The 52969-nt window shown below is 67.5% G+C and carries 66 protein-coding genes and 3 tRNA genes (2 of these 69 running past the window's edge); 14 read left to right on the top strand and 55 right to left on the bottom strand.

Annotated features, from left to right (window positions below; genetic code table 11):
- Positions 1–752, bottom strand: partial view of a nodulation protein NfeD gene (locus tag H609_RS0104335; protein WP_026329842.1) — the 5' end (the start) only. 811 nt of this gene lie to the left of the window's left edge; the window shows 752 of its 1563 coding nt (coding positions 1–752); the start codon lies at positions 750–752; its stop codon lies off the left edge, out of view.
- Here H609_RS0104335 and mobA point away from each other — a divergent pair.
- The 3 genes from mobA to glp all read left to right on the top strand — a co-directional run bounded on the left by mobA (position 751) and on the right by glp (position 3331).
- Positions 751–1461 (top strand): molybdenum cofactor guanylyltransferase MobA, encoded by a 711-nt coding sequence (gene mobA / locus H609_RS0104330; protein WP_028484388.1) that lies wholly within the window; start codon positions 751–753, stop codon positions 1459–1461. The two genes, H609_RS0104335 and mobA, sit on opposite strands and share 2 nt — an antisense overlap.
- Positions 1462–1524: 63 nt before the next feature.
- The gene (gene mobB / locus H609_RS0104325) at positions 1525–2061 is read left to right on the top strand and encodes a molybdopterin-guanine dinucleotide biosynthesis protein B (protein WP_018876451.1); all 537 of its coding nucleotides are present in this window, start codon (positions 1525–1527) and stop codon (positions 2059–2061) included.
- A 13-nt stretch (positions 2062–2074) separates the two neighbouring features.
- Complete coding sequence (gene glp, locus H609_RS0104320) at positions 2075–3331, top strand: gephyrin-like molybdotransferase Glp (protein ID WP_028484387.1); 1257 nt, start codon at positions 2075–2077, stop codon at positions 3329–3331.
- A gap of 7 nt (positions 3332–3338) precedes the next feature.
- Here glp and H609_RS0104315 read toward each other — a convergent pair whose 3' ends face one another.
- Positions 3339–3692 (bottom strand): PilZ domain-containing protein, encoded by a 354-nt coding sequence (locus H609_RS0104315; protein WP_018865712.1) that lies wholly within the window; start codon positions 3690–3692, stop codon positions 3339–3341.
- A gap of 59 nt (positions 3693–3751) precedes the next feature.
- Here H609_RS0104315 and H609_RS0104310 point away from each other — a divergent pair, with 59 nt between their 5' ends.
- The gene (locus tag H609_RS0104310) at positions 3752–4291 is read left to right on the top strand and encodes an RDD family protein (protein WP_018865711.1); all 540 of its coding nucleotides are present in this window, start codon (positions 3752–3754) and stop codon (positions 4289–4291) included.
- Between the two features lie 313 nt (positions 4292–4604).
- Here H609_RS0104310 and H609_RS0104305 read toward each other — a convergent pair whose 3' ends face one another.
- The 3 genes from H609_RS0104305 to lptF are packed head-to-tail and all read right to left on the bottom strand — an operon-like array spanning position 4605 to position 7422.
- On the bottom strand, positions 4605–5249 hold the full coding sequence (locus H609_RS0104305; protein ID WP_018876453.1) for a GDSL-type esterase/lipase family protein: 645 nt from the start codon (positions 5247–5249) through the stop codon (positions 4605–4607).
- Positions 5246–6319, bottom strand: coding sequence for an LPS export ABC transporter permease LptG (gene lptG, locus H609_RS0104300; protein ID WP_018876454.1), 1074 nt, complete (start codon positions 6317–6319; stop codon positions 5246–5248). The genes H609_RS0104305 and lptG overlap by 4 nt, the downstream gene beginning before the upstream one ends.
- Positions 6316–7422, bottom strand: coding sequence for an LPS export ABC transporter permease LptF (gene lptF / locus H609_RS0104295; RefSeq protein WP_028484386.1), 1107 nt, complete (start codon positions 7420–7422; stop codon positions 6316–6318). Before lptF ends, lptG begins: the two co-directional genes overlap by 4 nt.
- Positions 7423–7510: 88 nt before the next feature.
- Here lptF and H609_RS0104290 point away from each other — a divergent pair, with 88 nt between their 5' ends.
- Both H609_RS0104290 and H609_RS0104285 read left to right on the top strand, forming a co-directional pair.
- The gene (locus tag H609_RS0104290; RefSeq protein ID WP_028484385.1) at positions 7511–9004 is read left to right on the top strand and encodes a leucyl aminopeptidase; all 1494 of its coding nucleotides are present in this window, start codon (positions 7511–7513) and stop codon (positions 9002–9004) included.
- A gap of 16 nt (positions 9005–9020) precedes the next feature.
- Positions 9021–9443 carry a DNA polymerase III subunit chi gene (locus H609_RS0104285; RefSeq protein ID WP_028484384.1) on the top strand — a complete coding sequence of 141 codons (423 nt, stop codon included), beginning with the start codon at positions 9021–9023 and terminating at the stop codon, positions 9441–9443.
- A 21-nt stretch (positions 9444–9464) separates the two neighbouring features.
- On the opposite strand, the gene H609_RS0104280 is transcribed toward H609_RS0104285, so the two are convergent.
- From H609_RS0104280 to leuS, 8 genes are read right to left on the bottom strand one after another with little or no spacing between them, the layout of a single operon-like run.
- On the bottom strand, positions 9465–10058 hold the full coding sequence (locus tag H609_RS0104280; protein ID WP_196800891.1) for a nucleoside triphosphate pyrophosphatase: 594 nt from the start codon (positions 10056–10058) through the stop codon (positions 9465–9467).
- Positions 10055–10525 carry a 23S rRNA (pseudouridine(1915)-N(3))-methyltransferase RlmH gene (gene rlmH / locus H609_RS0104275; RefSeq protein WP_018881298.1) on the bottom strand — a complete coding sequence of 157 codons (471 nt, stop codon included), beginning with the start codon at positions 10523–10525 and terminating at the stop codon, positions 10055–10057. Before rlmH ends, H609_RS0104280 begins: the two co-directional genes overlap by 4 nt.
- 15 nt (positions 10526–10540) lie before the next feature.
- Complete coding sequence (gene rsfS / locus H609_RS0104270; RefSeq protein ID WP_026279156.1) at positions 10541–10933, bottom strand: ribosome silencing factor; 393 nt, start codon at positions 10931–10933, stop codon at positions 10541–10543.
- Between the two features lie 8 nt (positions 10934–10941).
- Entirely contained in the window at positions 10942–11592 is a 651-nt protein-coding gene (gene nadD / locus H609_RS0104265) for a nicotinate-nucleotide adenylyltransferase (protein WP_018865702.1), read from the bottom strand.
- A 45-nt stretch (positions 11593–11637) separates the two neighbouring features.
- A complete protein-coding gene (locus tag H609_RS0104260) occupies positions 11638–12942 on the bottom strand; it encodes a glutamate-5-semialdehyde dehydrogenase (protein WP_028484382.1) in 1305 nt (434 codons plus the stop codon).
- A gap of 4 nt (positions 12943–12946) precedes the next feature.
- Positions 12947–13984, bottom strand: a complete 1038-nt coding sequence (gene holA, locus H609_RS0104255; RefSeq protein WP_018878085.1) for a DNA polymerase III subunit delta — start codon at positions 13982–13984, stop codon at positions 12947–12949.
- Positions 13984–14523 carry an LPS assembly lipoprotein LptE gene (gene lptE, locus H609_RS0104250; protein ID WP_018878086.1) on the bottom strand — a complete coding sequence of 180 codons (540 nt, stop codon included), beginning with the start codon at positions 14521–14523 and terminating at the stop codon, positions 13984–13986. The genes holA and lptE overlap by 1 nt, the downstream gene beginning before the upstream one ends.
- The gene (gene leuS, locus H609_RS0104245; RefSeq protein ID WP_028484381.1) at positions 14520–17111 is read right to left on the bottom strand and encodes a leucine--tRNA ligase; all 2592 of its coding nucleotides are present in this window, start codon (positions 17109–17111) and stop codon (positions 14520–14522) included. The genes lptE and leuS overlap by 4 nt, the downstream gene beginning before the upstream one ends.
- 246 nt (positions 17112–17357) lie before the next feature.
- On the opposite strand from leuS, the gene H609_RS0104240 reads away from it, so the two are divergent.
- Positions 17358–18209, top strand: coding sequence for a DUF2189 domain-containing protein (locus H609_RS0104240; RefSeq protein WP_028484380.1), 852 nt, complete (start codon positions 17358–17360; stop codon positions 18207–18209).
- Positions 18210–18317: 108 nt separating this feature from the next.
- Positions 18318–18857: a zinc ribbon-containing protein gene (locus tag H609_RS0104235; protein ID WP_018865696.1), complete on the top strand. Its 540-nt coding sequence runs from the start codon at positions 18318–18320 to the stop codon at positions 18855–18857.
- Between the two features lie 17 nt (positions 18858–18874).
- On the opposite strand, the gene lnt is transcribed toward H609_RS0104235, so the two are convergent.
- From lnt to H609_RS0104200, 7 genes are all read right to left on the bottom strand, one after another.
- Positions 18875–20377 (bottom strand): apolipoprotein N-acyltransferase, encoded by a 1503-nt coding sequence (gene lnt, locus H609_RS0104230; RefSeq protein ID WP_028484379.1) that lies wholly within the window; start codon positions 20375–20377, stop codon positions 18875–18877.
- A gap of 5 nt (positions 20378–20382) precedes the next feature.
- On the bottom strand, positions 20383–21315 hold the full coding sequence (locus H609_RS0104225; protein WP_018865694.1) for an HlyC/CorC family transporter: 933 nt from the start codon (positions 21313–21315) through the stop codon (positions 20383–20385).
- Positions 21308–21820: an rRNA maturation RNase YbeY gene (gene ybeY, locus H609_RS0104220; RefSeq protein WP_018865693.1), complete on the bottom strand. Its 513-nt coding sequence runs from the start codon at positions 21818–21820 to the stop codon at positions 21308–21310. Before ybeY ends, H609_RS0104225 begins: the two co-directional genes overlap by 8 nt.
- Positions 21810–22838, bottom strand: a complete 1029-nt coding sequence (locus H609_RS0104215) for a PhoH family protein (protein WP_018865692.1) — start codon at positions 22836–22838, stop codon at positions 21810–21812. The genes ybeY and H609_RS0104215 overlap by 11 nt, the downstream gene beginning before the upstream one ends.
- 287 nt (positions 22839–23125) lie before the next feature.
- Positions 23126–24478, bottom strand: coding sequence for a tRNA (N6-isopentenyl adenosine(37)-C2)-methylthiotransferase MiaB (gene miaB / locus H609_RS0104210; protein WP_018865691.1), 1353 nt, complete (start codon positions 24476–24478; stop codon positions 23126–23128).
- A gap of 47 nt (positions 24479–24525) precedes the next feature.
- Positions 24526–25002 (bottom strand): single-stranded DNA-binding protein, encoded by a 477-nt coding sequence (gene ssb, locus H609_RS0104205; RefSeq protein WP_018865690.1) that lies wholly within the window; start codon positions 25000–25002, stop codon positions 24526–24528.
- Between the two features lie 109 nt (positions 25003–25111).
- Positions 25112–26482, bottom strand: a complete 1371-nt coding sequence (locus tag H609_RS0104200) for an MFS transporter (RefSeq protein WP_028484378.1) — start codon at positions 26480–26482, stop codon at positions 25112–25114.
- Between the two features lie 173 nt (positions 26483–26655).
- On the opposite strand from H609_RS0104200, the gene uvrA reads away from it, so the two are divergent.
- Positions 26656–29508 (top strand): excinuclease ABC subunit UvrA, encoded by a 2853-nt coding sequence (gene uvrA / locus H609_RS0104195; protein WP_028484377.1) that lies wholly within the window; start codon positions 26656–26658, stop codon positions 29506–29508.
- A 121-nt stretch (positions 29509–29629) separates the two neighbouring features.
- On the opposite strand, the gene rplQ is transcribed toward uvrA, so the two are convergent.
- From rplQ to H609_RS0104040, 32 genes are all read right to left on the bottom strand, one after another.
- Positions 29630–30019: a 50S ribosomal protein L17 gene (gene rplQ, locus H609_RS0104190; protein ID WP_018865687.1), complete on the bottom strand. Its 390-nt coding sequence runs from the start codon at positions 30017–30019 to the stop codon at positions 29630–29632.
- Positions 30020–30062: 43 nt separating this feature from the next.
- Positions 30063–31052, bottom strand: coding sequence for a DNA-directed RNA polymerase subunit alpha (gene rpoA / locus H609_RS0104185; protein ID WP_028484376.1), 990 nt, complete (start codon positions 31050–31052; stop codon positions 30063–30065).
- Positions 31053–31082: 30 nt separating this feature from the next.
- On the bottom strand, positions 31083–31703 hold the full coding sequence (gene rpsD / locus H609_RS0104180) for a 30S ribosomal protein S4 (RefSeq protein ID WP_018865685.1): 621 nt from the start codon (positions 31701–31703) through the stop codon (positions 31083–31085).
- Positions 31704–31718: 15 nt separating this feature from the next.
- Positions 31719–32108: a 30S ribosomal protein S11 gene (gene rpsK, locus H609_RS0104175; RefSeq protein ID WP_017941093.1), complete on the bottom strand. Its 390-nt coding sequence runs from the start codon at positions 32106–32108 to the stop codon at positions 31719–31721.
- Between the two features lie 21 nt (positions 32109–32129).
- A complete protein-coding gene (rpsM, locus tag H609_RS0104170) occupies positions 32130–32486 on the bottom strand; it encodes a 30S ribosomal protein S13 (RefSeq protein ID WP_017941092.1) in 357 nt (118 codons plus the stop codon).
- A gap of 66 nt (positions 32487–32552) precedes the next feature.
- A complete protein-coding gene (gene rpmJ / locus H609_RS13715) occupies positions 32553–32666 on the bottom strand; it encodes a 50S ribosomal protein L36 (RefSeq protein ID WP_018881305.1) in 114 nt (37 codons plus the stop codon).
- 15 nt (positions 32667–32681) lie between these two features.
- Entirely contained in the window at positions 32682–34028 is a 1347-nt protein-coding gene (gene secY / locus H609_RS0104165; protein WP_018146441.1) for a preprotein translocase subunit SecY, read from the bottom strand.
- Between the two features lie 3 nt (positions 34029–34031).
- Complete coding sequence (gene rplO / locus H609_RS0104160; protein ID WP_018865683.1) at positions 34032–34463, bottom strand: 50S ribosomal protein L15; 432 nt, start codon at positions 34461–34463, stop codon at positions 34032–34034.
- A gap of 2 nt (positions 34464–34465) precedes the next feature.
- Entirely contained in the window at positions 34466–34645 is a 180-nt protein-coding gene (gene rpmD, locus H609_RS0104155) for a 50S ribosomal protein L30 (protein ID WP_017941089.1), read from the bottom strand.
- 3 nt (positions 34646–34648) lie between these two features.
- Positions 34649–35155, bottom strand: coding sequence for a 30S ribosomal protein S5 (gene rpsE, locus H609_RS0104150; RefSeq protein WP_018865682.1), 507 nt, complete (start codon positions 35153–35155; stop codon positions 34649–34651).
- 26 nt (positions 35156–35181) lie between these two features.
- On the bottom strand, positions 35182–35535 hold the full coding sequence (gene rplR, locus H609_RS0104145) for a 50S ribosomal protein L18 (protein ID WP_017941087.1): 354 nt from the start codon (positions 35533–35535) through the stop codon (positions 35182–35184).
- A gap of 10 nt (positions 35536–35545) precedes the next feature.
- Positions 35546–36076: a 50S ribosomal protein L6 gene (gene rplF / locus H609_RS0104140; protein ID WP_028484375.1), complete on the bottom strand. Its 531-nt coding sequence runs from the start codon at positions 36074–36076 to the stop codon at positions 35546–35548.
- 10 nt (positions 36077–36086) lie between these two features.
- Positions 36087–36479 (bottom strand): 30S ribosomal protein S8, encoded by a 393-nt coding sequence (rpsH, locus tag H609_RS0104135; RefSeq protein ID WP_017941085.1) that lies wholly within the window; start codon positions 36477–36479, stop codon positions 36087–36089.
- 14 nt (positions 36480–36493) lie between these two features.
- Entirely contained in the window at positions 36494–36799 is a 306-nt protein-coding gene (gene rpsN, locus H609_RS0104130) for a 30S ribosomal protein S14 (protein ID WP_018865680.1), read from the bottom strand.
- Positions 36800–36814: 15 nt separating this feature from the next.
- Positions 36815–37354, bottom strand: a complete 540-nt coding sequence (gene rplE / locus H609_RS0104125; protein WP_018865679.1) for a 50S ribosomal protein L5 — start codon at positions 37352–37354, stop codon at positions 36815–36817.
- Positions 37355–37371: 17 nt separating this feature from the next.
- Complete coding sequence (gene rplX, locus H609_RS0104120; RefSeq protein ID WP_018865678.1) at positions 37372–37686, bottom strand: 50S ribosomal protein L24; 315 nt, start codon at positions 37684–37686, stop codon at positions 37372–37374.
- A gap of 7 nt (positions 37687–37693) precedes the next feature.
- Positions 37694–38062 carry a 50S ribosomal protein L14 gene (gene rplN, locus H609_RS0104115; protein WP_017941081.1) on the bottom strand — a complete coding sequence of 123 codons (369 nt, stop codon included), beginning with the start codon at positions 38060–38062 and terminating at the stop codon, positions 37694–37696.
- A gap of 22 nt (positions 38063–38084) precedes the next feature.
- Entirely contained in the window at positions 38085–38351 is a 267-nt protein-coding gene (gene rpsQ, locus H609_RS0104110) for a 30S ribosomal protein S17 (protein WP_018865677.1), read from the bottom strand.
- A gap of 4 nt (positions 38352–38355) precedes the next feature.
- Entirely contained in the window at positions 38356–38550 is a 195-nt protein-coding gene (gene rpmC / locus H609_RS0104105) for a 50S ribosomal protein L29 (RefSeq protein WP_018865676.1), read from the bottom strand.
- Positions 38550–38963, bottom strand: coding sequence for a 50S ribosomal protein L16 (rplP, locus tag H609_RS0104100; RefSeq protein WP_017941078.1), 414 nt, complete (start codon positions 38961–38963; stop codon positions 38550–38552). Before rplP ends, rpmC begins: the two co-directional genes overlap by 1 nt.
- A gap of 10 nt (positions 38964–38973) precedes the next feature.
- A complete protein-coding gene (rpsC, locus tag H609_RS0104095; protein ID WP_018865675.1) occupies positions 38974–39654 on the bottom strand; it encodes a 30S ribosomal protein S3 in 681 nt (226 codons plus the stop codon).
- 2 nt (positions 39655–39656) lie between these two features.
- The gene (rplV, locus tag H609_RS0104090) at positions 39657–39998 is read right to left on the bottom strand and encodes a 50S ribosomal protein L22 (protein WP_018865674.1); all 342 of its coding nucleotides are present in this window, start codon (positions 39996–39998) and stop codon (positions 39657–39659) included.
- Between the two features lie 9 nt (positions 39999–40007).
- On the bottom strand, positions 40008–40280 hold the full coding sequence (rpsS, locus tag H609_RS0104085) for a 30S ribosomal protein S19 (RefSeq protein WP_018139876.1): 273 nt from the start codon (positions 40278–40280) through the stop codon (positions 40008–40010).
- Positions 40281–40292: 12 nt separating this feature from the next.
- Positions 40293–41114 (bottom strand): 50S ribosomal protein L2, encoded by an 822-nt coding sequence (rplB, locus tag H609_RS0104080; RefSeq protein WP_018865673.1) that lies wholly within the window; start codon positions 41112–41114, stop codon positions 40293–40295.
- A gap of 2 nt (positions 41115–41116) precedes the next feature.
- Positions 41117–41413 (bottom strand): 50S ribosomal protein L23, encoded by a 297-nt coding sequence (rplW, locus tag H609_RS0104075; protein ID WP_017941073.1) that lies wholly within the window; start codon positions 41411–41413, stop codon positions 41117–41119.
- Complete coding sequence (rplD, locus tag H609_RS0104070; protein ID WP_018865672.1) at positions 41410–42015, bottom strand: 50S ribosomal protein L4; 606 nt, start codon at positions 42013–42015, stop codon at positions 41410–41412. Before rplD ends, rplW begins: the two co-directional genes overlap by 4 nt.
- A 4-nt stretch (positions 42016–42019) precedes the next feature.
- Positions 42020–42664: a 50S ribosomal protein L3 gene (gene rplC / locus H609_RS0104065; protein WP_018878096.1), complete on the bottom strand. Its 645-nt coding sequence runs from the start codon at positions 42662–42664 to the stop codon at positions 42020–42022.
- 110 nt (positions 42665–42774) lie between these two features.
- Positions 42775–43086: a 30S ribosomal protein S10 gene (gene rpsJ, locus H609_RS0104060; protein WP_018865670.1), complete on the bottom strand. Its 312-nt coding sequence runs from the start codon at positions 43084–43086 to the stop codon at positions 42775–42777.
- A gap of 5 nt (positions 43087–43091) precedes the next feature.
- On the bottom strand, positions 43092–44282 hold the full coding sequence (gene tuf, locus H609_RS0104055) for an elongation factor Tu (protein WP_018865669.1): 1191 nt from the start codon (positions 44280–44282) through the stop codon (positions 43092–43094).
- Positions 44283–44348: 66 nt separating this feature from the next.
- Positions 44349–44424 (bottom strand) — tRNA-Thr (locus H609_RS0104050).
- Positions 44425–44499: 75 nt separating this feature from the next.
- A tRNA-Gly gene (locus tag H609_RS0104045) sits at positions 44500–44573 on the bottom strand.
- 56 nt (positions 44574–44629) lie between these two features.
- Positions 44630–44714, bottom strand: a tRNA-Tyr gene (locus H609_RS0104040).
- Positions 44715–44930: 216 nt separating this feature from the next.
- On the opposite strand from H609_RS0104040, the gene pilB reads away from it, so the two are divergent.
- From pilB to zapD, 5 genes are read left to right on the top strand one after another with little or no spacing between them, the layout of a single operon-like run.
- Complete coding sequence (pilB, locus tag H609_RS0104035; protein WP_018865668.1) at positions 44931–46646, top strand: type IV-A pilus assembly ATPase PilB; 1716 nt, start codon at positions 44931–44933, stop codon at positions 46644–46646.
- 43 nt (positions 46647–46689) lie between these two features.
- Entirely contained in the window at positions 46690–47901 is a 1212-nt protein-coding gene (locus tag H609_RS0104030; RefSeq protein ID WP_018865667.1) for a type II secretion system F family protein, read from the top strand.
- 3 nt (positions 47902–47904) lie between these two features.
- Positions 47905–48768, top strand: coding sequence for an A24 family peptidase (locus H609_RS0104025; protein WP_018865666.1), 864 nt, complete (start codon positions 47905–47907; stop codon positions 48766–48768).
- Positions 48769–48777: 9 nt separating this feature from the next.
- Positions 48778–49422, top strand: a complete 645-nt coding sequence (gene coaE / locus H609_RS0104020) for a dephospho-CoA kinase (protein WP_018865665.1) — start codon at positions 48778–48780, stop codon at positions 49420–49422.
- Positions 49423–49478: 56 nt separating this feature from the next.
- Complete coding sequence (zapD, locus tag H609_RS0104015; RefSeq protein WP_018865664.1) at positions 49479–50249, top strand: cell division protein ZapD; 771 nt, start codon at positions 49479–49481, stop codon at positions 50247–50249.
- A gap of 33 nt (positions 50250–50282) precedes the next feature.
- Here zapD and H609_RS0104010 read toward each other — a convergent pair whose 3' ends face one another.
- The 3 genes in view from H609_RS0104010 to secA are tightly spaced (at most 12 nt apart) and all read right to left on the bottom strand, a layout consistent with a single transcriptional unit that may run on beyond the window.
- Positions 50283–51260, bottom strand: coding sequence for a Nudix family hydrolase (locus H609_RS0104010; protein WP_028484374.1), 978 nt, complete (start codon positions 51258–51260; stop codon positions 50283–50285).
- Positions 51241–52452, bottom strand: coding sequence for a bifunctional glutamate N-acetyltransferase/amino-acid acetyltransferase ArgJ (gene argJ, locus H609_RS0104005; RefSeq protein ID WP_018879977.1), 1212 nt, complete (start codon positions 52450–52452; stop codon positions 51241–51243). Before argJ ends, H609_RS0104010 begins: the two co-directional genes overlap by 20 nt.
- Positions 52453–52464: 12 nt before the next feature.
- Positions 52465–52969 carry the 3' end of a preprotein translocase subunit SecA gene (gene secA / locus H609_RS0104000; RefSeq protein ID WP_018865661.1) on the bottom strand. The gene runs 2294 nt beyond the window's last position, so 505 of the gene's 2799 nt are visible here — the last part of the coding sequence; the start codon falls outside the window, past its right edge; the stop codon is at positions 52465–52467.

Raw genomic sequence — 52969 nt, 5'->3', positions numbered from 1 at the left:
ACGGTCTCTTCCGCCCAGTCGGCATTGCGTCCGTAGCGTTCCGCCAGGCCGCGGATATAGGACACCGCGTCCTCCAGCACCTTGCGCTCCATCGCGTCGCCGCCGCGGCGCGGGGCCGGGTCGTCCTCCAGCAGTTCCTCCTCGCTGGCGGGTTCGACCTCGCCGTTGGCGGCTCCATTCTCATCCGCAGGCTCATCCGCCGCGTCGGTTTCGTCGTCGCGCGCCTCGCCATTGGCCTCGTCGGTTTCCGTATCGTCGCGCGCGTCCTCGTCCGGCTCCGGCGGGTCCATGCCCGGGAGCCCGCCGCCGCCCATCTGCACCGGGGTGGCCGATCCCAGATTGGTGGCCGGGGTCATGGCCGCGACATGCGACCCGTAAAGCATGTAGGTGCCGGCGCTGGCCGCGCGGGAACCCGCCGGGTGGACATACGTGACCACCGGCACATCCGATTGCAGGATGTTCTTGATGATGCTGCGCATGCTGGAATCCAGACCGCCCGGGGTATCCAGCATCAGGACCAGGATCTCGGCGTCCTCGGCCTCGGCCCGCTCGATCCCCCGGCGGATGTAGTCGCCGGTGGCCGGGCCGATCGCGTCATTCACCGTCAGCAACAGGCCGTGGCGATCCGCGGTCTGGGCCAGGCTCGAGGCGGCCAGCCAGCCGGCCCCGAGCACCAGGAGGGTCAGCCACAGCAGGTGGCGCCAGCGGCGCCCTCCGCCCACTCCTGCCTTGCGTCCAAATGAAACCCGCATGGGCTTCCTCTCCCGTCAGGGTGGATTCGTCGTACACTGCGTGCGCACACGCGACAGCCGACTCGCCCACCACGATAAACCAAAGGCCGGACCCGCGCCGAACCCGCAGACCCGCATGGACCCGCAGGCAAAGCAGACCCCGCCCGAGAATCTCGCCGCCGTGATACTGGCCGGCGGTCAGGGCCTGCGCATGGGCGGGCGCAACAAGGGCTGGGTCGAGTATCGGGGCCGCCCCCTGGTCGAACACGCCATCGCGCGCCTGCGCCCCCAGGCGCCGCGCCTGGCCATCAGCAGCAATACCGATATCGACCGTTATCAAGCGCTGGGGTTTCCCGTCCTGACCGATTCCCACGCCGATTATCGCGGCCCGCTGGCCGGGATCGCCGCGGCCTTCGCGGCCTTCCCCGACCACGCGATCCTGTGCGCGCCGGTGGACGCACCCGCGCTGCCCCTGGACCTGGAGTACCGCCTGCGCCAGGCCCTGGAGGCCCACCCGGCGCCGGCCGCCATTGCCCACGACGGCAACCGCCTGCAGCCGCTGTTTGCCCTCCTCGGGCCGACGGTGGCGCCGCGCCTGCAAGCGGATCTCGCGCATGGTTCGCTGGCGGTGGGACGCTGGTTTCACGAGATCGGCGCGATCACGGTGGACTTCTCCGATCAGCCGGAGGCATTCGCCAACATCAACACCCCCGGGGACCTGATGGGCTGAGCGCCCCTCCCGCCCCGGCCGGATCTCGCTATACTCGGACGCGCATAACGCAGGCAGGCCACCATGATCCAGTCCACCTCCAACCTCCCGCGCATCGGCTTCGCCGCCTGGAGCGGCAGCGGCAAGACCACCCTGCTGAAGGGCGTGATCCCGGCCCTGCGTGCCCGCGGCCTGCGCCCGGCGATGATCAAGCATGCCCACCACGAGTTCGACGTGGACAAGCCGGGCAAGGACAGTCATGAACTGCGCCATGCCGGCGCCGACCAGATGCTGGTGGCCTCCGGTCGGCGTTACGCCCTGATGGTGGAGACCCCGGAGACCGACGACGGCCGCGTGCCGGACCTGGACATGCTCTGCGCGCGCCTGGACCCGCGCCGCTCCGACCTGATCCTGGTCGAGGGTTTCAAGCAATGGGACCTGCCCAAGATCGAGGTGCATCGGCCGTCGGTGGGCAAGGCCCCGCTGTACCGCGAGATCCCCGGCGTGGTCGCGGTCGCCACCGACGCCGCCACGCTGGACTTCGACGGCCCGCTGCTGCCGGTGAACGACCCCGACGCGGTGGCGGCCTTCGTCATCGACTACCTGGACATCCACCCCTGACCCGGAGACCCCCATGCCCGAGGCTGCCCCCGGCTGCGACGAGTTCGACCCCAACGCCAAGACCTTGGAACAGGCCCGCACCGCGATCCTGGAAGCCTGCCAGTGTCTCGAGGAACAGGAGACGGTGGCGCTGGAGCAGGCCCTCGGGCGGACTCTGGCGGAGCCCGTGGCTGCGCGCATCGACGTGCCGCCGGCCGCGGTCTCTGCGATGGATGGCTACGCCCTGCGCGCGACGGACGCCACCAAGGGTGCACGCCTGGCGCTGGTCGGCACCTCGGCGGCCGGGCACCCCTGGGATGGCGAACTGCAACCGGGCCAGTGCGTGCGCATCCTGACCGGCGCGGTGGTCCCGGACGGGGCCGAACTGGTCGTGATGCAGGAACAGGTGGAACGGGACGACGCCACCATCATTCTGCAAAACGGCGACCTCGCCACGGGCCACAACATCCGCGGCGCGGGTGGCGACACCGCCGCCGGGACCCCGCTGTTTGCCGCCGGACAAACCCTGGGCGCCGCCGAGATCGGGGTGCTGGCGAGTCAGGGCATTGCCCGGGTGAATGTACTGCGCCGGCCGCGCGTGGCCTTCTTCTCGACCGGGGACGAACTGGTGCCCGTGGACCAGCCACTGGGCCCGGGGCAGATCCATGACAGCAACCGCCACACCCTGCGGGCGCTGCTCGCGGCCTACCCGGTCGAGGTGCAGGACTACGGTGTCATCCGCGACACCGAGGATGCGGTACGCGAGGCCCTGACGCGTGCCGGGGCAACGGCCGACGTGATCATCACCACCGGGGGGGTCTCGGTCGGCGATGCCGACCATGTGACCCGCGTGCTGCAGGCCTCCGGCCAGGTCGGCTTCTGGAAGCTGGCCATCAAGCCCGGGCGCCCCCTGGCCTTCGGGCATTTCGGCCAGGCCCACTTCTTCGGTCTGCCGGGCAACCCGGTGGCCGTAATGACCACCTTCGCCCTGCTGGTGCGCCCGGCCCTGCAGCAGCTGGCCGGGCGCGCAGCGACCGCACCGCAGACCCTGAACGCACGCCTGCTGGAAGACCTCCACAAGACCCCCGGGCGCAAGGATTTCCAGCGCGCGGTGCTGGAGACCGACGAACGCGGCTGGGTGGTGCGCGCCGCCGGCGGCCAGGGTTCACATCAGTTGCGCGCGATGAGCGAGGCCAACGCCTACGTCGTCCTGCCACGCGAATCCGCCGGGGCCCGTGCGGGTGACTGGGTGGAGGTCCTGCCGTTCCGGGAGATCTTTCCGACCCCCTGAGGCCGAGTCAGTCGGCCTGGATCAGCGCGGCGAATTCGCGCTCCAGCAGGGCCTCGTCACCGAGGTTGAGCTCGACCAGACGGCGCAGGTGGGAGGCGGATTCCAGCGGCATGGCCTCGATCTCCACGCCCAGCCACAGGCCCTCGTGCCAGCGCACCCGGCCCTCGAAGGTGATCCGCGCCTCCTCGCTGAGCGGGATGTCGACACTGACCTCGTCGCCATCGGCCATCGCGGGAAGATCCGCGCCCTCCAGCAGCACGCCCTTCAGGGAGATATCCTCCACCCGGACCGGGCCGCCCCCGCCATCGGTGAGCAGGGTAGCCGGAAATTCCAGGGGGATACGTTGAAAGCGTCGCTCCATGCGGCAAGACTACGCCCACTCCGCACCCGCGGCCAAATCCAGAACCACCCGGAACGCCCATGACCGAAACCGCCGCCTCGTCCATCGACGGCCAGCCCTCCAGCCTGCTGCGCCGCCTGGCCGCCATCGTCTACGACGCCCTGCTGCTGGTGGCGATCTGGATGGTCCTCGGCCTGCTGGTGGTCATCCTCGGCAACACCACCGGGCTGTACTCGCCCCGCGCCCATTTCGTGCTCAACCTGATCGTGGCCTGGGGGTTCTTCTACTGGTTCTGGACGCGCACCGGGCAGACGCTCGGCATGCAGGCCTGGAACATCCAGCTGCGCACCGAGGGCGGGCACGCCGTCAATGCCTGGCAGGCGACGCTGCGCTATCTGGTTGCGGTCGCCCAGTGGCTGGTGATCCTGATGGCCATCTGGGCGGTGCGCGAATACGGCGCGGTCGCCGTTACCGTGGTTACCGCGGCGGCGCTGTTCGCGATCGGCCTGTCGCAGTTCCATCCGCGGCGCTGGATGCTGCACGACTGGCTCACCGGCACCGAACTGGTGCGCATCCCCGGCCTAGCCAAACCCCGCTGGAAACAGAACCGCAAGACCTGACCTCGATCCGGTTGTTTGTTTCACCACGAAGCACACGAAGGCACGAAGAAGGGCAAAGGGCGGATTCACCACGGAGAACACAGAGGACACGGAGAAAACCGAAAGGCTTTCGGATCGAACCTCGCCGGGACGGGTCGAGCCACGCGAAATCTACCGGGGGTGGTCGGTCCGCAGGCTTGATGCGATCTATTGCGCACGTCGGCACACTGCCCGCCGCCAAACAAACACCGATTTTCTCCGTGCCCTCCGTGCTCTCTGTGGTTCAATCGCTTTTGACCTGGCCCTTCTTCGTGCGCTTCGTGGTGCACAACCATCAGGGGGCGAGCCAGAGGCCGAGGTCGTCCAGGGCCTCGGCGATCTCGGTGGCGATGCGGCGGTAGCCGCGGGCGTTGGGGTGGACCGGGTCCGCGCGCAGATCGCTCTCGGACAGCACCCCCGAGAGCACGCCCTCGATCAGGGGCACCTGTTCCTCGTGCGCCAGCTCGCGGTAGATCGGGTCGTCCCGCAGGCGGCCGGTGGCCGCGCCCAGGGCGGAGGCCCGCGGCACCCCCAGCAGCAGGGGCTGGGCTCCATGGTCGCGAACGGTCTCCACCAGTAGACGCAGATCCTCGCGCACCGCGGCCGGGTCGCGCTGGCGCAGGAAATCGTTGCCACCCAGCCAGATCAGCACCAGATCGGGCTCGTGCGCGCGCAGGCTCGGGGCGAGACGCTCGCGGGCGCTGCTGGCGCGATCCCCGGGCACCCCGTCGTTGACGATCGTCCAGCCGGTGATCGCCGCCAGGCGCGCCGGGTAGTCCTCGCCCGCTCCGGCCCCGGTCCCGTGGGTCACACTGTCGCCGAAGGCCAGTACTGTCGCCTGGCGCGGGAGCGGATCGAAGTCGCCCGGGACGCCGCTCCCGCAGGCCACCAGCATGGCGACCAGCCCCAGCAGGAAGCCCGCGCGCAGCCAGGCCATCATGTCTGGCGCCCCATGCGATAAAGCGCCACCAGTGCCAGGATCAGGAACAGCACGACCGGCAGGCTGGCGGCGACGAAGGGCGGCAGGTTGTAGACCAGCCCCAGGTGGGTCATCGCGCGCATCACGATGGCGAAGGACACGCCGATCGCGATGCCGATGAACAGCCGCCGGCCGGCCCCGCCCTCGCGCTGGGAACCGAACAGGAACGGGATGGCCAGCAGCAGCATCACGAAGGTGCTGGCCGGCAGGGTCAGGCGTTGCCAGAACGCGACCTCATAGGGGGCCGAGTCCAGGCGATTCTCCTGCAGGTAGTCGATATAGCGCGCCAGATTCTGCGCCGCCATCTGGCCCGGCTCGACCACCAGCACGTCAAAGTACTCCGGTGCGATCAGACGCTCGATGGTCTCGGTCTCCAGACGCTCGGACTCGACACGTTCCAGCGACAGCCGCGAGCGTTCCACCTCCTGCAGCCGCCAGACCCCACCCTCGTACTGTGCGCTCTGGGCGCGCGTGATCTCGCGCGGCTCGCGGTTCGCATCCAACTCGATGATGCGCACCCCGATCAGCCGATTGTCCGGCAACACGGTATCCGCCTGCACCATGCGCCGGCCATCGCGTGCCCAAAGACCGATCGGGCTCACACTCAGCTGTTCGTCGAAGGCGGTCGCCTTCAGGTTCTGCGCCCGGCTCTCGGCGGCCGGGGCGAAGAACTCGCCCACCACCACCATCGCCACCACGACCACCAGGCCGGCCTGCATCACCCAGCCGATAAAGCGGCCCAGCGTCATCCCGGCCGCACGCATCGCGGTCAGCTCGCTGTTCGCGGCCAGATTGCCCAGCCACAGAAGACCACCCAGCAACGCCGCCGACGGCAGCATGTCGTACATCCGCCGCGGCAGGGTCAGCGCCACGTACAGAAGCGCCTCGGTCAGCCCGTAGTTGCCTCGCCCGGTGTCGCGCAGCTCGTCGATCAGCGCGAACACCGCATCCAGCGCCACCAGCAGGACCACGGCCAGTGCGGTCCCGATCAGGACCTGGCGCATAATGTAGCGCCCCAGCACCGTCGTCATGGCGTCACCTCGTCACGCTCCATGCCCCGGCCGAGGCCCAGCATGCCCTTGCGCCAGGCGAGCACCAGCCAAAGCACCAGCATCGAACCGTGCGTCCACCACAGGCCCAGGGCCAGCGGCGTGCGCCCGTCCGCCAGCTGGCCCTGCCCCAGGATCAACAGGTTGGCATACAGCACGTAGACGCCGATCGCCGCCGGGATACGCGCATAACGGCCGGTGCGCGGCGGCACCTGCGCCAGCGGCAGCGCGATCAGGCTCAGCACCAGGATCGACAGCGGCATGGCGAGACGCCATTCCAGCTCCGCGCGGTGGTCGGGGCGATGCCGCTGTTCCCAGAGATCCAGCGTCGACATCGCGTTCAGCGAGCGCCTTCCGGCACCCACGTCCGGTTCGGTGATCTGGGTCCGCAGGCGTTCGAACTCGAGCATGCGGAAGCTGCTTTCGCCCGGCACACCGACGTGGCGATAACCGTTCTCGAGGATCAGGAAGCCGCTACCCTCCGCCCCGGGATCGGGGATCGCGCGCTCGGCCACGGTCACCTGTGCCTCGCCCTCCACCTCGCGGTAGATGAACACCTCCAGCAGGGCCTCGCGGTCCTCGCTCAGGCGCTCGGCGAAGAAGACCTGCTCGCCCACCCGCGAGCGCAGGAAACGCCCGGGGGTAATCCCGACCAGGTCGGAGCGCTGCTCGGCCAGGTCGCGGAACTGATCGATCTGGGCCTCGGTACGCGGCACCACCAGCATCATCAGCACCAGCAGCAGCAGCGTCGCGGGCACGGCCACCCACAAAAGCGCGCGATAAAGCGCGGCGAAGGACATGCCGCTGGCCTGCAGCGCGACCAGTTCGCTGTCGCGCTGCAACCGGCCCAGCACCAGCATGAAGGCCAGAAACAGCGCCACCGGCCAGAGGAAGACAATGCCCTTGAAGGCACCGAAGGCCACCAGCGGCGGCAGAAAATCGACCGGGATCGTGCCCTCGGCGACGTCCCGCAGCACCCGCGCCAGCACGCCGCCGATGATGACCAGCAGCAGGACGATGGTGACCGCGGTCTGGGTGACCAGCAGCTCGCGGGCGATGAAGCGTTCGGCACGGCGCAGAATCATGCGCGCATTACCCCGCGGCCCGCGCGGCGCGTGGTCGGTCGCCGCGTGGCGCTGGTACCATGATGGAACTCATTTTCGGGAGGCATTCATGCAATTCTCCGTCACCACCTCGACCCTCGACAAACCCCGCGCCGGGATCCGCGCCGCCGGCATCAATCACAAGCGCAAGCCGGCCGCGGGCGCCAGCGCCCTGGATGCCGCGCGCGACGGCGAGATCGCGGCACTGCTGAAGGCCGGCGAGATGGACGGCGAGGCCGGCAGCCGGCTGTTGCTGCCCGGCGGTGGCAGCCCAGGCAATCAGGGGAAGGGTAGCGCACTCCTGATCGGCCTGGGGGCGAAGAAGGACTTCGACGCCCGCGCCGCGCGCAAGGCGGCGCAGGCCCTGGCCGCCGCACTGGTCGAGCGCCCGGCCACCAGCGCCGCGATCGCGGTCGCGGACTTCCAGCCGCGCGGCAAGGACATCGCCTGGGTGGTGCACACCCTGGTCGCGGCGATCTCGGAGGCCGCCTACCGCTTCACCCCGTTCAAGGGCAAGGAGAAGACCACCCCGGTGAAGCTGGACAAGATCCAGCTGTGCGTGGAGCGCAAGGACGCCGAGACCGCGAAGCAGGCCTGCACCGAGGCCGCGGCGATCGCCACCGGCGTGAACCGCGCGAAGGACCTGGGCAACACCCCGCCGAATGTCTGCTACCCGGAGAGCCTGGCCGACACCGCCCGCGAGATGGCGAAACAGTACAAGTCGCTGAAGGCCACCGTGCTGGACGAGAAGGACCTGGAGAAGCTCGGCGCCGGGGCGATCCTGGCGGTGGGCAAGGGTTCCGAGCGCCCGCCGCGCCTGATCGCGATGGAGTACTCCGGCGGCAAGAAGGGCGATGCCCCGGTGGTGCTGGTCGGCAAGGGCATCACCTTCGACACCGGCGGCATCTCGCTGAAGCCCGGCGCCGAGATGGACGAGATGAAGTACGACATGTGCGGCGCCGCCAGCGTGTTCGGGGTGATCGAGGCCTGCTGCGAGCTGGGGCTGCCAGTCAATGTGGTCGGCGTGGTCACCAGTGCCGAGAACATGCCCGACGGCCGCGCGACGCGCCCCGGCGACATCGTCACCACCCTGTCCGGGCAGACCGTCGAGATCCTGAACACCGACGCCGAGGGCCGCCTGGTGCTGGCCGATGCGCTGACCTGGGTCGAGCGCTACAAGCCGAAGGCGGTCATCGACATCGCCACCCTGACCGGGGCCTGCATCATCGCGCTGGGCCATCAGGGCGCGGCGATCCTGGGCAACAAGGAACCCTTGATCAAACGCCTGCTGGCCGCCGGCGAGGAGACCGGCGATCGCGGCTGGCAGCTCCCGCTGTGGCCGGAGTACCAGGAACAGCTGAAGAGCAATTTCGCCGACATGGCCAATATCGGAGGGCGCCCGGCCGGCACCATCACCGCCGCCTGCTTCCTGTCGCGCTATACCGAGGACTACACCTGGGCGCATGTCGACATCGCCGGCGTGGCCTGGAAAAGCGGCAAGGAGAAGGGCGCGACCGGCCGCCCGGTGCCGATGCTGATGCGCTACCTGCTCGACCAGGCCTGATCCGGGTCGGGCGCGGATGACCCACGTCAGCTTCTACCTGCTGCAGGACCCGGCCCCCGAGGCGCGCCTGCGCTTCACCTGCCGCCTGGCGAAAAAGGCCAGCGGCCAGGGGCATCGCGTGCACATCCACACCGGCTCGCCGGAGCTGACGCGCACGCTGGACGAGTGGCTGTGGACCTTCGAGGACACCGCGTTCCTGCCGCACAGCACCGATGTGCGCGATGCGGAAGTCCCGGTCTCCCTGCACGAGGCCCATGCCCCGTCGGATCGCTGCGACGTGCTGATCAACCTGGCGCCGGAGGTGCCGGAGTACTGCGGGCGCTTCGAGCGCGTCGCGGATATCGTCGGCGGCGAGGAGTCGGAACGCGACGCGGGCCGCGCCCGCTACCGCTACTTCAAGGAACGCGGCTACCCGCTGGAGCACCACAACATCCAGTAAAGGGGCGCTGACGGCGGCGGTTCAGACGCGCGGTGGCGGGTCGGGAATCTCGCGCAGCCAGGCCTCCAGCTCGAACAGGGGCAGGCCGACCACATTGGTGTAGGACCCTTCGATCCATTCGACAAAGGCGGCACCGCGCCCCTGGATGGCATAGGCGCCGGCCTTGCCACGCGGCTCGCCGGTCGCCCAGTAGGCCGCGATGTCGGATGACGTCAGCGGGCGCATGCGCACGCGGGTCGTCACGGTACGCGCCCGCATGGATGCACCGGGCCGGCCCAGCGCCATGCCGGATACCACCCGGTGCTCCCAGCCGGAAAGGCGTTGCAGCATGGCCTCGGCATCGGCGCAATCCGCGGGCTTTCCCAGGGCCTCGTCGCCCACCGCGACGACGGTATCCGCGGCCAGCACCCACTGCCCCGGGATGCCGCACGCGATGGCCGCCTCGGCCTTGGCGATGGCGAGGCGCTCGACCAGCACCTCCGGGGACTCGCCCGGGCGTGGGGTCTCGTCCACGTCCATCGGGGCCACCTCGTAGGCGAGCTGGATCTGCTCCAGCAGTTCGCGGCGGCGCGGGGATGCGGAGGCCAGCAGCAGCGGATGGGCCACGGGCGTCACGCGCGGTGGTAGGGGTGGTTGTTCAGCAGCGACCAGGCGCGGTAGAGCTGCTCGGCGACCAGCACCCGCACCAGCATGTGCGGGAAGGTCAGCGGCGACAGCGACCAGGCCCATTCCGCACGGGCGCGCACGGCCTCATCCAGCCCCGCGGCCCCGCCGATCACCAGCGCGACATCGCGCCCGTCCTGCTGCCAGTCCGCCAGGCGCCGCGCGACACTCTTGGTGTCCACGCCCTTCCCGCGCTCGTCCAGCAGGATCACGCGGGCGCCCTCGGGGATGGCCTTCAGCAGGATCTCGCCCTCGCGCCGCAGCAGCGTGGCCGTATCCATGGACTTGGCCCCGGAGGGGCCGGCCAGGGCCTGCAGGTTCAGGTTCAGCTCGCGCGGCAGACGACCGGCGTACTCGTCGAACCCGGCCGCCACCCAGTCCGGCATGCGCTTGCCGATCGCAATCAGGTCCAGGCGCATGGCGGCGCGCCCCGGTCAGCCGCGCAGGCGGCGGACGCGCTCCAGGCTGGGGTCCTCGGGCGCGGCCTTTTCGGTATCCGCGGCCTCCTCGGCCAGCCAGAGCTTTTCCAGGTTGTAGAAGTCGCGGGTCTCCGGGAGCATCACGTGGACGATCACGTCGTTCAGGTCCACCAGCACCCACTCCTGGCTCTCCTGGCCCTCGACCCCCAGCGGCTGGATGCCGGCCTCCTTGGCCTTCATTGCCACCGACTCCGCGGTGGACTGCACGTGACGCCCGGAGGTCCCGGAGGCGATCACCATGTAGTCTGCCAGCGTGGTCTTGCCGCGGACGTCGATGCTGCGGATGTTCTGGGCCTTCATGTCGTCCAGAGCGGTGGTCACCAGCTCCAGGAGTTGTTCACTGTTCATGCTGTCGGTCATATCCCGTGATTGCGGTTCGACACGGCCCGGTACAGGCCGCGGTCGTGGATGTAGCGATTGACGGCGCCGGGGAGCAGGAAGCGCGGGCTGCGCCCGGCCTGCAGTTCATCCCGGATCGCGGTGGCGGAGATATCGAGCTGGGTCACCGGCTGGAAATAGACCCGCCCGCCCGGGGCATTGCGCAGCACCGCCGGGTCGCGGGTTGCGGCATTACCCAGCCAGCCCCCCAGATCCTGCGAGGCCGGGCTGCCGGGACGATGCGAGACCACGATATGCGCCAGATCGAAGATCTGCTTCCAGCGGTTCCACGACGGCAGGCCGGCGAAGGCGTCCATGCCCATGATCAGCACCAGCGGTGCCTCCGGCCCCAGCTCCTCGCGGAAGCTGAGCAGGGTGTCGACGGTGTAGGACGGCCCTTCGCGATCCAGTTCACGGCGATCGGCCACAAACCCCGGCACGTCCGCGATGGCACTCTCCACCATCGCCAGCCGGTCGTCGCTGCCGGTGCCCGGGCTCGCGCGATGCGGCGGCACGTGGCAGGGGATGAAGTGTACCCGTTCCAGGCCCAGATGCTGCTGGATCTCCAGCGCCGGACGCAGATGCCCGAAGTGGATCGGGTCGAAGGTGCCGCCGAGGATCCCGATCACGCCGGGCGTGCCCCAGGGAGACGCTGATCCAATCGCACGTCTTTCTTAGCTACGCACATGACCGTCGCCGAACACCACATACTTGAGGGTCGTCAGCCCATGCAGGCCCACCGGACCGCGCGCGTGCAGCTTGTCGGTGGAGATGCCGATCTCCGCACCCAGGCCGTACTCGAAGCCATCGGCGAAACGGGTGGAGGCGTTCACCATCACCGAGCTGGAGTCCACCGCGCGCAGGAAGCGCCGGGCCCGGGTGTAGTCCTCGGTCACGATGCTGTCGGTATGGTGCGAGCCATACGTGTTGATGTGGTCGATCGCCGCGTCCAGGTCGTCAACCACGCGGATCGCGAGGATCGGTCCCAGGTACTCGGCCACCCAGTCGTCCTCGGTGGCCTCGGCGATGTCCGTCCCGGTGTGCGCGAGGATGGCCCGGGTGCGCGCGCAGCCTCGCAGGCTCACCTGATGTTCCGCCAGGGCCGTCGCCAGGCGCGGCAGGAAGGCCTCGGCCTGATCCGCGTGCACCAGCAGCGTCTCCATGGTGTTGCAGGTGCCATAGCGCTGGGTCTTGGCGTTCACCGCGACCGCCAGCGCCTTGTCGAGATCGGCCCCGCCGTCCACGTACACGTGGCAGACGCCGTCCAGGTGCTTGATCACCGGGATCTGCGACTCGTTGCTGACGCGTTCGATCAGGCCCTTGCCACCGCGCGGCACGATCACGTCCACGTACTGCGGCATGCGCAGCAGCGCGCCCACCGCCGCGCGGTCGGTGGTCGGCACCACCTGCACCGCCTCGCGCGGCAGCCCGGCCTGCTCCAGCCCGGCCTGGATGATCGCGGCCAGGGCCTGGTTGGAGTGCAGGGCCTCGGAGCCGCCGCGCAGGATCGCGGCGTTGCCGGACTTCAGGCACAGCGCGGCGGCGTCGATGGTCACGTTCGGGCGCGACTCGTAGATGATGCCGATCACGCCCAGCGGCACGCGCATCTGGCCGACCTGGATGCCGCTTGGTTGATAGGCCATGTCGGAGATGGTGCCCACCGGATCGGGCAGGCCCGCCACCTGGCGGCAGCCCTCGATCATGGTGTCGATGCGGGCATCGGTCAGCGCCAGGCGATCCAGCATCGCGGCGTCCAGGCCGCGCTCGCGTCCCGCCTCCAGGTCGCGGCTGTTGGCCTCCGCCAGTTCGGCACGGCGCGCGGCGATGCCCTCGGCGATCGCGTGCAGGGCCGCGTTCTTCGCGCCCGGCTCGGCCTCGGCCATGCGCCGCGAGGCCACGCGCGCGGCACGGCCCAGCGCCTCGACCTGGGCGATCACATCGTCGGCTACGGATTCGGTGGGGTTCACGGCAGCGTTCATGCGGTCAGACTCGTTCCGGGTTCAGGGCGGGTTCGGCCACGGTCAGCGGGCGCCCCGCCATACGGGCCACCAAGTCTAGCAACCCCTGCCGGGCATTGCCGTTTTCCTGACCCTTGATCACGCGATCCACGCGCGCGGCCTCGGCCAGCAGGCCCCGCGCCTGCGTCAAGCTCAGCCGCGACATGGCCTGGCGCAGGGCCTTCTGGCCATCGCCGAAGCTGCCCTGGAAGGCCTCCTTGTCGGGCGCGCCGGCGGCCTTGCGCTCCATCGCCTGCACCAGCAGCCGGCATTCGCGCGCCAGCGCCCACAGGATCAGCGGCTCCGCCTGGCCCTCCTCCAGCAAGCCCTCCAGCATGCGCAACGCGTGGCGGACATCGCCGCGCAGCGCGGTCGGGGCCAGGGCGAACAGCTCGAAACGCGCGGCGTCGGTGGTGGCCTCCGCCAGCACCGTCTCGTCGATCTCGGTCACGCCGGCCAGCGCCAGCTTCTCGATCTCCTGGCGCGCGGCCAGCAGGTTGCCCTCCACCCGCGCGACCAGCAGCGCCAGCGCCGGGTCGGTGATGCGCAGCCCGTTCTTCTGCAGGCGCGCGCGGATCCAGCTGCCCAGCTGGGCCGGCGGCACCGGCCGCGCATGGATCACCACCGCACGGTTTTCCAGGGCCTTGAACCAGGCCGCCCGGCGCATATCGCGGTCCGGACGCGGCAACTGGAGCAACAGCACCAGATCGTCCTGCGGATCGCCGGCGTAGGCCTTCAGGTGGTCGCCACCGGTCTTGCCCGGCTTGCCGGTGGCCAGGCGCAGGTCCAGCACCGTGCGCTCGGCAAACAGCGAGCGGTCGCGGATCGCGGCCTCGAACGGCCCCCAGTCGGACTGTGCGGTCAGGTCCAGCACCGTGCGCTCGAGGAAGCCCTGCTCGCGGGCGGCCGCGCGGATCGCGTCGGCCGCCTCGATCGCCTGCAGCGGCTCCTCGGCCAGCAGCAGGTAGATCGGCGCCAGCCCGCGGGCGAGATCCTGCTCCAGGCGGGCGATATCCAGCGCCATTACGGGGCCGGCTCCTCCGCCGGTTCGCGCAGGCGGCCGTCCGGCTCGGTCAGTGCCGCGATCCGGCGCTGCAGCTGACCCACGATGTCGCGGTCCATCGCCTCGCGCAGCGTGGCCTCGCGCTCGCCACGGCTGAGCACGGCGGTCCCGTCGAACAGGTAGATGCGCGAGGCGCGCAGCGGCCCCAGGTCCACTGCTTCGCCGTCGACCGGGCGCAGGCGGACCTCGACCGTGCGGATCAACTCGTACTCGGACACCCGCGCCGCCTCGGTCACCGACAGGGTGCGACGCTGGTCGTTGACCGAGCGGATCTCGAGGATCGCGCCCTGCCCCTCGGGGCGCTGGTTGACGATCTCCACGCCGGCGGAGCCCAGGGTCACGGCCAGCTCGCGGTACAGCGAATCACGCGCATTGATCCCGGTGATCTGGACCGGCTGCAGCGCCTCCGGCCACTCGCCACTGCCGCGCAGCTGGAAACCGCAGGCGGCCAGTGCAGCCACCAGCACCAGGACCAGCGCGGCGCGCAGCAGGGCGGTCATTGCGGCTTCACCACGAAGTTGACCAGCCGGCCCGGGACCACGATCACCTTGACCACATGGTGGCCCTCGAGATGGCGCTGTACGTTCTCGTCGTTGCGGGCAACACTCTCGATGGCGTCCTTGTCAGCGCCGGCCGGGACCGCGATCTCGGCGCGGCGCTTGCCGTTCACCTGCACCGCCAGGGTCTCCTGTGCGGCCTGGCGCGCGGCCTCGTCGACCGTCGGCCAGGCGGTGGTCGCGACCAGCTCGTCATGGCCCAGCGCGCGCCACAGGGTCTCGGTCACGTGCGGGATGATCGGCGCCAGCATGCGCACGACGCCTTCCAGGGCCTCCTGGCGCACGGCCGCGGCCTGCGCACCATCCTTCGGGAATTTGCCGAGGTCGTTCAGCAGCTCCATGTTCGCGGCCACCGCCGTGTTGAAGGTCTGGCGCCGGCCGATGTCGTCGGTGACCTTGGCGATGGTGTCGTGCAGCTTGCGCCGCAGCTCGCGCCCAGCGTCGTCCAGCGCGTCCACATCCAGCGCACCCGGGGCATCACCATTCACGTGCTCGTGCACCGCCCGCCACAGGCGCTTGATGAAGCGCTGCGCGCCCTCGACGCCGGAGTCGGACCACTCCAGCGACAGGTCCGGGGGCGCGGCGAACATGGTGAACAGCCGCGCGGTATCCGCGCCGAAGCGCTCGATCAGGGCCTGCGGGTCCACGCCGTTGTTCTTCGACTTGGACATCTTCTCCATGCCGCCGATGACCACCGGCTGCCCGTCCTCGCAGTGGCGCGCGGCCTTCACCGAGCCGTCCTCGGCGCGCTCCAGCTCGACATCCGCCGGGTTGATCCAGTCCTTCCCGCCGTCACCGCGCTCGCGGTAGAAGGTCGGCGCGATCACCATGCCCTGGGTCAAAAGGCGGGTGAACGGCTCGTCCGAGGCCAGCAGGCCCTCGTCGCGCAGCAGCTTGTGGAAGAAGCGCGCATACAGCAGATGCAGCACCGCGTGCTCGATGCCGCCGACGTACTGGTCCACCGGCAGCCAGTGATCGGCGCGCGCATCGAGCATGGCCGTTTCATTGTCGGCGCAGGCGTAGCGGGCGAAGTACCAGCTGGACTCGAAGAAGGTGTCGAAGGTGTCGGTCTCGCGCCGCGCCGGCTTCCCGCATTCCGGACAGGTCGCCTCGAAGAATTCGGGCATGCGTGCCAGCGGCGAACCGGCCCCGTCCGGGATCACGTCCTCCGGCAGGCGCACCGGCAGGTCCGCCTCCGGCACCGGCACGGCACCGCAGGTGTCGCAGTGGATCACCGGGATCGGGCAACCCCAGTAGCGCTGGCGCGAGATGCCCCAGTCGCGCAGGCGGTAGTTGCGCCGGCGCCGGCCGATCCCGGCCTGCTCCAGGTGCTCGGCGATCGCGGCCTTCGCCGCCTCCGAGTCCTGGCCGTCGAACTCCCCGGAGTTCACCAGCACGCCGGCCTCGGTGAACGCGGCCTGGTGCACGTCGACCTCGGCGCCATCCGCCGGGGCGATCACCTGGCGGATCGGCAGGCCGTATTTCGTCGCGAATTCGTGGTCGCGCTCGTCGTGCGCAGGCACGGCCATCACCGCGCCGGTGCCGTACTCCATCAGCACGAAGTTGGCGACCCAGACCGGGACATCCTCGCCGGTCAGCGGGTGGCGCGCGGTGAAGCCCAGCGAGCGGCCCTTCTTCTCCATGGTGGCCAGGTCCGCCTCGGCCACCCCGCCCTGCGCGCAGTCGGCGACGAACGCGGCCAGCTCGGCATCCTGCTCCGCCAGCGCCTGCACCCGCGGGTGTTCCGGGGCCAGGGCCATGTAGGAGACCCCGAACAGGGTATCCGGGCGCGTGGTGTAGACAGTCAGCGGCTCGCCGCCATCCACCGCGAATTCCAGCTCCACGCCCTCGGAACGCCCGATCCAGTTGCGCTGCATGGTGCGCACCTGATCCGGCCAGCCGTCCAGCTCGTCCAGCGCCTCCAGCAGTTCGTCGGCGTAGTCGGTGATGCGCAGGAACCACTGCGGCATCTCGCGGCGCTCGACCACCGCGCCGGAACGCCAGCCGCGGCCCTCGATCACTTGCTCGTTGGCGAGCACGGTCTGGTCCACCGGGTCCCAGTTCACGGTCGCCTTCTTGCGATAGACCAGGCCCTTCTTCAGCAGGCGCACGAACAGCCACTGTTCCCAGCGATAGTAGTCGGCATCGCAGGTGGCGAACTCGCACGACCAGTCGTAGGCAAAGCCCAGGCGCTTGAGCTGGGTTCGCATCTGCTCGATGTTCTGGCGCGTCCAGGCGGCCGGTGGCACGTGGTTCTGCATGGCCGCGTTCTCGGCGGGCAGGCCGAAGGCATCCCAGCCCATCGGCTGCAGCACGCTTTTGCCCTGCATGCGCTGGAAGCGCGCGATCACGTCGCCGATGGTGTAGTTGCGCACATGCCCCATGTGCAGCTTGCCCGAGGGGTAGGGGAACATGGACAGGCAGTAGAACGGCTCGCCGGGGGCATCCTCGCGCGCGCGGAAGCAGTCGGCCTCCTCCCACTGGCGCTGTGCCTGCGCCTCGACCGCCTCGGGGGAATAGTGCTCCTGCATGCGCCTCACCTGTCCTGATCGCCGAAAACAAAGAACTGCGCAGAATACCAGCGCCCCCCACCCCCTCCAAGGGAAACAGCGCCCCGCAGCCTCGCGCGGCGCAGGGCAGAGATCCGGAGGGACACCCGGATCACCGGCGGCCTGTGAACCGCGTCACGTCAATTCAGGAACATGCCCCCGGCCCGGACTGCCTCACTGGGTAAAGCAACCGGAAACGTTGAACCTGACGTTCCAAGGAGGAAGGACATGCACGAGAAGGACGAAATCCCCGTTGTGCAGCGGGCCTACCCCGAGGATCTGGGCGAGACCCATCCCGAACATACGCCCGAAACCGACTCGCCCGCGATCCGCGAAGTCGCGCCCGAGGACCTCGGCACCTGGCTCGGCAAGGGCTGGCGTGACCTCTGGCAGACGCCGGTGGCCCTCGTGCACGGCCTGGTGATCGCCGTGGCCAGCCTGATACTGCTGGGCCTGTCGTGGAACCAGCCGTGGATGGCCTTTTCCTTCCTGGCCGGCATCCTGCTGCTGGGGCCTGTACTCGCGGTGGGCGTGAACTACCTGGCCCTGCAGAAGGAGCGCGACCGGCCGGGCGGTGCCGGCCTCGGCTGGCTGGGCACCCTCGGTGGCTCGATCTGGGGCTTCGCCGCGCTCCTGGCCGTGCTGTTCGTGATCTGGGCCAGTTTCGTGTGGATGTGGATCGCGGTCCTCAACATCGGCGAACTCGCCATGATGGGGCAGTTGCACCATCTGGTGGGTGCGATGCTCGGCAGCGGCGCCGGGATCATCTCGCTGGTGGGGGTCGTGCTGGCCGCCATCGTGTTCGGGCTGGTGGTCTTCGCCCTGAGCCTGGCGACCATCCCGGCCCTGCTGGATCACCGGGTGCGTGAAGAGGCCTCGCAAAAGAGCCTGATCGAGTCCATTGGTGTCAGCCTGAAGGCCTTCAACCACAACCCGGGCACCCTGATTCTGTGGGCCCTGATCATCACGGCCCTGTTCATGGTGTCGATCGCAACCGCCCTGCTGGCCCTGATCGTGATCTTCCCGTGGCTGGGCTTCGCCATGTGGCATGGCTACCGGGATATGGTCGAGGCAAGCTGAGCTCCGACAGGCAAGCGCGGTCGTCCCCGGGGCGCGGGCTCCGGGGACGACCGCGCTCGTGCTAACGTTAGGGACACGCCACCATCTACGCTCGCAAAGGAGAGGCCGATGAGCGAAGAACAGAAGGATCAAGAGCGCGAATCGCGCCTGAGCGATGCCTATCACCGCATGCTGAACGAGGTCACCGAGGACCTCGAGAAGCTGGAAGACAAGACCAGCAAGGCCATCACCGAGGCCCTGGAGAACGCCCGCGACCGTGTGCAGAAGGCCAGCGACCTGACCCGCGAAGAGGCCCACGAGGTGATGGACTACCTGCGCCGCGACCTGCAGGACCTCGGCGCCTACCTGGACAGTCGCAGCTCTGACTGGCGCGGCTGGCTGCAGATCGATCTGGGCCTGATCGAGGCCGGCATCAAGAACGCCCTGGAGCGGATCGCCGACCGCACCCGGATCGAGATCACCGAACTGACCGCGCGCGCCCAGGTGATGGGCGAGTGGCACACCGGCGAGATCACCGGACCGGGCGAACTGCTGTGCAAGAAGTGCGGCCATCCGCTGCACATGACCCGGGTCGGCCGCATCCCCCCGTGCTCCAACTGCCACAACACCACCTTCCGCCGCGGCCCCGGGGGCACCGAGGCGGAATAACCCCTCCGGGGACAGGTTCAGTCGGGCCCGCGGGCGCCGCGCCGGCGCCCGACGGCGGCACCGGCAACCACCAGCACCAGCGCGGCAAGCACGGCCGGCCCCGCCCCGGTGGCGGTCGCCGGCGTCACGCCCTGGCGCGGCTGCAGGGTGCCGGTGACTACCTCGCGGGTAAAGAAGCCCGAACGTTCCAGGATGCGGCCATCGGCATCGATCAGGGCCGAGATCCCGGTATTGGTCGCGCGGATCATCGGGCGCCCGGTCTCCACCGCCCGCACCCGGGCGATCTGCAGATGCTGGGCCGGCGCCAGGCTGTCGCCGAACCAGGCGTCGTTGGAGACATTGACCAGGAATCCCGCCTCCGGCAGCGCGGCCCGGATGTGGCGCGAATACGCAGACTCGTAACAGATGCTGACCCCGGCCGTCTGGCCGGCCACCCGCATGCGCCCGTCACCGGTCCCCGGGGACAGGTCGGACATCGGGATCGCCAGCAGCCGGTCCAGCCAGTCGAGCTGGCCGCGCAGCGGGATATATTCGCCGAACGGGACCAGCTGGCGCTTGTTGTACCCCGCGCCGGTGGTCACGTTGATCACCGAGTTGTAGACGTGACGGCCGGCCGAAGCATGGTCGAACACCCCGACCAGCAGCTCGGCATCGTGCTCCGCCAGCGACTGCGCGAGCTGCCCCAGCGGGCGCTGCACTTCCACATAGAACGCCGGGATCGCGGTCTCCGGCCAGACCACCAGATCCACGTCCCCTGCCTCGCGGGTCAGTTCCTGGTAGATCCCCAGCGAATACTCGATGCCGTCGGCATCCCACTTGCGTGCCTGATCGATATTGCCCTGCACCATGGCCACCGAGATCGCCTCGCCGCCCGGCTCCGCCCAGCGCGCGAGCCCCAGCACGAGCGAGGCCAGCACCAGCACCCCGACCAGCCCCGCGCCCGCCCCGCGCTGCCCGGCCCGGAACACGCTGACCACGGCCACCGCCAGCAGTGCCACGACCAGCCCTGCCCCCAGCTCGCCGGCCAGCGGCAACCAGGGCTGCAGCGGTGTATCCAGCACGGTGTGCCCGAACAGGAGCCAGGGAAAGCCGGAGAACAGCCAGGAGCGCGCCAGCTCCATCAGCACCAGGCCACCGGCCAGCGCCAGCATCCCGGCCGGACGCCCCAGCGGCAGGAAGCGCGCCGCCAGCGCGGCCAGCAGCGCCGGATAGACCGCCATGGCCAGCACGAACAGCACGGTAATCAGCGAGGCCACGACCAGCGGGGCCTGGCCGAACACCAGCAGGCTGTTGAAGATCCAGGTCACCCCGACGCCGAAGAACCCGAGACCAAAGGCATAGCCGATCCCGGCGGCCCGGCGCGGGGTCACCCCGGGCAGCAGGGCAAACCAGGCGGCCAGGGCCAGCGGGGCCGCCAGGAACCAGCCCACCGGGGCAAAGGCCAGGGTCGCCCCCGCCCCGGCCAGCAGGGCCACCAGCCCCGCGGCCCAGGGCGGCAAGTCCGCGACACGGATCGGCATGACCGTCAGGGGGCGCGGTGGTCGCCCGGCTCCGGGGCCGGGCCATCGAATGGCTGCGCCCCCTCGCCGGTGGTCACGCGGCCATCCGGCTCCGGCAGGCGCATCTCCAGCAGATGCAGACGCCGGTTGTCGGCCCGCAATACGCGAAACTGCATGCCATCCACCACGATCTGTTCGCCACGCCGCGGCACATGCCCGAAGTGCGACAGCACCAGGCCTCCGATGGTGTCGAAGTCGGCCTCGCTGTAGGCGGTCTGGAAGTAGGCGTTGAACTCCTCCATCGGCGTCAGCGCCTTGATGGTGTAGCGCCCGCCGGGGTGCTGCATGATCTGGGTCAGGTAGTCCTCGACATCGTGCTCGTCCTCGATCTCGCCGACGATCTGCTCCAGCACGTCCTCGATGGTCACCAGGCCGGCCACGCCCCCGTACTCGTCCACCACGATCGCCATGTGGTTGCGGCTCAGGCGGAACTCCTTCAGCAGCACGTTCAGACGCTTGCTCTCCGGCACGAACACCGCCGGGCGCAGGATCTCCTGCATGTCGAAGGCAGCATCGTCGGGCTCGCCGAAGAAGCGCAGCAGGTCCTTGGCCAGCAGGACGCCAACGACCTCGTCACGGTGATCCCCGACTACCGGCAGCCGCGAGTGCGCGGAGGCCACCACGTCGGGGAGAAACTCGGAGAGCCCCGCATCCCGGCGGACCACTTCCATCTGCGCGCGCGGGATCATGATGTCGCGCACCTGCATGTCGGCGACGTTGAGCACGCCCTCCAACATGGTCAGGGCCTCGGGGTCGACCAGTTCGCGGGCGTGGGCGCCCCGCAGGGTCTCGATCAGCTCGCGGCGGGTGGCCGGCTCGCGGCGCGGACGCAGGGTCTCGGCGACGCGGGCCAGCCAGCGCCGCCAGATCGGTTGCTCGTCGGGTTCGGGTTCAGGCATCGGGGGCGTTTCCGGCTGGGTGCGGCGTCAGGGCACGGACCGGATGCTCGGCGTAGGGGTCGGGATAGCCTAACCCGGCCAGGATGGAGCGCTCAACGGCCTCCATCCGCGCGGCCTCGTCCGGCGTCTGGTGATCCATCCCCTGCAGGTGCAGCATCCCGTGCACCACCATGTGGTGGTAGTGGGCGGCCAGGGGCTTGCCCTGCTCCACCGCCTCGCGCGCCAGCACCGGCGCGCACAGGATGACGTCGCCGAGATAGGCGTTCGCCTCGGGCGGCAGACCGGGTGGCAGCTCCGGTGCGGGGAAGGACAGTACATTGGTCGCGTAGTCTCGGCCGCGGAAGGCATGGTTCAGGGTGCGCCCCTCGTCGACATCCACCAGGCGCAGCGTCACCGCGGCCTCGCCGGCGCCGTGCCAGGCCGCGCGGGCCGCGCGGTGCAGGGTGGTGGCAGCCGGCAGGCCGGCGCGCGGCACGGCGTACTGCACCGCAACCTCAAGCCCCATCGGCGTCCTGCCCGTCCACAGCGGCGCCGGCACCGGACTCGGGCGCCGCATCCGGTTTGCCGGAGGCGCTGTCGTGGGCGTCGTAGGCCTCCACAATGCGCTGCACCAGCGGATGGCGCACCACGTCACCCGCCTGGAAGCGGGTGATATGTACGCCCTCCACGTCGTTCAGGATCTGCATCGCGTGCTTGAGCCCGGAGCGCTGGCCGCGCGGCAGGTCGACCTGGGTGATGTCGCCGTTGACGACCGCCGTGGAACCAAAGCCGATGCGGGTCAGGAACATCTTCATCTGCTCAACCGTGGTGTTCTGCGCCTCGTCGAGGATGATGAAGGCCTCATTCAGGGTGCGCCCGCGCATGTAGGCCAGCGGGGCCACCTCGATCACCTGACGCTCCATCAGGCGCGCGGTCTGGTCGAAGCCCATCAGTTCGTACAGCGCGTCGTACATCGGGCGCAGGTAGGGGTCGATCTTCTGCGCCAGGTCGCCGGGCAGGAAACCCAGACGCTCGCCGGCCTCCACCGCCGGGCGCACCAGCACCAGGCGCTGCACGCGGTCCTGTTCCAGCGCCGCGACGGCGGCGGCGACCGCGAGGAAGGTCTTGCCGGTACCGGCCGGCCCGATGCCGAAACTGAGGTCGTGCTGCGCGATCGCCGCCAGGTACTTCGCCTGACGCGGGCCGCGCCCGCGGATCACCGCGCGCTTGAGACGCAGCGACGGATCGCCCGCATTGCCATCGGGCTCGGCCAGGCCTTCGACATGCGCCGTCTGCAGCGCCGTATGCACCTGTTCCAGGCTGACCGGCTCCTCCTGCGCCATGCGATGGAGGTCGTGGATCAGCGCCCCGGCCGCCTGCACCGCGGTCTTCGGGCCGGTCAGATTAAAGCGCGGGCCGCGGTTGTGCACGGCCACGCCCAGGCGCGACTCGATCAGGCGCAGATGGGCATCCAGCGGCCCGGAGATCCGCGCGAGCGTCTCCTGGTCACCGGGTTCCAGGGTGAAATCCAGACGATTGGCCATGCGCTAGGGAACCACTGAACAATGTGCATGTTCGCGCTCGAGTCGCTTTTGCTCGCTGACCAGGCGCGGTGAGTGAAGTGTAGCCTGGCTACATGAACGAGCCGCAACGCCGTCCGCGGGCAAAAGCGGCCGAGCCCCGGCTTCAAATGATTTGTGGGGTTGGCACCCCATGTTCCCCGATCCTGCGTTGCGGCCCTTGCCGGTAGAACCACTACCGCCTGCGGACCGCGCCTTGACTCGGAAAACATGGGGTGCCAACGCGAACATGCACATTGTTCAGTGTTTCCCTAGGCGCCGACGGCCGCAGACATGGCCCGCTCCACGGTTCGGCCGCGCAGGGAATGCGCCAGGGCATCGGTGATCTCGACCGGGATCATCTGCCCGATCAGGCCGGGGTCGCCGGCGAAGTTCACGATGCGGTTGTTCGCCGTGCGTCCGGCCAGTTCGCCGGGATTGCGCTTGGCCGGGCCCTCGACCAGCACGGGCTCGATGTTGCCGACCATGGCCTGGTTGCGTTCGCGCCCGTGCTGCTCGATCAGGGCCTGCAGCTCGGCCAGGCGGGCCTTCTTGGTGGCCAGCGGCACGTCGTCCGGCAGTGAGGCCGCCGGTGTGCCCGGGCGGGCGCTGTAGATGAAGCTGAAGGAGAAGTCGAAGTGCAGCTCCTCGATCAGCTTCATGGTCGCCGCGTGGTCGGCATCCGTCTCGCCGGGGAAGCCGACGATGAAGTCGGAGGACAGGTCCAGGTCCGGGCGCGCCTCGCGCAGGCGGCGGATCTTGGACTTGTATTCCAGGATCGTGTGGCCGCGTTTCATCTGCGCCAGGATGCGGTCGGAGCCGCTCTGTACCGGCAGGTGCAGGTGACTGACCAGCTTGGGCTCGTCGGCAAAGGCCTGGATCAGCGAATCGGAGAACTCCACCGGGTGCGAGGTGGTGAAGCGGATGCGTTCGATCCCGTCCACCGCGGCGACGTAGTGAATCAGCAGCGCGAGGTCGGCGGTATCACCGTCCTCCATCGGCCCCTGATAGGCATTCACGTTTTGTCCCAGCAGGTTGATCTCCCGGACCCCCTGCGCGGCCAGCGCGACCACCTCGGCGATCACGTCGTCGAACGGCCGGCTGATCTCGTCACCGCGGGTATAGGGCACCACGCAGAAGCTGCAGTACTTGGAACAGCCCTCCATCACCGAGACGAACGCGGTCGGGCCATCGGCCTTCGGCTCCGGCAAGCGGTCGAACTTCTCGATCTCGGGGAAGGAGATATCCACCACCGGCGCGCGCTCGCGGCGCACCGACTGGATCATGGCCGGCAGCCGGTGCAGGGTCTGCGGGCCGAACACCAGGTCCACGTACGGAGCGCGTTCGCGCAGGGCATCACCCTCCTGGCTGGCGACACAGCCCCCCACGCCGATGATTACCTCCGGCCGGCGCTCCTTGATCTGGCGCCAGCGCCCCAGCAGCGAGAACACCTTCTCCTGCGCCTTCTCGCGGATGGAGCAGGTGTTCATCAACAGGACATCGGCCTGCTCCGGATCGTCGGTACGCTCGGCCCCGTGCAGCTCGCGCAGCGCGTCGAGCATGCGATCGGAGTCGTACTCGTTCATCTGGCAGCCGTGCGTCTGAATATAGACCTTGCGGATCATGCTCTCGGTACTTCGCTGGTTGGGCCGGTCAGGGATCGCCGTGCGTTCTAGAAGGGGACGTCGTCGTCATCAAAGCCACCGGAGACCGGGGCGCTGCTGCGGTTGCCACCCTGCTGGCCGCCACCGCCATAGGCATTGCCGCCGCCATAGCCCGGGTCCTGATCGAACCCGCCACCGCCGCCGCCCCCGCGACCGCCGATCAGCTGCATGTCGTTGGCGACCACCTCGGTGCTGTAGCGGTCGTTGCCGGACTGGTCCTGCCACTTGCGCGTCTGGATCTTGCCTTCGATATAGACCTGCGAGCCCTTGGACAGATACTGCGCGGCGATATCCGCCAGGCGCCCGAACATCACCACCCGGTGCCATTCGGTGTTCTCGCGCTTCTCGCCGGAATTCTTGTCGGTCCACTGTTCCGACGTTGCCAGACGCAGGTTGGTGACGGTAACCCCGTTGGGGGTCTCGCGCTTTTCCGGGTCGGCCCCGAGGTTGCCGAGCAGGATGACTTTGTTGACGCCGCGGGCCATGGGGCCTCCTTCAGTCGGGCATGGAGAGACAGACCCGATAGTGTAGCAGCCCACCCCCGCCGCGACAGTGCACCGGTCCACGACGCGGAGCCGGCACGTCCTGCCGGCGCTACCGGGAGGGCGGGCGCGCCAGCCAGGCCGCCAGCTCGGGGGTATCCGGACCGCCGGGCTCCACCTTCAGGTAGAGGGACCCGGCGTCCGGCGACAGCTCGGCCTCGTGCACCCCCGGCCAGTGCGCGATCAGTCGCAGCAGCTCGGCCTCGCGACCGGACCAGTGGGCGGGCAGCGCCAGCACGCGGTTGGAGCGGTAGCGCGGCTGCATCCCGCGCGCCCCCCACCACCACAGCAGCAGCAAAGGCACCCCGGCGAGGAACACGCCGACCGGCCCGGCGACCGTCAGCAAGGCGCCCCCAAGCACCCCGCCGGCGAAGATCCCGAGGAACTGCGCGGTGGCGAAGCCGCCCATCGCGGTGCCCTTGTGGGCCACCGGCGCCACGCGTGCCACCAGGGACGGCAATCCGGCCTCCAGCAGATTGAACGCGGCGAAGAACAGGATCATCAAGGCGCCCAGCGTCCACAGGCCGCCACCGTCCAGCACCAGCAGGGCCAGCAGGACCTGCACCCCGGCCAGCAGGAGGATCGCCGCGCGCAGCACGGCGTGCACGCGCCGCCGCCGCTCGCCGAAGATGATCCCCGGCAGCATCAGCACGAACCCCGCCAGCAGGACCGGCACATAGAACTTCCAGTGACTCGCCCCGGGCAGCGCCAGGGTCTCCAGCAGCAGGACCGGGATCACCAGGAAGTTCGCGGCCAGCACCAGGTGCAGCACAAAGATGCCGAGATTCAGGCGCAGCAGGTCGGGGGCGCGCAGGACCCGCGGCAACGCGGACCACACCGGCACCATGTCCGGATGCCTGCGCACCCGATCCGGGCTCGGCACCCACAGGAACAGGATCACGATCGCGACCAACCCGAGCAGCGCAGAGAGGCCGAAGACCCCCTCCAGCCCCGCCGCACGGTCCACCAAGGGGCCCAGGGCCATCGCGGCGGTAAAGGTCAGACCGATGGTCAAGCCGATGGCAGCCAGCGCCCGCATCCGACGCTCCTCGCCGACCAGGTCCGCCGTCAGGGCCAGGATCACCGCGGCCACCGCGCCGGCCCCCTGCAGGGCACGCCCGAGGATGATGCCGTGGATGGTCTCCGCCAGCGCGGCCACCAGGCTGCCGGCAACGAACAGCAGCAGGCCGGCCAGGATCAGCGGCTTGCGCCCCACGCGGTCGGACAGCAGCCCGAACGGGATCTGCAGAATCGCCTGGGTGAGGCCGTAGATCCCCAGCGCCAGCCCCATCAGCAGCGGAGTCGCGCCAGGGATACGGTCGGCATGCAGCATAAAGACGGGCAGGACCATGAACAGGCCCGCCATGCGCACGCCATAGATCGCCGCGAGCCCGGTGGTGGCGCGCAACTCCCGCGGGCTCATGGCGTCCGGAACCGGCGCATGGACGGAGGGGTGTTCATGGCAGCGGAGTTTACCGGCAACCCCGGCGCGGAAACCATGGCGCCGCACGCCCGGGTGTTAAGATGGCCGGTTTGCGGTACCCCGGATCGCCGGGCACACCGCGCGACGCAACCCGGTGGAGTCGACCCAGCCCCATGGACAGCATCAGCATTCGCGGCGCCCGTACCCATAACCTGAAAAACGTGGACCTCGATCTGCCACGCGAGCGGCTGATCGTGATCACCGGCGTCTCCGGCTCGGGCAAGTCGTCGCTGGCCTTCGACACCCTGTTTGCCGAAGGCCAGCGCCGCTACGTGGAGAGCCTGTCCACCTATGCCCGGCAGTTCCTGTCGATGATGGAGAAACCCGACGTCGACCAGATCGAGGGCCTGTCGCCGGCGATCTCCATCGAACAGAAGAGCACCTCGCACAACCCGCGCTCCACCGTCGGCACCATTACCGAGATCTACGACTACCTGCGCCTGCTGTTCGCCCGCGCCGGCGAACCGCGCTGCCCGGAACATGGCGAGACCCTGGCCGCGCAGACCATCTCGCAGATGGTGGACCAGGTGCTGGAGCTGCCGGAGGGCGACAAGGTGATGCTGCTCGCGCCCGTGGTGCGCGGACGCAAGGGCGAGCATCACAAGATGCTGGAGGCGATGCGTTCCCAGGGGTACCTGCGCGCGCGCATCAATGGCGAGATTCACGACCTCGATGCCCTGCCGGCGCTGGACCCGAAGCGCAAGCACAACATCGAGATCGTGATCGACCGCTTCCGCGTGCGCGAGGACCTGCGCCAGCGTCTGGCCGAGTCCTTCGAGACGGCCACCGAGCTCGCCGACGGCCTGGCCCTGATCGCCTGGATGGACGAGCCGGAACGCGAACCGATGATCTTCTCCGCCCGCTTCGCCTGCCCGGTCTGCGGATATGCGCTGCGCGAGCTGGAGCCGCGCCTGTTCTCGTTCAACAACCCGGCCGGGGCCTGCCCCACCTGCGACGGCCTGGGCGTACACCAGTTCTTCGATCCCGAGCGCGTGGTCTCGCAGCCGGAGCTGAGCCTGGCCGGCGGGGCCGTGCGCGGCTGGGACCGACGCAACGCCTGGTACTTCAGCCTGCTGACCAGCCTGGCCCGTCACTACGGCTTCGACGTAGAGACCCCGTGGCAGGAGCTGCCCGCGGAGGTGCGCGCGGTGGTCCTGCACGGCTCCGGCAAGGAGAAGGTCAAGCTCGCCACGCCCGCCGCCAACGGCCGCCTGCGCACCGACGAACGCGTGTTCGAGGGCGTGATCCCGAACCTCGAACGGCGCTACCGCGAGACCGACTCCTCTGCCGTGCGCGAGGAGCTGGGCCGCTACCTGGCGGAGCAGCCCTGCCCCGACTGCCACGGCACGCGCCTGAATTCCGCCGCGCGCCATGTGTTCGTCAATGACTTGACCTTGCCGGAGGTCACGCACATGAGCGTGGCCAATGCCCAGACCTTCTTCAGCGACCTGCGCCTGCCCGGGCGTTTCGCCCAGATCGCCGAGAAGATCGTGCGCGAGATCTCCGCGCGCCTCGGCTTCCTCAACGATGTCGGGCTCGACTACCTGACGCTGGACCGCTCCGCCGACACCCTGTCCGGCGGGGAAGCCCAGCGCATCCGGCTGGCGTCGCAGATCGGCTCGGCCCTGGTCGGCGTCATGTACATCCTCGACGAACCCTCCATCGGCCTGCACCAGCGCGACAATGCGCGGCTGCTGAACACCCTCAGCCACCTGCGCGACCTCGGCAACACCGTGATTGTCGTCGAGCATGACGAAGACGCCATCCGACAGGCCGATCACGTAGTGGACATCGGACCGGGCGCCGGCCGCCACGGGGGCCAGATCGTCGCCTCCGGGACCCCCGAGGCCGTCGCCGCGCATCCTGAATCACTCACCGGTGCCTACCTGCGGGGCACACGATCTATCGCGGTCCCGGAACAGCGCCACGCTGCCGATCCGGAAGCCGAAATCCGGGTGATCGGCGCGCGCGGCAACAATCTCAAGGGCGGCGAATTCGCCTTCCCTACGGGCCTGTTCACCTGCGTCACCGGCGTGTCCGGATCCGGCAAGTCGACCCTGGTCAACAACACCCTTTATCCGGCCGTCGCGACCGCCCTGCATGGGGGCCGCCACCACATCGAGGCCCACGAGCGCATCGACGGCCTGGAACGCATCGACAAGGTCGTCGACATCGACCAGAGCCCGATCGGGCGCACACCGCGCTCGAACCCGGCGACCTACACCGGACTGTTCACACCCATCCGCGAGCTGTTCGCCGCAACCGCCGAGGCCCGTTCGCGCGGTTACAAGCCGGGGCGCTTCTCCTTCAACGTCCGTGGCGGGCGCTGCGAGGCCTGCCAGGGGGATGGCGTGATCAAGGTCGAGATGCACTTCCTCCCGGATGTCTTCGTGCCCTGTGACGTCTGCAAGGGCCACCGCTACAACCGCGAGACGCTGGAGGTGCGCTACAAGGGCAAGAACATCCACGAGGTCCTCGAAATGACGGTGGAAGAGGCCCTCGACTTCTTCCAGCCCGTGCCGGTCATCCACCGCAAGCTGGAGATGCTGATGGAGGTCGGGCTGTCCTACATCCAGCTCGGCCAGAACGCGACCACCCTCTCCGGCGGCGAGGCCCAGCGCATCAAGCTCGCGCGCGAGCTCTCCAAGCGCGACACCGGACGCACCCTCTATATCCTCGACGAGCCCACCACCGGGCTCCATTTCGAAGACATCGCCCAGCTCCTGCGCGTGCTCCACCGCCTGCGCGACCACGGCAACACCATCGTCGTGATCGAGCACAACCTCGACGTGATCAAGACCGCCGACTGGCTGATCGACATTGGGCCCGAAGGCGGCAGCGGCGGCGGCGAACTGCTGGTTGCCGGCACCCCGGAGACCGTCGCCGCCACGCCCAACAGCCACACCGGCCAGTTCCTCGCGCCCCTGCTGGCCCCGGCCGCCCGCCCTCGGGCCGTCTCCAACTGAAGCCGCGCATCCCGCGACCGGCTCGCAAAACGCCCGCCCCGGACGCAAGAAAGCCGGCACGAGGCCGGCTTTCTCGGGACCGCCACCCCCGAGAGGGCGCGGTTCATTGCACTGCGGAACCTCAGGCGGCTTCGCCGTCCCCGGAATCGCCCTCGGGGCGATCCACCAGCTCCACGTAGGCCATCGGGGCGTTGTCACCCGGACGATTGCCACACTTGAGGATACGCAGATACCCACCCGGGCGCTGCTGATAGCGCGGACCCAGCTCACTGAACAGCTTGCCCACGATCTCCTTGTCGCGCAGACGCGCAAAGGCCGTGCGACGGCCATGCACGCTGTCTTCCTTGGCCATGGTGATCAGCGGCTCGGCGACCCGGCGCAGTTCCTTCGCCTTGGGCAGCGTGGTCTTGATCAGTTCGTGCCGGAACAGGGCCACGGACAGGGCCTGAAACGTGGCCTTGCGGTGCGAGCTGTTACGGCCCAGCTGACGGCCGGAATGACGATGACGCATGAGAGGCTTCCTCTAGAAAAACGATGGGCGCAGGGCGCCGTGATTACTCGTTGTCGTCGCGCAGACCCGGCGGCGGCCAGTTCTCGAGACGCATGCCCAGCGACAGCCCATGGGTCGCCAGCGTGTCCTTGATCTCGGTGAGCGACTTCTTGCCGAGGTTCGGCGCGCGCAGCAGCTCGACCTCGGTGCGCTGAACCAGGTCCCCGATGTAGTACAGGTTCTCCGCCTTCAGGCAGTTCGCCGAACGCACCGTGAGCTCCAGTTCGTCCACCGGACGCAGCAGGACCGGGTCGATCGCACCACCGGCGGTCCCGACCACCTCGCCGGCCTCTTCCTGGAGGTCGACGAACGGGGCCAGCTGGCCCTGCAGGATCGTCGCTGCCTGACGCACCGCGTCATCCGGCGCGATCGCACCGTTGGTCTCCAGTTCCAGCACCAGGCGGTCCATGTCGGTACGCTGCGCCAGACGCGCGCTCTCGACGCGGTAGGACACGCGGCGGATCGGGCTGAAGCTGGCATCCAGCAGCAGTCGGCCGATGCCCGTATCGTCGCCCGCCTCGGACTGGCGTCGGGCGCTCACGGGCTCATAGCCACGGCCGGCCCGCGCGGTCAGCGTCACGTCCAGGTCGACGTTCTTGGTGATGGTCGCGATCACGTGTTCAGGATTCACGACCTCCACGTCATGGTCCACCTGGATGTCACCCGCCGTCACCACGCACGGACCCTTCTTCTTCAGGGTCAGGGTGGATTCGTCACGGCTGTGCATGCGCAGCGCCACGCCCTTGAGGTTCAGCAGGATGTCAACGACGTCCTCCTGCACCCCTTCGATCGTGGTGTATTCGTGCAGCACGCCCTCGATCCGGGCCTCGACGATCGCGGCACCGGGGATGGACGACAGCAGCACACGCCGCAGGGCATTGCCCAGGGTATGCCCGAAACCGCGTTCCAGCGGCTCGAGCCCGACCTTGGCCTGATTCCGGTTCTCGGCCTCGACCTCGATCTGCTGTTTCTTGACCAGTTCGTTCGACTGCATTGTGACTCCTGGCGCCAGGCCGAAAAACGATTACTTCGAGTACAGCTCGACGACGAGCGACTCGTTGATGTCCGCGGGCAGATCCGAACGGTCCGGGATCGCCTTGAAGGTCCCTTCGAACTTGCTGGTGTCGACTTCGACCCAGCTCGGGAAACCGGTCTGCTCGGCCAGGGTCATCGCATCCTGGATGCGGACCTGCTTGCGGGCCTTCTCGCGGACCGTGACCACATCCGACGGCTGAACCTGATAGGCGGCGATGTTCACCACCTGGCCATTCACCATGATCGCGCGATGCGCCACCAACTGCCGCGCTTCCGAGCGGGTGGCGCCGAAGCCCATGCGGTACACGACGTTGTCCAGACGACCTTCCAGCAGCTTCAGCAGGTTCTCGCCGGTCGAGCCCTTGCGCTGGGCGGCCTTCTTGTAATAGTTGCGGAACTGCTTCTCCAGCACGCCGTAGATCCGGCGCAGCTTCTGCTTCTCGCGCAGCTGCACGGCATAGTCGGACAGGCGGGTACGGCGTTCACCGTGCTGACCCGGCGGCTTGTCCAGCTTGCATTTGGTTTCCAGCGCGCGCGCGCCGCTCTTCAGGCCCAGATCCACGCCTTCGCGGCGGCTGAGCTTGCACTTCGGTCCAATGTAACGAGCCATTCTCGAACTCCAGCCTTAAACGCGGCGTTTCTTGGGCGGCCGGCAGCCGTTGTGAGGGATCGGGGTCACATCACTGATATTCGTGATCTTGAACCCGGCATTGTTCAGCGCACGCACCGCCGACTCGCGACCCGGACCCGGGCCCCGCACCATCACGTCGAGATTCTTCACGCCGTGCTCGGCCGCGGTCGTCCCGGCCCGTTCGGCCGCGATCTGCGCAGCGAACGGCGTGGACTTGCGGGAACCACGGAAACCGGAGCCACCGGAGGTGGCCCAGCTGATCGTATTGCCCTGCCGGTCCGTGATCGTGATGATCGTATTATTGAACGTGGCATATACGTGAGCCACGCCCTCGGCGATATTCTTGCGGACCTTCTTCTTGGTCCGAGTCTGCGCTTGTGCCATGTACCTGAGATCCCAGTCTGATTACTTGCGAATCGGGCGACGCGGGCCCTTGCGGGTGCGTGCATTCGTCTGCGTCTGCTGACCCCGCAGCGGGAGGCCGCGGCGGTGACGCACGCCCCGGTAGCAGCCCAGGTCCATGAGCCGCTTGATGTTCATGCTGACTTCCCGGCGCAGATCCCCTTCCACGGGGATCTTGTCGATCTGCGCGCGCAGGGCATCGACTTCGGCATCGGTCAGATCCCGCACCTTGATGTCCCGACGCACACCCGCGGCATCGCAGATCAGGCCGGCCCGGGTGGGGCCAATGCCATAGATCGCGGTCAGCGCGATTACCGTGTGCTTCTGGTCAGGAATATTGATTCCAGCGACGCGAGCCATCCAACCTCTCCATCTAAATCCGGCAAAGCCGGCTATAGTAGCAATGAATATCCGTTACGCCAAGCGTTAGCCCTGGCGCTGCTTGTGGCGGGCATCCGAACAGATCACCCGCACCACACCGTTACGCCGAATGACCTTGCAGTTTCGGCAGATCGGCTTTACAGATGCACGTACCTTCATGGTCTTTCTCCTGGTCTAGCGGATCCCGGTACCGCCGAAACCCTTCAGATTCGCTTTCTTCATCAACCCTTCGTACTGGTGGGACACCAGATGCGACTGCAGCTGGGCCATGAAATCCATCACCACGATCACGATGATCAGCAGCGACGTCCCACCGAAGTAGAACGGCACGTTCCAGTACAGGATCAGGAACTCGGGCAGCAGGCAGACCGCGGTGATATAGACCGCGCCCACCGCCGTCAGCCGTGTCATGACCCCGTCAATAAACCGTTCCGTCTGCACCCCGGGACGAATCCCCGGGATGAAGGCGCCCTGCTTCTTCAGGTTCTCCGCGGTATCCCGGGAGTTGAACACCAGCGCGGTGTAGAAGAAGCAGAAGAAAATAATCGCGGCCGCATAGAACATCACGTACAGCGGCTGCCCCGGCGCCAGCGTCGTCGAGATCTCGCGCAGCCAGTCCATCCCTTCGGCCTGCCCGAACCACTGCCCCAGCGTCGATGGGAACAGGATGATACTGGAGGCGAAGATCGGCGGAATCACCCCGGCCATGTTCAGCTTCAGCGGCAGGTGGGAGGACTGCCCGCCCACCATCTTCCGCCCGACCTGGCGTTTCGCGTAATTGATCGTCACGCGTCGCTGACCGCGCTCGACGAACACCACGAAGGCCGTCACCGCGAGGGCCAGCACGATCAGGATCACCACGAACGCCGCCGCCAGTTCGCCGGTACGCGCCAGCTCCAGCGTGCCGCCAATGGCCCCCGGCAGCCCCGCCACGATCCCCGCGAAAATGATGATCGAGATCCCGTTCCCGATGCCGCGCTCGGTGATCTGCTCGCCCAGCCACATCAGGAACAGGGTACCGGTCACCAGCGAGACGACCACCGTAAAGATAAAGATCGGCCCCGGGTTCAGCGCCATCGGCATGCCCTGAATGGTCTGTCCATTCAGCGCAATCCCGATCCCGATACTCTGAAACAGCGCCAGCGCCACGGTCCCGTAGCGCGTGTACTGCGTGATCTTGCGCCGCCCCTGCTCGCCTTCCTTCTTCAGCTGCTGCAGGGCCGGCACCGTGGCCGCCAGCAGCTGCATGATGATCGCGGCGGAGATATACGGCATCACCCCGAGGGCAAAAATCGACAGCCTTTCCAGCGCCCCGCCCGAGAACATGTTGAACATGTCCAGGATGGTGCCGCTTTGCTGCTCGAAGAACTGCGACACCGCGACCGGGTTGATGCCCGGCACCGGGATGAACGTACCGATCCGGTACACCACCAGGGCGCCCAGCACGAACAGCAAGCGTTGGCGTAACTCGGTAAAACCGGTGAGTCCGCCACCGGAACGTGCTGTCGCTCCACGCGCCATTATTTAGGCCTCGACGCTCCCGCCGGCCGCTTCGATCGCGGCCCGCGCACCCTTGGTCACACCCACGCCCTTCACGGCGCAGGCACGGGACACCTCACCGGAGGCGAAGATCTTCGCGCTCTGGGCGTCGCTGCGCACGACACCGGCGGCCTTGAGGCTTTCCAGGGTCACGTCGCCGTCCACCTTGGCCAGCTCGCTCAGGCGCACTTCGGCCGCGTACTGCTGCTTGCGGGAGCGGAAGCCCACCTTCGGCAGGCGCCGCTGCAACGGCATCTGGCCGCCTTCGAAGCCGACCTTGGTGAAGCCGCCGGAGCGGGACTTCTGGCCCTTGTGGCCACGGCCGCCAGTCTTGCCCAGACCGGAACCAATGCCACGACCGACGCGCTTGCCCGGCTTGCGGGCGCCGTCGGGGCTTGCAATCTCATTCAGTCGCATCGTTAGACTTCCTCTACCTTCAGCAGGTACGACACCTTCTTGACCATGCCCAGATTTTCCGGGGTGGCCTCGACCGTCGAGGTGCTGTGGGTCTTGCGCAGCCCCAAGCCGCGGACGCACGCCTTGTGCGATGCGATGCGGCCGGCGGTGCTGCGTACCAGGGTCAGTTTCAGCTTGCTCATGGCTTAGCTCGTCACTTCGTCAACGGTCTTGCCGCGCTTGGCCGCCACGCGCTCCGGCGAGCTCACCGTGGTGAGTCCGTCGATCGTGGCCTGCACGACGTTAATCGGATTGCGTGATCCCACGCACTTGGCAAGCACGTTACGCACCCCGGCCACTTCCAGCACGGCACGCATGGCCCCGCCGGCGATGATCCCGGTACCTTCCGAGGCGGGCTGCATGTAGACGTTCGCGGCACCGTGGCGGCCATTGACCGCGTAGTGCAGGGTCCCTTCGTGCAGGGCCACGTTGCGCATCTCCATCCGCGCCTGCTGCATTGCCTTCTGGATCGCGGCCGGAACCTCGCGCGCCTTGGCATAGCCATAGCCCACGCGACCTTCTCCGTCGCCCACCACCGTCAGTGCGGCAAACCGGAACTGGCGACCGCCCTTGACCACCTTGGCCACGCGGTTCACGCCAATCAGCTTTTCCTGCAGGCCGTCTTGCGCTTCGCTTACATCGTTACGTGCCATATCTCTCTCCGCTCGATCCCGTTTGACTAGAACTGCAGGCCGTTTTCACGTGCGGCGTCGGCCAGAGCCTTCACCCGTCCGTGATAACGGAAACCCGCGCGGTCAAACGCGACCTGTTCAATACCGGCCTTGCGCGCGCGCTCGGCAATCGCCTGCCCCACACGGGCCGCCGCCTCGGCGTTCCCGGTCGAACCGCCGGCATTCTTCAGATCCTTCTCCACCGTTGACGCCGCGGCGAGTACCGCGTCGCCGGACGGGGCGATGATCTGCGCGTACATGTGGCGGGGCGTCCGGTGGATACAGAGACGATGCACCCCCAGCTCACGGATCTTGAACCGTGCGCGACGCGCCCTCTTAAGTCTGGCCTCTTTCTTGTCCACTGGTGCCTACCTACTTCTTCTTGGCTTCTTTGCGCACAATGCGCTCGTCTTTGTACTTCACGCCCTTGCCCTTGTAGGGCTCCGGCGGGCGGAAGGCGCGAATATTCGCGGCCACCTGGCCCACCTTCTGGCGATCGGTCCCCTTGACCACGACCTCGGTCGGGGTCGGCGTTTCCACCGTCACACCATCGGGGATCTCGAAGTCGATCGGATGCGAATACCCGAGGGTCAGGTTCAGCTTGGCGCCCTGCATCTGCGCGCGGTAGCCGACACCCACCAGCTCCAGGGCCCGTTCGAACCCCTGGCTGACACCGTGGACATGATTCCCGAGCAGCGCACGGATGGTACCGGCGAGCGCGACGTTTTTCGCATTCTCGGCGGCCTTCACACGCACCACGCCGTCCTCGACGGTAACCGTCACCGCCTCGGGGCAGGTGAGCTGAAGCTCGCCCTTCGGGCCCTTGATCTTGATCTCGCTGTCCGTCTGCTCCACGGACACACCGCTCGGCAGCTGGATCGGCAGATTTGCAATGCGCGACATGGCTGATTCCTCAGTAGATCTTGCAGAGGACCTCGCCACCCTGGCCAGCGGCCCGGGCTGCGCGGTCACTCATGACACCCTGCGGCGTGGAGATCACCGCGACACCAAGGCCCGCGTTGATCCGCGGCAGTTCGTCCTTGCCGCGATAGATCCGCAGACCCGGGCGGGAAATCCGTTCGACGGTCTCGATGACCGGCCGTCCCTCGAAATACTTCAGCTTCACCACAAGCTTCTTCTGTGCGGCTTCGCCCTCGACCTGCATGTCGCCCACGAAACCCTCTTCCGCGAAGACCTTCAGGATGCGCTCCTTGGCCTTGCTGTAGGGAATGGCGACCTGCTCCTTGTTCGCGCGCTGCGCATTGCGCACGCGGGTGAGCATGTCGGAAATCGGATCGGTCATCATCGCTTCAAATCTCCTTACCAGCTCGCCTTGCGCAGGCCCGGAATCTCGCCCTTCATGGCGTATTCCCGCAGCTTGTTGCGCCCCAGGCCAAACCGGCGGTAATAGCCCTTCGGCCGGCCGGTCACGCCACAGCGGTTCTTCTGACGCACGCGCGACGAATCACGCGGCAGTTTCTGCAGCGCATGCATGGCCGCCAGACGTTCCTCGGAGGACTTGGTGTCGTCCACCAGGATTGCCTTGAGTTCGGCCCGCTTGGCCGCGTACTTCTTTACCAGTCGTTCGCGCTTTTTCTCGCGCTCGACCATCGATACCTTCGCCATGTGCGCCTACCTCGTTTACTGCCGGAACGGGAATCGGAAGGCCTCCAGAAGGGCCTTGGCTTCCGCGTCCGTCTTTGCGCTGGTTGTGATGGTGATGTCCATGCCGCGCAGCTTGTCGACACGGTCGTAGTCAATCTCCGGAAAGATGATCTGTTCCTTGATGCCCAGGCTGTAGTTGCCGCGGCCGTCGAACGCCTTCGCGGAAAAACCGCGGAAGTCGCGTACCCGGGGCAGCGCCACATTGATCAGGCGATCCAGGAATTCGTACATCTGCCGGCGCCGCAGGGTCACCTTGCAGCCGATGGGATAATCATCACGGATCTTGAAGCCCGCAATCGACTTGCGTGCCTTGGTGACCACCGGCTTCTGCCCGGCGATCGCAGTCATATCACCGACCGCGTGTTCGATCACCTTCTTGTCCGCGACCGCATCGCCGAGACCCATATTGAGGGTCACTTTGGTGATGCGCGGAATCTCCATCACGTTGGCATAGCCGAACTGCTCGCGCAGGGCCTGCTTCACGTTGGATTCGTATTCTTCTCTCAAGCGTTCCATAAACCGTCCGTCCCGCGTTATGCGTCCACGACCTCGCCGTTCGAGCGAAAGACCCGCACCTTGCGGCCGTCTTCCAGGGTCTTGAACGACACGCGATCACCCTTGTCGGTTGCCGGGTTGAAGAGCATCACGTTCGAGACATCGATCGGCATTTCCTTCTCGATGATCCCGCCACCGACACCCTGCTGCGGGTTCGGCTTCTGATGCTTCTTCACCATGTTGATGTTCTGGACCAGGACCTTGCCGTCCAGGACCTTGATGATGGTCCCGCGGCGACCCTTGTCCTTGCCCGCGATCACGACGACATCGTCGCCCTTGCGAATCTTGTTCATCTCGTCCTCACAGCACTTCCGGGGCGAGGGAAATAATCTTCATGTACTTCTCCCCTCGCAGTTCACGCGTCACCGGCCCGAAGATACGGGTGCCGATCGGCTGGTGCTGGTTGTTCAGCAGGACCGCGGCGTTGCGGTCGAAGCGGATGATCGAACCATCCGGGCGCCGCACGCCGGAGGCGGTACGCACCACGACGGCGTCGTACACATCGCCCTTCTTGACCTTGCCACGCGGGATCGCGTCCTTGACGCTCACCTTGATGACATCGCCCACGCGGGCGTACCGGCGGTGCGAGCCGCCCAGCACCTTGATGCACTGGATGCGTCGGGCGCCGCTGTTGTCGGCGGCCTCGAGCACGGTCTGCATTTGAATCATGACTTATCTCCTGGCAGCCGATTCAGAGCGCGTCCTGCCCGACCACTTCGATCAGGGCAAAGCGCTTCTGCTTGGAAACCGGCCGGCATTCACGGATACGAACCCGATCGCCCATGCGGGAGACGTTCTCCTCGTCGTGGACGTGCAGTTTCGTGCTGCGGCGGATGAACTTGCCGTACAGCGGATGACGCACGCGACGCTCGACCAGGACCGTCCGGGTCTTGTCCATCTTGTCGCTGATCACCCGCCCCACGACGGAACGCTGAGTCTTGGAACCTTCTTCGGTCATCTTCTTAGCCTGCCCTTCTGCGTTCATTCATCAGCGTCTTGATCTGCGCGATCTCGCGCCGCACCTTGCCGACGCGATCCGGGCGCGCGAGCTGCCCGATCGCCTTCTGCATACGGAGGCCGAACTGCTCCTTGTAGAGCGCTTCCAGCTCCTGGTTCAGATCGTCATCCGACTTCTTTCTGAGTTCTTCTGCTTTCATTACATCACCTGCCGACGGGTGAAGACCGTCTTGACCGGGAGCTTGGCGGCGGCCAGGCGCATGGCCTCGCGGGCCACGTCCTCGTGAACGCCTTCCATCTCGTAGAGCACGCGGCCGGGCTGGATCTTGCAGACCCAGTACTCCACGCCACCCTTGCCCTTGCCCATACGCACTTCAAGCGGCTTCTTGGTCACCGGCACGTCCGGGAACACCCGGATCCAGATCTTCCCGCCACGCTTGATGTGACGCACCATCGCACGCCGCGCGGCCTCGATCTGGCGCGCGGTAATGCGACCGCGTTCAACGGCCTGCAGGCCGTACTCGCCGAAGCTGACCTTGGCACCGGTCGAGGCCATGCCCCGGTTCCGGCCCTTGAACTGCTTGCGGAATTTGGTTCTTTTTGGCTGCAACATGGTCTATGTCCTAGCTCGCGTTGGCCGCAGCGCGCGTCCCTTCGACCGGTTCGAGACCGAAGACTTCGCCCTTGAAGATCCACACCTTCACACCGATGATCCCGTAGGTCGTACGGGCCTCGGCGAAGCCGTAGTCGATATCGGCACGCAGGGTGTGCAGCGGCACACGCCCTTCCCGGTACCACTCGGAACGCGCGATCTCGGCGCCGTTCAGACGGCCGGAGACGTGCACCTTGATCCCCTGGGCACCCAGGCGCATGGCATTGCCGACGGCGCGCTTCATCGCACGGCGGAACATGATGCGGCGCTCGAGCTGCTGGGCAATCCCTTCCGCCACCAGCTGGGCCTCGATCTCGGGCTTGCGCACTTCCTCGATATTGATCTTGACGTTGCCCTGGTCCAGGCCTGTCTCCGCCGCGACTTCACGACGCAGCTTCTCGATGTCCTCGCCCTTCTTGCCGATCACGATCCCCGGACGCGCCGTATGGATCGTGATGTGCGCGGCCTTGGCCGGACGCTCGATAGTAATGCGGCTCACCGACGCGTGCGCGAGTTTCTTCTGCAGGAATTCGCGCAGCTTGATGTCGTTGTTCAGCGTCTCGCCAAATTCACGACCGTCGGCGTACCAGGTCGCCGACCACGGGCGAGAAATGCCCAGCCGGATGCCGGTTGGATGTACTTTCTGACCCATGGTTAGTTCGCTCCCTTCTCGCTAACGCCAATCACGATGTGACTGGTGCGCTTCATGATGCGGTTGCCGCGGCCCTTGGCACGCGCCTGCATGCGCTTGAGCACGGGGCCCTCGTCGACCTGGATGCGCGAGATGCGCAGCTCGTCGATGTCGGCGCCGTCGTTGTTCTCCGCATTGGCGATCGCGGATTCCAGCACCTTTTTCACGATGGCGGCCGGCTTCTTCGGGCTGAAGGTCAGCTCGTTCAGGGCCTCTTCCACGCGCATACCACGAACCTGGTCGGCGACCAGCCGCGTTTTCTGCGGCGAGATGCGCGCGTAGCGCAGTTTTGCAATCGTCTCCATCGTTCGTCCTCAGCGCGACTTCTTGTTGGCGATGTGACCCTTGAAGGTCCGCGTCAACGCAAACTCGCCCAGCTTGTGGCCGACCATGTTTTCGTTGACCAGCACCGGAACATGCTGACGCCCGTTGTGAACCGCGAGGGTGAGACCCACCATCTGCGGGATAATCATCGAGCGACGCGACCAGGTCTTGATCGGCCGGCGATCGTTCTTCTCGCGCGCCTCTTCCACCTTCTTGCGCAGGTGGTGGTCGACGAACGGGCCTTTTTTCAGTGAACGCGGCATGCTGGCACTCCGTTACTTCTTGCGCCGACGCACGATCATGCCGTCGGTACGTTTGTTGTTTCGGGTCTTGTAACCCTTGGTCGGACGGCCCCACGGGGTCACCGGGTGACGCCCGAAGTTGCGCCCTTCACCACCACCATGCGGATGGTCGACCGGGTTCATCGCGGTGCCACGCACGGTCGGGCGCACGCCCGTCCACCGCTTGGCACCGGCCTTCCCGAACTTCTTCAGGCTGTGCTCCGTATGCCCGACCTCGCCCACCGTGGCGCGGCATTCGGACGGGATGCGACGCATCTCGCCGGAGCGCAGCCGGATGGTGGCGTGGGCGCCTTCGCGGGCCACGACCTGGGCCGAGGCACCGGCGGAACGGGCGATCTGGGCGCCCTTGCCCGGCTTCATCTCGATGCAGTGAATCACCGTACCGACCGGGATCGAGCGCAACGGCATGGCGTTACCGACACGAATCGGCGCCTGCGAGCCGCTGTGCACCGCGTCACCCTGCTTCAGGCCGCGAGGCGCGATAATGTACCGGCGTTCGCCGTCCGCGTACAGCACCAGTGCGAGATGAGCGCTACGGTTCGGGTCATATTCGAGCCGTTCAACCTTGCCCGGCACGTTGTCCTTGTTCCGCTTGAAGTCGACGATGCGATAGCGCTGCTTGTGCCCACCGCCCACATGACGGGTGGTGATGCGCCCGGAATTGTTTCGGCCGCCCGTGCGCGTCTGCTTCTCCACCAGCGCCGCATGCGGGGCGCCCTTGTGCAGACCGTCACCGCGGATCTGAACCGCGTGACGGCGTCCGGCCGACGTCGGATTGGTCTTGATAATCGCCATGACTAGACCTGTTCTCCTTCACCCATGTCGATGCTCTCGCCCTCGGCGAGCGCGACATAGGCCTTCTTCCAGTGGTTACGACGACCGAACTGGCGACCGAAGCGCTTGTTCTTGCCCTGCTGGTTCAGCGTGCGGACCTGCTGGACACGAACCTCGAACAGCTTCTCGATCGCGGCCTTGATCTCGGCCTTGTCGGCATCCGGCAGCACGCGAAACACGTACTGCCCGACTTCCCCGGCGTTGGTCGATTTCTCGGACACCACCGGACCCTGAATAATCTGCATCAGACGCGAATTCATGCCAGCCACTCCTCGAGCTTGCGGATGGCGCCTTCCGTGATCACGACCGTCTCGGCCCCGACCAGGTTGGCAGGATTGACGCCGTTGACGTCGATCACGTCCACGTGCGGCACGTTGCCGAGGGCGCGGGCGGTCATCGCGTCCTCTTCGGCCAGGACCACCAGACCCTTCTCCAGGCCCAGTTCCTTCAGCTTCGCGACGCCGTCGCGGGTCTTGCCGGATTCAACGGCAAAGCCCGCAACCACCTTCAGGCGATCCTGGCGCAGCAGCTCGGAGAGGATCGACGCCATCGCGGCGCGATACATCTTCTTGTTGAGCTTCTGCGAGAAATCCTGGGTGCGCGCCGCGAATACCTTGCCGCCCCCGGTCCACAGCGGGCTGCGGATGGTGCCGGCACGCGCACGGCCGGTGCCCTTCTGACGGAACGGCTTGATGCCGCCGCCGCTCACCTGGGCGCGCGTCTTCTGCGCACGGGTGCCGCTGCGGGCTCCGGCGAGCTGCGCGACCACGCTCTGATGCACCAGGGATTCGTTGAATTCCCGCTCGAAGCAGACGGCGGACAGCTCGACGCTGGCCCCGGTATCGGCAGTCGTTACTTGCATTGTCTTAACCCTTCGCCTTCACGGCCGGACGAATCATCACGTCGGAACTCGGCGCGCCCGGCACGGCACCCTGAACCAGGACCAGACTGCGATCGGCGTCGACACGCACCACCTTGAGGTTCTGGATGGTCTTGCGCTCCGCGCCCATGTGGCCGGCCATCTTCTTGCCCTTGAACACGCGGCCGGGGCTCTGGTTCTGCCCAATGGAACCCGGGGCACGGTGCGCCAGCGAGTTGCCATGGGTCGCGTCCTGGGTGCGGAAGTTGTGACGCTTTACCGCACCCTGGAAGCCCTTGCCCTTGCTCTGCGCGGTCACGTCGACGATCTGACCTTCCTCGAACCGGTCAACGGTGATCGCATCACCGGCGGCCAGGCCTTCCAGATCGGCCTCGTCCACGCGGAATTCCCACAGACCACGACCCGGTTCCACCGACGCCGCAGCAAAGTGACCGGCCTCCGGCTTGCTTACCCGAGACGGCTTGCGCGAGCCCGCCGTCACCTGGACCGCGTTGTAGCCGTCGCCTTCAGTGCGCTTGATCTGGACCACGCGATTGTTGTCCACCTGCAGCACCGTGACCGGCACGGAGACGCCGTCGTCCGTAAAGACGCGCGACATGCCGAGCTTGCGACCGATGAGTCCAAGAGCCATTACAAAACCCCTTCCGTATCAGACGGCGCTATCAAGCGCCCTAAAGCCGTGGCCCGGCGAAAATTCCGCCGGGCCACGGAAAGCCCAATAGTATGGCAGAAAATTTAACGTTAGTTAAGCCTGATCTGAACATTGACGCCCGCGGCCAGATCCAGCTTCATCAGGGCATCCACGGTCTTGTCGGTCGGATCGAGGATATCCATCAGGCGCTTGTGCGTACGCAGCTCGTACTGGTCACGCGCGTCCTTGTTGACGTGCGGGGAGACCAGGACCGTGTACGCCTCGCGCTTGGTCGGCAGCGGAATCGGCCCTTTGACCCGGGCGCCGGTCCGCTTCGCGGTCTCGACAATCTCGGCCGCGGAGCGGTCGATCAGTCGATGATCAAAGGCCTTCAGACGAATTCGAATGCGCTGGTTAGCCATCTCGTTCACTCAATAATCTTGGAGACGACGCCGGCGCCGACGGTGCGGCCACCTTCGCGGATCGCAAAGCGCAGCCCGTCTTCCATCGCGATCGGGTTGATCAGGGACACCGTCATCTTGACGTTGTCGCCCGGCATCACCATCTCGGTGCCTTCCGGCAGTTCCACCGAACCCGTCACGTCGGTCGTACGGAAGTAGAACTGCGGGCGGTACCCATTGAAGAACGGCGTATGACGACCGCCCTCGTCCTTGCCCAGGATGTACACCTCGGCCTCGAAATGCGTGTGCGGGGTGATCGAACCCGGCTTGCACAGCACCTGACCGCGCTGCACGTCGTCACGCTTGGTGCCACGCAGCAGGATGCCGACGTTGTCGCCCGCTTCGCCCTGGTCCAGCAGCTTGCGGAACATCTCGACGCCGGTGACGGTGGTCTTCTGGGTGTCGCGAATGCCGACGATCTCGATTTCTTCGCCGACCTTCACCACGCCGCGCTCGACGCGACCGGTCACCACGGTGCCACGACCGGAGATCGAGAAGACATCTTCCACCGGCATCAGGAACGCGCCGTCCACGGCACGCTCGGGCTCCGGAATCCAGCTGTCCATCGCCTCCACCAGCTTGTAGATCGCCGGGGCGCCCACTTCGCTCTCGTCACCTTCCAGCGCCTTCAGCGCGGAACCGGTGATCACCGGGGTGTCGTCACCCGGGAAGTCGTAGGAGGACAGCAGGTCGCGAACTTCCATCTCGACCAGCTCCAGCAGCTCCGGATCGTCGACCATGTCGGCCTTGTTCAGGAACACCACGATGTACGGCACACCGACCTGACGCGCCAGCAGGATGTGCTCGCGGGTCTGCGGCATCGGGCCATCGGCCGCCGACACCACCAGGATCGCGCCGTCCATCTGCGCCGCACCCGTGATCATGTTCTTCACATAGTCCGCGTGCCCGGGGCAGTCGACGTGCGCATAGTGGCGAATGTCGCTTTCGTATTCGACGTGCGCGGTCGCAATCGTGATCCCGCGCGCCTTCTCTTCCGGCGCATTGTCGATCTGGTCAAACGCACGGGCTTCGCTCCCGTACTTCTTGCCCAGCACCGCCGTCATCGCCGCCGTCAGCGTCGTTTTCCCATGGTCCACATGACCAATCGTCCCCACATTCACATGCGGCTTCTTACGCTCGAACTTTTCCTTGGACATTTCTCGCTTCCCCGGATCGTGACGCTAAAACTCAACAGCGACGCAGGTTGTACGCTGACATTAATATGGAGCTCATGACCGGATTCGAACCGGTGACCTCTTCCTTACCAAGGAAGTGCTCTACCGACTGAGCTACATGAGCCGGATAACTCTATTGCTCTGGCTGCCAGGGCCTCGGCCGGGCCGCCCGCAAGGACGCACCACAACAGGCCAAACGTGGAGCGGGTGATGGGAATCGAACCCACATCATCAGCTTGGAAGGCTGAGGTTCTACCATTGAACTACACCCGCAGAACCCTGGCTTGCCTGACCACCGCCCACTATGGCCGCTGGCTTCAAAAACTCGATGGTGGAGGGAGGAGGATTCGAACCTCCGAAGGCTGAGCCAGCAGATTTACAGTCTGCCCCCGTTGACCGCTTGGGTATCCCTCCTCGATCAAGCCGCGTATTCTGAACCAGCGCGAAGCGCAGCGTCAAGCGCCTCGACCATTCGCTTCCGGCCGCGGCGCAACAGCCTTGTCTTCTGCGGGGTTGATTCCTATGATCGGGGGCAAAGCGGGGGGCGCCAGTAGTCCGCCAGGGCGTTTCCCTTCCGCCGCGGACGCACGTATTGTGTGGCCCATCACTGGTTTGTATACGCAGAGGCCCATGGCGAACACCACTACGGCACCGCGGCTCCCCGGGCTGGCCAAGCGCCTGGTCGAGGCCGGCCTGATCGCGGAGGACATCGCCTCCCAGCTGGTCGAGGAGGCCCAGTCCCAGCAGACCCCCCTGATGACCCTGCTGGCCAGCAAGGGCCAGGTGGCGGAGGCCCGGCTCGCGGAGGCCGCCGCCGAGGAATTCGGGCTGCCGGTATTCGACCTCGCGACCTTCGAGCCGGAACTGCTGCCCAAGGATCATCTGAACGAGAAGCTGATCCAGAAGCATCACGCCCTCCCGCTGATGGTGCGCGGCAACCGGCTCTACATCGCCGTCTCCGACCCGACCAATCTTGGCGCCACCGACGAGTTCAAGTTCGCCACGGGCATGCCGGTGGAGGCCGTGCTGGTCGAGTCGCACAAGCTCGACCGCTTGATCGACAGCGCCCTGAGCGCCGCCTCGTCGCTGATGGACGACCTGGGGGACGACGGCCTCGACAGCCTGGCAATCGAATCGGGCGACGACGACAAGGACAGCTCGGACACCGCCGAAGGGGCGGACGATGCCCCGGTAGTGCGCTTCGTCAACAAGCTGTTGATGGACGCCATCAACCGCAAGGCCTCCGACATCCATCTCGAGCCCTTCGAGAAGGACTTCCGCGTGCGCTTTCGCATCGACGGCGTGCTGCACGAAGTGGCCCACCCGCCGAACTCCCTGGCACCGCGAATCACCGCGCGGGTCAAGGTGATGTCGCGCATGGACATCGCCGAACGCCGCGTACCCCAGGATGGACGGATCAAGCTGAAGCTGTCACGGACACGGGCGATCGACTTTCGTGTCAGCACCCTGCCGACGCTGTACGGCGAGAAGATCGTGATGCGTATCCTCGACCCCAGCAGCGCGTCGATGGGGATCGACCAACTGGGCTACGAGGAACATCAGAAGGAAGCCTATCTGCAGGCGCTCAGCCGGCCCTACGGGATGATCCTGGTGACCGGCCCCACCGGGTCGGGCAAGACCGTATCCCTCTATACCGGCCTCGGCATCCTGAACACCGCGGACCGCAACATCTCCACCGCCGAAGACCCGTCGGAAATCAACATGCCCGGGGTCAACCAGGTCAACGTGAACCCGAAGGTCGGCCTGACCTTCGCCAGCGCCCTGCGCGCCTTCCTGCGCCAGGATCCGGACGTGATCATGGTCGGGGAGATCCGTGACCTCGAGACCGCGGAGATCGCGATCAAGGCCGCGCAGACCGGCCACTTGGTGCTCTCCACCCTGCATACCAACGACGCGCCACAGACGCTGACTCGCCTCGCCAACATGGGCGTGCCACCGTACAACATCGCGTCGTCGATCCTGCTGATCATCGCCCAGCGCCTCGCGCGGCGCCTGTGTCCGAACTGCAAGGAACCGGAACAGCTGCCGGAAGAGGTCCTGCGCAAGGAGGGCTTCACCGACGCCGATATCCAGGCCGGGGTGACTGCCTATCGCGCGGTGGGATGTGACCAGTGCACCAACGGCTACAAGGGCCGCCTCGGGATCTACCAGGTCATGCCCATCAGCGAGGAGATGCAGCGCGGCATCCTGGAGGGCTACAACTCCATGCAGCTGGCGGAACAGGCAGAAAAGGAAGGCATCGAGGACCTGCGCCGCGCCGGTCTGATGAAGGTAATGGCGGGGCTGACCAGCCTCGAGGAAGTCAATCGCGTGACCAAGGACTAGTGCCGCAAGGGGCACGGGTCACCAGCTACAGGGGGACAGGGGGATGGCCGACTCCGGGACGATCTACACCTGGGAAGGACTGAACAAGAACGGCGACCGGGTCAAGGGCGAGACCCCGGCCGACAATGAGGCCACCGCGCGCGCCGAACTGCGCAAGAACGGCATTAACGTCGTCAAGATCCGCAAGAAGCCGAAGTCGCTGTTCTCCGGCGGCAACAAGAAGATCGTGCCGGCGGATATCGCTTACTTCCTGCGGCAGATGACCACGATGCTGCAGTCCGGTGTACCTCTTGTGCAGGCGTTCGAGATCGTCGGCCGCGGGAACGAGAAACCCGCGATGCGCGACCTCGTTCTGAAACTGAAAGCGGACGTGGAAGGCGGCGAGACCTTTGCCAAGGCCCTGTCCAAGCACCCGCGTCACTTCGACGACCTGGTCACCAACCTCGTCGAGGCGGGCGAGCAGGCGGGGACGCTCGAGACCCTGCTGGACAAGATCGCCACCTACAAGGAAAAGACCGAGGCCCTGAAGGCCAAGATCAAGAAGGCCCTGTTCTACCCCGCAGCGGTCGTCGTGGTGGCCATCGTGGTCACCGCGATCCTGCTGATCTACGTGGTCCCGCAGTTCGAGGCCCTGTTCCAGGGCTTCGGTGCCGACCTGCCGGTGTTCACGCGGATGGTGGTGGACCTCTCGGAGTTCACCCAGAGCTGGTGGTGGGCGATCCTCGGGGTCATGGTGGCGATCGGCTTCGTCTTCGTGCAGGCCAAGCGGCGCTCGCCACGTTTCGCCCGCTTCCTCGACATCATCATCCTCAAGGCCCCGGCCTTCGGGCCGATCCTGCGCAAGGCCGCGATCGCGCGCTTCGCCCGCACGCTGTCGACCATGTTCTCCGCAGGGGTCCCGCTGGTGGATGCCCTGACCTCGGTCTCCGGGGCCACCGGCAACGCGGTCTACCGCGAGGCGACCCTGCGCATGCGCGACGAGACCGAGGCAGGCGGGCAGTTGCAATGGTCGATGCGCAATACCGGCGTGTTCCCCAACATGGTGGTGCAGATGGTCGCGATCGGCGAGGAATCCGGCTCACTGGACTCCATGCTGGCCAAGGTCGCGGACTTCTACGAGGACGAGGTCGACAACGCCGTCGACAGCCTGTCCAGCCTGCTGGAACCGCTGATCATGGTGGTTCTGGGCGTGCTGGTCGGCGGTCTGGTCATCGCCATGTACCTGCCCATCTTCCAGATGGGTCAGGTGATCTAGGGGATGCTGGCCGAGACCGGTGCGCAACTGGGCGCGTGGGCCCTGCCGATCGCCGGGGTCTTCGGGCTGCTGATCGGCAGTTTCCTGAACGTGGTCATCGCGCGCCTGCCGGTGATGCTGGAACGCGACTGGGAACGCGAGGCCCGCGCCATCCTCGAGCACGAACCGCCGGGCGCAGAGGAGCGCTTCGACCTCGTGCGCCCGCGCTCGCGCTGCCCGCAATGCCAACGCCCCATCCGGGCGCTGGAGAACGTGCCCCTCCTCAGCTATCTGCTTCTGCGCGGGCGCTGCCCTGGCTGCGGCACCCGCATCAGCTGGCAGTATCCCGCGGTCGAGGCCCTCACCGCGCTGCTGTTCATCGTGACGATCTGGCACCTGGGGCCGAACGCCACAGGCCTCCTGGCCCTGGTGTTCACCGGCGTGCTGATTGCGGCGGCCGGCATCGACGCCCGCACCACCCTGCTCCCGGACCAGCTGACCCTGCCCCTGCTGTGGCTGGGCCTGCTGGTCAACATCCCGGGGACCTTCACCGACCTGCAGTCGGCGGTCATTGGCGCCGTCGCCGGCTACCTGGTGCTGTGGCTGATCTTCCATGGCTTCCGCCTGCTGACCGGCAAGGAGGGCATGGGCTTCGGGGACTTCAAGCTGCTGGCCGCGCTGGGCGCCTGGCTGGGCTGGCAGGCCCTGCCGGTCATCCTGCTGCTGGCCTCGCTGGTCGGCGCCGTAGTCGGGATTGCGTTGATCCTGCTGCGCGGCCGGGATCGCAATATCCCGATCCCGTTCGGCCCCTATCTCGCCGCCGCCGGCTGGCTCGCGCTGATCTGGGGAGACGAGCTGCTGGCCCTCTACTTCCCCCAGGGATTCTAGGCGACGGGCATGCTGCGGGTCGGACTCACCGGGGGGATCGGCTGCGGCAAGAGCCGGGTCGCGGGGTTGTTCGCCAGCCTCGGCGTGCCGGTGCTGGATGCCGACGCCATCAACCGCGAGCTGCAGACACCGGGACACGACCTCTACGCTGCCATCGTGAACCGCTTCGGGCCCGGCGTCCTGGATGCCCGCGGGCACCTGGACCGCGGCGCCCTGCGCAGCCGGATCTTTGCCGACCCGGGGGAGCGCCAGGCGCTGGAGGCCCTGGTCCACCCCGCGGTGGAGGCCCGCATCGAGGAAGACCTCGCCGCGCTGCCATCCGACACGCCCTACGCCCTGATCGTGGTTCCACTGCTGTTCGAGGCCGGCTGGGAGAACCGCTTCGACCACGTGATCGTGGTCCACTGCGAGCCCCACGAGCAGATTGCCCGCGTCACCCAGCGTGACGGCCGCAGCAGCGCCGAGGTGGAGGCCATCCTGGCGGCACAGATGAATCCCGAGGAGCGCCGCCTGCGCGGGGACAGCGAAATCCGCAATCGCGAAGCCACAACGGAGGCCGACTTGGCGAACCAGGTAGCAGAACGCGACGCCGCCCTGCGCGAGCTGTCCGCCACGACCGCCTCCCGGGTGGAAATCCGCCCCCCGAATACCTGATACTGCCGGGATTCCCGGGCCATGCACCTTCAGCCCTCCTGCCGAACGGGCACGCCGTGAGCCAGACCCTGACCTTCGAACAACCGCTGCATGAACGCGTGCGCCTCCTGCTGCGACTGGAGGCCCTGAACGCGCGCTTCGCCGACGCACTGGAGTCGGGGCGGCCGTTCGACCACCACGAGGCCCTGGTCTCCCTGGTCGATATCTACGCGCTGGTGACCCGCGTCGACATCAAACGCGAGCTGATGGGCGAGATCGAACGCCAGACGGTCAACCTGAACCGCCTGGCCAACCAGCCGGGCGTGGATGCCGAGCGCTTCCGCGAAACCATGGACACGCAGAAGCGGCTCCATGATGCGCTGGAGGAACAGGCCGGCGCCCTCGATCACCGCGTGCGCGGCAGCGAGTTCTTCTCCAGCGTACGCCAGCGCATGGCCCTGCCGGGCGGCGCCTTCGACTTCGACCTGCCGATCTACCACTACTGGCTCGCACAGCCAAGCCAGGCGCGCAGCGAACTCCTGCTGGAGTGGTTCGAGCCGCTCAATACCGTCGCCGAGGCGACCGCCCAGGTGCTGCGCTACATGCGCCGCTCGGGCCACGCGGAGCCGGTCACAGCGGAGGAGGGCTACTTCGAGCGCAGCCTGGACACCAGCCATGCCTGGCAGCTGATCCGGGTGACCGTCGACCCCACCCTCGGGGTCTATCCGGAGATCAGCGGCGGACGCCAGCGCTTTACCGTGCGCTTCTTCGCCCCGGGCGACTTCCGCGAGCGCCCGGTTCCGGCCAGTCGCGACGTCCCCTTCCAGCTCTGCTGCTGCGCGATCTGACACCGTGACCGGGCTCGTTGCCCGGCGACGGGATCAACCGTCCAGCAGCCCGCGAATGCCGGCAATCCCCTGCGCCCCCGCCCGGCGCGCCTGGGCCAGGTGCCCCGGGGTCATGCCTCCCAGCGCGTAAACCGGTACGCCCGCACCGGCCGTCCAGGCAGTGAAGCGCTCCCAGCCCAGCACCTCGGCCCCGGGGTGGGTGGCGGTCACCTCCACCGGCCCGAGGACCACGAAATCCAGCCCCAGCGCGGCGACCCGCGCGAGCCCGGCCCGGTCATGCACCGACGCGCCGATCCAGCCACCCCGGTCCGGACGCGTCTCCAGTTCGCGCCAGCGCCGCTCCGGCAGATGCAGCCCCACCTCCGGGAACCCGGTCAGCCAGTCCGCCGGGGCGTTGGCCAGCACCGGGATACCCAGCGCGCCGGCGGGCCCGGCGATGGCCGCGAGGAAGTCGCGATAGGCCGACGCGTCCAGCGCCGGCGCCCGAACCTGGACCATGCCGGCCCGGCCCGCGCGCAGGGCCCGGACCACGCGCTCCGCGATCGCGTCGGCCTGGCCCGCATCGTCCGGGGACGGGGTGATCAGATAGCGCTCGGGGAGCCGCAGCGCGTTGAGCATCGCGCGGTTGGCCGCCGGGAAATCCGCCGGGTCGAGGGTGTCCGGGCGCAGCCACGCCATGGTCTGGCCCTCGCGCGGCGCGGGTTCGCCGGACCACGTGCTCACGCGAAACACGTGCAGGCGCACGGCGCGCTCCGAATAGCGGTGATCAATGGTCAGGCACTGAACCGCAGCGCCGACCCGGACGCCCAGTTCCTCATCCAGCTCGCGGGCCAGGGCCGTGGCCGGCGATTCCCCCGCGGCCACCTTGCCCCCGGGGAATTCCCGAAACCCGGCCAGGTGCTGCCCGCGCGCACGGCGCGTGACGAGCACGCGGCCCCGGGCATCCAGGATCAGCCCGATCGCGACCTCGACCGTCCGGGAGACAACCGGTTCAGGACCGGTATTCGGCATTGATGCGCACGTACTCGTGGGAGAAGTCGCAGGTGTACTTGCGCGCGCCCGCGGGGCCCCGGCCGAGGTCGATGCGCACATGAATCTCGTCCGCGCCGAAGGCCCGCTGGCCATCGGCCTCTGCATAGGCCGGGGCCCGGCCACCGTCGCGAACGATCTCCACATCATTCACGTGGATCGCGACCCGCTCGATCGCCAGGTCCGGCACACCGGCGCGCCCCACCGCCGCCAGGATCCGGCCCCAGTTGGGGTCCGAGGCGAACAACGCGGTCTTCACCAGCGGGGACAGCGCGACCGTCTCGGCCACCTGCGCCGCTTCTTCGCGCTCCCGCGCCCCGGTCACCTCCACGGTGACGAACTTGGTCGCGCCCTCGCCATCGCGCACGATCGCCTGGGCCAGCTCCAGACACACCGCCGCCAGCGCGGCGAGAAACGCCTCCCGATCCGCCGGCGTGGCGAGCCCAGCGCCGCTGGCGCCACTGGCCATCACCACGACCGCATCGTTGGTCGAGGTATCGCCGTCCACCGTGATCGCATTGAAGCTGTCGCGGTTGGCCACGCGCAGCAGGCCCTCGAGTTCGGCGGCGTCGATGGCGAGATCGGTCCCGATGAAGGCCAGCATGGTCGCCATGTCCGGGTGGATCATGCCGGAACCCTTGGCGATGCCCGTCAGGGTCACTTCGCCCTGCGACAGGGAGACGCGGCGGCTGCAGCCCTTGAGCACGGTATCGGTGGTCATGATCGCACGCCCGGCCTGCATCCAGGTATTGGGCGCCAACCCGGCGTACAGGACCGGCAGGGCCGCGACGATCCGCTCGACCGGCAGCGGCTCCCCGATCACGCCGGTGGAAAACGGCAGGACCGCATCCGCGACGGTCCCGGTAAGGCCGGCCACCGCCTCGCAGGAGGCGCGCGCGGCGGCCAGCCCGGGCTCGCCCGTACCGGCATTGGCGTTGCCGGCATTGATCAGCAGCCAGCGAGCGTGCCCCCGCGCCTGGTGCTCGGCGGCCACCACCACGGGCGCCGCGCGGAAGGCATTGGTGGTGTAGAGCGCGGCGATGGTCGCTTCCGGGCCGGCGTCGATCAGGACCAGATCGTCACGGCCGGCGTAACGGATGCCGGCTGCGGTCGCGGCCAGGCGGATGCCCGGCACGGGATGAAGGACCTCCGGGGCGATCAATCCAACGGCCATTGTGGGCGTCCCCTACAGCTTGCCGTGGCAGTGCTTGAACTTCTTGCCCGAACCGCACCAGCAAGGCTCGTTGCGTCCCAGCTTGGGCTCCTCGCGACGATAGGGGGCCTCGCCACTGGCGACCGGCTCGCGGCCCTCCGCCTCGCCTTCGGCATCGGGCTTCAGGGCGCTGTCGGGGTTCTGGTGCTGGAACTGCAGGTCGTCCTCGGCCGGCGCGGCCTTCTTCGGCTGTAGCGCCTCGACCTCCTCCGGCGACCGCAGCTGCATGCGCAGCAGGAACTTCACGACATCGTGCTTGATGCGTTCCAGCAGGGACTGGAACATGGCGAAGGCTTCCTTCTTGTACTCCTGCTTCGGGTTGCGCTGAGCGTAGCCGCGCAGCCCGATGCCCTGGCGCAGGTAGTCCATCGCGGCCAGGTGTTCCTTCCACTGGCTGTCCAGGACCTGCAGCATCACGTCGCGCTGCAGCCGGTTCATGGTCTCGTCGCCCAGCTGCTCGCGCTTGCCGGCCAGCATC

It is taken from the genome of Thioalkalivibrio sp. ALE17, assembly GCF_000425605.1.
Lineage (GTDB): Bacteria > Pseudomonadota > Gammaproteobacteria > Ectothiorhodospirales > Ectothiorhodospiraceae > Thioalkalivibrio.
Note: the sequence above shows the minus strand (reverse complement) of the source record. Positions and strands in the feature narration are given on the sequence as shown.

Bases quoted from the DNA above. Each gene is read 5' to 3' on its own strand.
- lptG (WP_018876454.1), bottom strand. From the start codon at position 6,319: ATGACGACGGTGCTGGGGCGCTACATTATGCGCCAGGTCCTGATCGGG.
- tuf (WP_018865669.1), bottom strand. From the start codon at position 44,282: ATGTCCAAGGAAAAGTTCGAGCGTAAGAAGCCGCATGTGAATGTGGGG.
- rpsJ (WP_018865670.1), bottom strand. From the start codon at position 43,086: ATGGCTAACCAGCGCATTCGAATTCGTCTGAAGGCCTTTGATCATCGA.
- H609_RS0104285 (WP_028484384.1), top strand. From the start codon at position 9,021: ATGACCCACGTCAGCTTCTACCTGCTGCAGGACCCGGCCCCCGAGGCG.
- pilB (WP_018865668.1), top strand. From the start codon at position 44,931: ATGGCGAACACCACTACGGCACCGCGGCTCCCCGGGCTGGCCAAGCGC.
- lptE (WP_018878086.1), bottom strand. From the start codon at position 14,523: ATGACCGCCCTGCTGCGCGCCGCGCTGGTCCTGGTGCTGGTGGCTGCA.
- rplV (WP_018865674.1), bottom strand. From the start codon at position 39,998: ATGGAGACGATTGCAAAACTGCGCTACGCGCGCATCTCGCCGCAGAAA.
- ssb (WP_018865690.1), bottom strand. From the start codon at position 25,002: ATGGCCCGCGGCGTCAACAAAGTCATCCTGCTCGGCAACCTCGGGGCC.
- rpsE (WP_018865682.1), bottom strand. From the start codon at position 35,155: ATGGCACGTAACGATGTAAGCGAAGCGCAAGACGGCCTGCAGGAAAAG.
- rpsN (WP_018865680.1), bottom strand. From the start codon at position 36,799: ATGGCGAAGGTATCGATGGTCGAGCGCGAGAAAAAGCGCGAACGACTG.
- rpsS (WP_018139876.1), bottom strand. From the start codon at position 40,280: ATGCCGCGTTCACTGAAAAAAGGCCCGTTCGTCGACCACCACCTGCGC.
- H609_RS0104030 (WP_018865667.1), top strand. From the start codon at position 46,690: ATGGCCGACTCCGGGACGATCTACACCTGGGAAGGACTGAACAAGAAC.
- H609_RS0104215 (WP_018865692.1), bottom strand. From the start codon at position 22,838: ATGGCCAATCGTCTGGATTTCACCCTGGAACCCGGTGACCAGGAGACG.
- H609_RS0104225 (WP_018865694.1), bottom strand. From the start codon at position 21,315: ATGCCTGAACCCGAACCCGACGAGCAACCGATCTGGCGGCGCTGGCTG.
- secY (WP_018146441.1), bottom strand. From the start codon at position 34,028: ATGGCGCGTGGAGCGACAGCACGTTCCGGTGGCGGACTCACCGGTTTT.
- H609_RS0104010 (WP_028484374.1), bottom strand. From the start codon at position 51,260: ATGCCGAATACCGGTCCTGAACCGGTTGTCTCCCGGACGGTCGAGGTC.
- rpmC (WP_018865676.1), bottom strand. From the start codon at position 38,550: ATGAAAGCAGAAGAACTCAGAAAGAAGTCGGATGACGATCTGAACCAG.
- rplC (WP_018878096.1), bottom strand. From the start codon at position 42,664: ATGGCTCTTGGACTCATCGGTCGCAAGCTCGGCATGTCGCGCGTCTTT.
- rplD (WP_018865672.1), bottom strand. From the start codon at position 42,015: ATGCAAGTAACGACTGCCGATACCGGGGCCAGCGTCGAGCTGTCCGCC.
- mobB (WP_018876451.1), top strand. From the start codon at position 1,525: ATGATCCAGTCCACCTCCAACCTCCCGCGCATCGGCTTCGCCGCCTGG.
- coaE (WP_018865665.1), top strand. From the start codon at position 48,778: ATGCTGCGGGTCGGACTCACCGGGGGGATCGGCTGCGGCAAGAGCCGG.
- mobA (WP_028484388.1), top strand. From the start codon at position 751: ATGGGCTTCCTCTCCCGTCAGGGTGGATTCGTCGTACACTGCGTGCGC.
- lnt (WP_028484379.1), bottom strand. From the start codon at position 20,377: ATGCCGATCCGTGTCGCGGACTTGCCGCCCTGGGCCGCGGGGCTGGTG.
- lptF (WP_028484386.1), bottom strand. From the start codon at position 7,422: ATGATTCTGCGCCGTGCCGAACGCTTCATCGCCCGCGAGCTGCTGGTC.
- miaB (WP_018865691.1), bottom strand. From the start codon at position 24,478: ATGATCCGCAAGGTCTATATTCAGACGCACGGCTGCCAGATGAACGAG.
- rplQ (WP_018865687.1), bottom strand. From the start codon at position 30,019: ATGCGTCATCGTCATTCCGGCCGTCAGCTGGGCCGTAACAGCTCGCAC.
- H609_RS0104315 (WP_018865712.1), bottom strand. From the start codon at position 3,692: ATGGAGCGACGCTTTCAACGTATCCCCCTGGAATTTCCGGCTACCCTG.
- rpsD (WP_018865685.1), bottom strand. From the start codon at position 31,703: ATGGCTCGTTACATTGGACCGAAGTGCAAGCTCAGCCGCCGCGAAGGC.
- H609_RS0104260 (WP_028484382.1), bottom strand. From the start codon at position 12,942: ATGAACGCTGCCGTGAACCCCACCGAATCCGTAGCCGACGATGTGATC.
- rplP (WP_017941078.1), bottom strand. From the start codon at position 38,963: ATGTTGCAGCCAAAAAGAACCAAATTCCGCAAGCAGTTCAAGGGCCGG.
- rplF (WP_028484375.1), bottom strand. From the start codon at position 36,076: ATGTCGCGCATTGCAAATCTGCCGATCCAGCTGCCGAGCGGTGTGTCC.
- holA (WP_018878085.1), bottom strand. From the start codon at position 13,984: ATGGCGCTGGATATCGCCCGCCTGGAGCAGGATCTCGCCCGCGGGCTG.
- leuS (WP_028484381.1), bottom strand. From the start codon at position 17,111: ATGCAGGAGCACTATTCCCCCGAGGCGGTCGAGGCGCAGGCACAGCGC.
- rplB (WP_018865673.1), bottom strand. From the start codon at position 41,114: ATGGCGATTATCAAGACCAATCCGACGTCGGCCGGACGCCGTCACGCG.
- rlmH (WP_018881298.1), bottom strand. From the start codon at position 10,525: ATGCGCCTGGACCTGATTGCGATCGGCAAGCGCATGCCGGACTGGGTG.
- rpsH (WP_017941085.1), bottom strand. From the start codon at position 36,479: ATGATGACCGATCCGATTTCCGACATGCTCACCCGCGTGCGCAATGCG.
- rpoA (WP_028484376.1), bottom strand. From the start codon at position 31,052: ATGCAGTCGAACGAACTGGTCAAGAAACAGCAGATCGAGGTCGAGGCC.
- argJ (WP_018879977.1), bottom strand. From the start codon at position 52,452: ATGGCCGTTGGATTGATCGCCCCGGAGGTCCTTCATCCCGTGCCGGGC.
- H609_RS0104025 (WP_018865666.1), top strand. From the start codon at position 47,905: ATGCTGGCCGAGACCGGTGCGCAACTGGGCGCGTGGGCCCTGCCGATC.
- H609_RS0104200 (WP_028484378.1), bottom strand. From the start codon at position 26,482: ATGAGCCCGCGGGAGTTGCGCGCCACCACCGGGCTCGCGGCGATCTAT.
- H609_RS0104235 (WP_018865696.1), top strand. From the start codon at position 18,318: ATGAGCGAAGAACAGAAGGATCAAGAGCGCGAATCGCGCCTGAGCGAT.
- H609_RS0104290 (WP_028484385.1), top strand. From the start codon at position 7,511: ATGCAATTCTCCGTCACCACCTCGACCCTCGACAAACCCCGCGCCGGG.
- rpsC (WP_018865675.1), bottom strand. From the start codon at position 39,654: ATGGGTCAGAAAGTACATCCAACCGGCATCCGGCTGGGCATTTCTCGC.
- rpmJ (WP_018881305.1), bottom strand. From the start codon at position 32,666: ATGAAGGTACGTGCATCTGTAAAGCCGATCTGCCGAAACTGCAAGGTC.
- rsfS (WP_026279156.1), bottom strand. From the start codon at position 10,933: ATGAACAGTGAACAACTCCTGGAGCTGGTGACCACCGCTCTGGACGAC.
- rplW (WP_017941073.1), bottom strand. From the start codon at position 41,413: ATGAATTCGCGTCTGATGCAGATTATTCAGGGTCCGGTGGTGTCCGAG.
- H609_RS0104240 (WP_028484380.1), top strand. From the start codon at position 17,358: ATGCACGAGAAGGACGAAATCCCCGTTGTGCAGCGGGCCTACCCCGAG.
- ybeY (WP_018865693.1), bottom strand. From the start codon at position 21,820: ATGGGGCTTGAGGTTGCGGTGCAGTACGCCGTGCCGCGCGCCGGCCTG.
- rpmD (WP_017941089.1), bottom strand. From the start codon at position 34,645: ATGAGCAAGCTGAAACTGACCCTGGTACGCAGCACCGCCGGCCGCATC.
- rplE (WP_018865679.1), bottom strand. From the start codon at position 37,354: ATGGAACGCTTGAGAGAAGAATACGAATCCAACGTGAAGCAGGCCCTG.
- H609_RS0104310 (WP_018865711.1), top strand. From the start codon at position 3,752: ATGACCGAAACCGCCGCCTCGTCCATCGACGGCCAGCCCTCCAGCCTG.
- rplN (WP_017941081.1), bottom strand. From the start codon at position 38,062: ATGATTCAAATGCAGACCGTGCTCGAGGCCGCCGACAACAGCGGCGCC.
- rpsQ (WP_018865677.1), bottom strand. From the start codon at position 38,351: ATGACCGAAGAAGGTTCCAAGACTCAGCGTTCCGTCGTGGGGCGGGTG.
- glp (WP_028484387.1), top strand. From the start codon at position 2,075: ATGCCCGAGGCTGCCCCCGGCTGCGACGAGTTCGACCCCAACGCCAAG.
- H609_RS0104305 (WP_018876453.1), bottom strand. From the start codon at position 5,249: ATGATGGCCTGGCTGCGCGCGGGCTTCCTGCTGGGGCTGGTCGCCATG.
- rplX (WP_018865678.1), bottom strand. From the start codon at position 37,686: ATGAACAAGATTCGCAAGGGCGACGATGTCGTCGTGATCGCGGGCAAG.
- uvrA (WP_028484377.1), top strand. From the start codon at position 26,656: ATGGACAGCATCAGCATTCGCGGCGCCCGTACCCATAACCTGAAAAAC.
- rpsM (WP_017941092.1), bottom strand. From the start codon at position 32,486: ATGGCTCGCGTCGCTGGAATCAATATTCCTGACCAGAAGCACACGGTA.
- rplO (WP_018865683.1), bottom strand. From the start codon at position 34,463: ATGCGACTGAATGAGATTGCAAGCCCCGACGGCGCCCGCAAGCCGGGC.
- rpsK (WP_017941093.1), bottom strand. From the start codon at position 32,108: ATGGCACAAGCGCAGACTCGGACCAAGAAGAAGGTCCGCAAGAATATC.